This is a genomic window from Neorhizobium galegae (assembly GCF_017877135.1).
Taxonomy (GTDB): Bacteria; Pseudomonadota; Alphaproteobacteria; order Rhizobiales; family Rhizobiaceae; genus Neorhizobium; species Neorhizobium galegae_A.
In genome coordinates this window covers 115,344-173,014 of sequence record NZ_JAGIPH010000004.1, presented here as the reverse complement: position 1 = coordinate 173,014, position 57,671 = coordinate 115,344, and the positions used below count along the sequence as shown (strand labels likewise).

The 57,671-nt window shown below is 61.8% G+C and carries 49 protein-coding genes (2 of these 49 cut by a window edge); 34 read left to right on the top strand and 15 right to left on the bottom strand.

Annotation, left to right across the window (positions count from 1 at the left end):
* The 6 genes from cyoA to J2858_RS13715 all read left to right on the top strand — a co-directional run.
* On the top strand, positions 1-339 hold the final stretch of the coding sequence (gene cyoA / locus J2858_RS13740) for a ubiquinol oxidase subunit II (protein WP_210105374.1). 843 nt of this gene lie to the left of the window's left edge; the window shows 339 of its 1,182 coding nt (coding positions 844-1,182); its start codon lies beyond the left edge, outside the window; it ends in the stop codon at positions 337-339.
* Between the two features lie 30 nt (positions 340-369).
* Positions 370-2,376 (top strand): cytochrome o ubiquinol oxidase subunit I, encoded by a 2,007-nt coding sequence (gene cyoB / locus J2858_RS13735; RefSeq protein ID WP_210105373.1) that lies wholly within the window; start codon positions 370-372, stop codon positions 2,374-2,376.
* A gap of 5 nt (positions 2,377-2,381) precedes the next feature.
* Positions 2,382-3,005: a cytochrome o ubiquinol oxidase subunit III gene (gene cyoC, locus J2858_RS13730; protein WP_210105372.1), complete on the top strand. Its 624-nt coding sequence runs from the start codon at positions 2,382-2,384 to the stop codon at positions 3,003-3,005.
* Positions 3,002-3,409: a cytochrome o ubiquinol oxidase subunit IV gene (gene cyoD / locus J2858_RS13725; protein WP_210105371.1), complete on the top strand. Its 408-nt coding sequence runs from the start codon at positions 3,002-3,004 to the stop codon at positions 3,407-3,409. The genes cyoC and cyoD overlap by 4 nt, the downstream gene beginning before the upstream one ends.
* A gap of 54 nt (positions 3,410-3,463) precedes the next feature.
* Positions 3,464-4,198: an SURF1 family protein gene (locus tag J2858_RS13720; protein ID WP_210105370.1), complete on the top strand. Its 735-nt coding sequence runs from the start codon at positions 3,464-3,466 to the stop codon at positions 4,196-4,198.
* Between the two features lie 125 nt (positions 4,199-4,323).
* Positions 4,324-4,500, top strand: a complete 177-nt coding sequence (locus J2858_RS13715) for a hypothetical protein (protein WP_210105369.1) — start codon at positions 4,324-4,326, stop codon at positions 4,498-4,500.
* A gap of 15 nt (positions 4,501-4,515) precedes the next feature.
* On the opposite strand, the gene J2858_RS13710 is transcribed toward J2858_RS13715, so the two are convergent.
* The 7 genes from J2858_RS13710 to J2858_RS13680 form a co-directional block, all read right to left on the bottom strand.
* Complete coding sequence (locus tag J2858_RS13710; protein WP_210105368.1) at positions 4,516-6,873, bottom strand: Wzz/FepE/Etk N-terminal domain-containing protein; 2,358 nt, start codon at positions 6,871-6,873, stop codon at positions 4,516-4,518.
* A gap of 40 nt (positions 6,874-6,913) precedes the next feature.
* Positions 6,914-7,909, bottom strand: a complete 996-nt coding sequence (locus J2858_RS13705; protein ID WP_210105367.1) for a glycosyltransferase family 2 protein — start codon at positions 7,907-7,909, stop codon at positions 6,914-6,916.
* Entirely contained in the window at positions 7,906-8,841 is a 936-nt protein-coding gene (locus tag J2858_RS13700; protein WP_210105366.1) for a glycosyltransferase family 2 protein, read from the bottom strand. The genes J2858_RS13705 and J2858_RS13700 overlap by 4 nt, the downstream gene beginning before the upstream one ends.
* The gene (locus tag J2858_RS13695) at positions 8,838-9,836 is read right to left on the bottom strand and encodes a glycosyltransferase family 2 protein (protein WP_245366146.1); all 999 of its coding nucleotides are present in this window, start codon (positions 9,834-9,836) and stop codon (positions 8,838-8,840) included. Before J2858_RS13695 ends, J2858_RS13700 begins: the two co-directional genes overlap by 4 nt.
* A complete protein-coding gene (locus J2858_RS13690; protein WP_348635489.1) occupies positions 9,836-11,038 on the bottom strand; it encodes a glycosyltransferase in 1,203 nt (400 codons plus the stop codon). The genes J2858_RS13695 and J2858_RS13690 overlap by 1 nt, the downstream gene beginning before the upstream one ends.
* Positions 11,039-11,106: 68 nt before the next feature.
* On the bottom strand, positions 11,107-11,895 hold the full coding sequence (locus J2858_RS13685) for a glycoside hydrolase family 16 protein (protein ID WP_210105365.1): 789 nt from the start codon (positions 11,893-11,895) through the stop codon (positions 11,107-11,109).
* Between the two features lie 3 nt (positions 11,896-11,898).
* On the bottom strand, positions 11,899-13,038 hold the full coding sequence (locus tag J2858_RS13680) for an acyltransferase family protein (protein ID WP_245366056.1): 1,140 nt from the start codon (positions 13,036-13,038) through the stop codon (positions 11,899-11,901).
* 681 nt (positions 13,039-13,719) lie between these two features.
* Here J2858_RS13680 and J2858_RS13675 point away from each other — a divergent pair.
* Both J2858_RS13675 and J2858_RS13670 read left to right on the top strand, forming a co-directional pair.
* Positions 13,720-14,685, top strand: a complete 966-nt coding sequence (locus tag J2858_RS13675; RefSeq protein ID WP_210105364.1) for a glycosyltransferase family 2 protein — start codon at positions 13,720-13,722, stop codon at positions 14,683-14,685.
* 46 nt (positions 14,686-14,731) lie between these two features.
* Positions 14,732-15,703, top strand: a complete 972-nt coding sequence (locus J2858_RS13670) for a polysaccharide pyruvyl transferase family protein (RefSeq protein ID WP_210105363.1) — start codon at positions 14,732-14,734, stop codon at positions 15,701-15,703.
* Between the two features lie 50 nt (positions 15,704-15,753).
* Here J2858_RS13670 and J2858_RS13665 read toward each other — a convergent pair whose 3' ends face one another.
* Both J2858_RS13665 and J2858_RS13660 read right to left on the bottom strand, forming a co-directional pair.
* The gene (locus J2858_RS13665; protein ID WP_210105362.1) at positions 15,754-16,770 is read right to left on the bottom strand and encodes a glycosyltransferase family 2 protein; all 1,017 of its coding nucleotides are present in this window, start codon (positions 16,768-16,770) and stop codon (positions 15,754-15,756) included.
* A gap of 98 nt (positions 16,771-16,868) precedes the next feature.
* Positions 16,869-17,156 (bottom strand): exopolysaccharide production repressor protein, encoded by a 288-nt coding sequence (locus tag J2858_RS13660; RefSeq protein WP_210105361.1) that lies wholly within the window; start codon positions 17,154-17,156, stop codon positions 16,869-16,871.
* A 321-nt stretch (positions 17,157-17,477) separates the two neighbouring features.
* Between J2858_RS13660 and J2858_RS13655 the strand changes: the two genes are divergently transcribed.
* The 5 genes from J2858_RS13655 to J2858_RS13635 all read left to right on the top strand — a co-directional run bounded on the left by J2858_RS13655 (position 17,478) and on the right by J2858_RS13635 (position 22,233).
* Positions 17,478-17,831: a hypothetical protein gene (locus J2858_RS13655; RefSeq protein ID WP_210105360.1), complete on the top strand. Its 354-nt coding sequence runs from the start codon at positions 17,478-17,480 to the stop codon at positions 17,829-17,831.
* On the top strand, positions 17,828-18,508 hold the full coding sequence (locus tag J2858_RS13650; protein ID WP_210105359.1) for a sugar transferase: 681 nt from the start codon (positions 17,828-17,830) through the stop codon (positions 18,506-18,508). The genes J2858_RS13655 and J2858_RS13650 overlap by 4 nt, the downstream gene beginning before the upstream one ends.
* Positions 18,509-18,639: 131 nt before the next feature.
* A complete protein-coding gene (locus J2858_RS13645; RefSeq protein WP_210105358.1) occupies positions 18,640-19,905 on the top strand; it encodes a polysaccharide biosynthesis/export family protein in 1,266 nt (421 codons plus the stop codon).
* Positions 19,906-19,910: 5 nt separating this feature from the next.
* The gene (locus J2858_RS13640) at positions 19,911-21,182 is read left to right on the top strand and encodes an O-antigen ligase family protein (RefSeq protein WP_210105357.1); all 1,272 of its coding nucleotides are present in this window, start codon (positions 19,911-19,913) and stop codon (positions 21,180-21,182) included.
* Positions 21,183-21,219: 37 nt separating this feature from the next.
* Complete coding sequence (locus tag J2858_RS13635) at positions 21,220-22,233, top strand: acyltransferase family protein (RefSeq protein WP_210105356.1); 1,014 nt, start codon at positions 21,220-21,222, stop codon at positions 22,231-22,233.
* 28 nt (positions 22,234-22,261) lie between these two features.
* On the opposite strand, the gene J2858_RS13630 is transcribed toward J2858_RS13635, so the two are convergent.
* The 3 genes from J2858_RS13630 to J2858_RS13620 all read right to left on the bottom strand — a co-directional run bounded on the left by J2858_RS13630 (position 22,262) and on the right by J2858_RS13620 (position 25,034).
* Complete coding sequence (locus J2858_RS13630) at positions 22,262-22,612, bottom strand: DUF4112 domain-containing protein (RefSeq protein ID WP_245366129.1); 351 nt, start codon at positions 22,610-22,612, stop codon at positions 22,262-22,264.
* A 149-nt stretch (positions 22,613-22,761) separates the two neighbouring features.
* Positions 22,762-24,294, bottom strand: a complete 1,533-nt coding sequence (locus J2858_RS13625; RefSeq protein ID WP_210105648.1) for a UxaA family hydrolase — start codon at positions 24,292-24,294, stop codon at positions 22,762-22,764.
* A 44-nt stretch (positions 24,295-24,338) separates the two neighbouring features.
* The gene (locus tag J2858_RS13620) at positions 24,339-25,034 is read right to left on the bottom strand and encodes a FadR/GntR family transcriptional regulator (protein ID WP_210105354.1); all 696 of its coding nucleotides are present in this window, start codon (positions 25,032-25,034) and stop codon (positions 24,339-24,341) included.
* 220 nt (positions 25,035-25,254) lie between these two features.
* Between J2858_RS13620 and J2858_RS13615 the strand changes: the two genes are divergently transcribed.
* From J2858_RS13615 to J2858_RS13540, 16 genes are all read left to right on the top strand, one after another.
* Complete coding sequence (locus tag J2858_RS13615) at positions 25,255-26,853, top strand: sugar ABC transporter ATP-binding protein (RefSeq protein WP_210105353.1); 1,599 nt, start codon at positions 25,255-25,257, stop codon at positions 26,851-26,853.
* Positions 26,854-26,861: 8 nt separating this feature from the next.
* On the top strand, positions 26,862-27,881 hold the full coding sequence (locus tag J2858_RS13610; protein ID WP_210105647.1) for an ABC transporter permease: 1,020 nt from the start codon (positions 26,862-26,864) through the stop codon (positions 27,879-27,881).
* A 91-nt stretch (positions 27,882-27,972) separates the two neighbouring features.
* Positions 27,973-28,914: an ABC transporter substrate-binding protein gene (locus J2858_RS13605; protein WP_210105352.1), complete on the top strand. Its 942-nt coding sequence runs from the start codon at positions 27,973-27,975 to the stop codon at positions 28,912-28,914.
* 63 nt (positions 28,915-28,977) lie between these two features.
* Positions 28,978-29,991, top strand: a complete 1,014-nt coding sequence (locus J2858_RS13600) for an aldo/keto reductase (protein ID WP_210105351.1) — start codon at positions 28,978-28,980, stop codon at positions 29,989-29,991.
* Between the two features lie 4 nt (positions 29,992-29,995).
* Positions 29,996-30,826 (top strand): amidohydrolase family protein, encoded by an 831-nt coding sequence (locus J2858_RS13595; RefSeq protein WP_210105350.1) that lies wholly within the window; start codon positions 29,996-29,998, stop codon positions 30,824-30,826.
* 12 nt (positions 30,827-30,838) lie between these two features.
* Entirely contained in the window at positions 30,839-31,849 is a 1,011-nt protein-coding gene (locus J2858_RS13590) for a zinc-binding alcohol dehydrogenase family protein (protein ID WP_210105349.1), read from the top strand.
* Positions 31,846-32,976, top strand: a complete 1,131-nt coding sequence (locus J2858_RS13585; protein WP_432443353.1) for a mannitol dehydrogenase family protein — start codon at positions 31,846-31,848, stop codon at positions 32,974-32,976. Before J2858_RS13590 ends, J2858_RS13585 begins: the two co-directional genes overlap by 4 nt.
* 53 nt (positions 32,977-33,029) lie before the next feature.
* Positions 33,030-33,761, top strand: a complete 732-nt coding sequence (locus J2858_RS13580; RefSeq protein ID WP_210105347.1) for an SDR family oxidoreductase — start codon at positions 33,030-33,032, stop codon at positions 33,759-33,761.
* Between the two features lie 26 nt (positions 33,762-33,787).
* Positions 33,788-34,633: a fumarylacetoacetate hydrolase family protein gene (locus J2858_RS13575; RefSeq protein ID WP_210105346.1), complete on the top strand. Its 846-nt coding sequence runs from the start codon at positions 33,788-33,790 to the stop codon at positions 34,631-34,633.
* A 32-nt stretch (positions 34,634-34,665) separates the two neighbouring features.
* Positions 34,666-35,994, top strand: a complete 1,329-nt coding sequence (locus J2858_RS13570) for an L-fuconate dehydratase (RefSeq protein ID WP_210105345.1) — start codon at positions 34,666-34,668, stop codon at positions 35,992-35,994.
* 112 nt (positions 35,995-36,106) lie between these two features.
* Complete coding sequence (locus J2858_RS13565) at positions 36,107-37,309, top strand: efflux RND transporter periplasmic adaptor subunit (RefSeq protein ID WP_210105344.1); 1,203 nt, start codon at positions 36,107-36,109, stop codon at positions 37,307-37,309.
* A 4-nt stretch (positions 37,310-37,313) separates the two neighbouring features.
* A complete protein-coding gene (locus J2858_RS13560; RefSeq protein WP_210105343.1) occupies positions 37,314-39,269 on the top strand; it encodes a MacB family efflux pump subunit in 1,956 nt (651 codons plus the stop codon).
* Between the two features lie 117 nt (positions 39,270-39,386).
* Positions 39,387-40,052 (top strand): TetR/AcrR family transcriptional regulator, encoded by a 666-nt coding sequence (locus J2858_RS13555; protein WP_210105342.1) that lies wholly within the window; start codon positions 39,387-39,389, stop codon positions 40,050-40,052.
* Between the two features lie 159 nt (positions 40,053-40,211).
* Entirely contained in the window at positions 40,212-41,987 is a 1,776-nt protein-coding gene (locus J2858_RS13550; RefSeq protein ID WP_210105341.1) for an N-acetylglutaminylglutamine amidotransferase, read from the top strand.
* A 2-nt stretch (positions 41,988-41,989) separates the two neighbouring features.
* Positions 41,990-43,798, top strand: coding sequence for an N-acetylglutaminylglutamine synthetase (gene ngg / locus J2858_RS13545; protein ID WP_210105340.1), 1,809 nt, complete (start codon positions 41,990-41,992; stop codon positions 43,796-43,798).
* Between the two features lie 4 nt (positions 43,799-43,802).
* The gene (locus J2858_RS13540; RefSeq protein WP_210105339.1) at positions 43,803-45,005 is read left to right on the top strand and encodes an osmoprotectant NAGGN system M42 family peptidase; all 1,203 of its coding nucleotides are present in this window, start codon (positions 43,803-43,805) and stop codon (positions 45,003-45,005) included.
* 16 nt (positions 45,006-45,021) lie between these two features.
* Here J2858_RS13540 and J2858_RS13535 read toward each other — a convergent pair whose 3' ends face one another.
* Positions 45,022-45,405, bottom strand: a complete 384-nt coding sequence (locus tag J2858_RS13535) for a diacylglycerol kinase (RefSeq protein WP_210105338.1) — start codon at positions 45,403-45,405, stop codon at positions 45,022-45,024.
* A gap of 272 nt (positions 45,406-45,677) precedes the next feature.
* Between J2858_RS13535 and J2858_RS13530 the strand changes: the two genes are divergently transcribed.
* From J2858_RS13530 to J2858_RS13510, 5 genes are all read left to right on the top strand, one after another.
* Positions 45,678-46,847, top strand: coding sequence for an ABC transporter substrate-binding protein (locus J2858_RS13530; RefSeq protein ID WP_210105337.1), 1,170 nt, complete (start codon positions 45,678-45,680; stop codon positions 46,845-46,847).
* Positions 46,848-47,103: 256 nt separating this feature from the next.
* Positions 47,104-47,964, top strand: a complete 861-nt coding sequence (locus J2858_RS13525; protein WP_210105336.1) for a branched-chain amino acid ABC transporter permease — start codon at positions 47,104-47,106, stop codon at positions 47,962-47,964.
* Positions 47,961-48,992: a branched-chain amino acid ABC transporter permease gene (locus J2858_RS13520; RefSeq protein WP_210105335.1), complete on the top strand. Its 1,032-nt coding sequence runs from the start codon at positions 47,961-47,963 to the stop codon at positions 48,990-48,992. The genes J2858_RS13525 and J2858_RS13520 overlap by 4 nt, the downstream gene beginning before the upstream one ends.
* A complete protein-coding gene (locus tag J2858_RS13515; RefSeq protein WP_210105334.1) occupies positions 48,989-49,735 on the top strand; it encodes an ABC transporter ATP-binding protein in 747 nt (248 codons plus the stop codon). Before J2858_RS13520 ends, J2858_RS13515 begins: the two co-directional genes overlap by 4 nt.
* Positions 49,732-50,430, top strand: coding sequence for an ABC transporter ATP-binding protein (locus J2858_RS13510; RefSeq protein WP_210105333.1), 699 nt, complete (start codon positions 49,732-49,734; stop codon positions 50,428-50,430). Before J2858_RS13515 ends, J2858_RS13510 begins: the two co-directional genes overlap by 4 nt.
* A 116-nt stretch (positions 50,431-50,546) precedes the next feature.
* Here J2858_RS13510 and J2858_RS13505 read toward each other — a convergent pair whose 3' ends face one another.
* The gene (locus J2858_RS13505) at positions 50,547-55,970 is read right to left on the bottom strand and encodes a beta strand repeat-containing protein (protein ID WP_210105332.1); all 5,424 of its coding nucleotides are present in this window, start codon (positions 55,968-55,970) and stop codon (positions 50,547-50,549) included.
* A gap of 41 nt (positions 55,971-56,011) precedes the next feature.
* A protein-coding gene (locus tag J2858_RS13500) for a glycosyltransferase family 2 protein (protein WP_210105331.1) crosses the window boundary here: on the bottom strand, positions 56,012-57,671 show its 3' portion. 392 nt of this gene lie beyond the right edge of the window; only the last 1,660 of its 2,052 coding nucleotides appear in the window; its start codon lies beyond the right edge, outside the window; the stop codon is at positions 56,012-56,014.

The window sequence follows — 57,671 nt, the reverse complement described above, 5'->3', positions numbered from 1 at the left end:
ATCCTCAATCTGTGCGTCCAACCCGGCCAGATGTGCCAGAACGAAATGATGCATATCGACATGATGGGCGGCGCCGGCAAGGATAGCGCGGAAAACCGCGAACGCCTGCAATACGATACCCGCTGGACCAACGAAGAAGGCCCCGGCGCGACCTATCCGGCCACCGGCCATGGCGCAAAGAGCCATGAGGGCACCGAAGCGGAAACCGCACCGGGTTCAGCCGCGCAGCCGGGCAAGGGTAACGACGGCATGTCGACTATGCCCGGCATGTCCGGCCACGAAGGCCATGATGGCAAAGGCGTGGCGCCTGACCAGCTGAACACAAACACGAAGCCGTAATCGCCGGCTTGAGACGTATCGGAAACTGCAATGTTCACGAACAGTAACCTGTTGGAATTCATTTTCGGACGGTTGTCATGGGATTCGCTGGCTTTCACCCATGAGCCGATCCTCCTCGTCACCTTCATCGGCGTGGTGCTCGGCGGCCTCGCCGTCGTCGGCGCCATCAGCTATTTCCGCCTGTGGGGATATCTGTGGAACGAGTGGTTCACCAGCGTCGACCACAAGAAGATCGGCATCATGTATGTCATCCTCTCGCTCGTCATGCTGCTGCGCGGCTTTGCCGATGCGGTGATGATGCGCACGCAGCAGGCCATGGCCTTCGGTGCCAATGAGGGCTACCTGCCCCCGAGCCATTACGACCAGATCTTCACCGCCCATGGCGTGATCATGATCTTCTTCTTCGCCATGCCGATCGTGACGGGCGTCATGAACTTCGTGGTGCCGCTGCAGATCGGCGCCCGCGACGTGTCCTTCCCGTTCCTGAACAACTTCTCGTTCTGGATGACGGCAGCCGGCGCAGCGATCATCATGCTGTCGCTGTTCGTCGGCGAATTCGCCCGCACCGGCTGGCTTGCCTATCCGCCCCTTTCGGGTGCCGATTACTCGCCGGGGGTCGGGGTTGACTATTATATCTGGGGCCTGCAGGTAGCCGGTGTCGGAACAACGCTATCCGGCATCAACCTCATCGCCACCATCGTCAAGATGCGCGCGCCGGGCATGACCATGATGAAGATGCCGATCTTCACCTGGACCTCGCTCTGCACCAACGTTCTGATCGTCGCCTCCTTCCCGATCCTGACGGCCACCCTCGTTCTGTTGACGCTCGACCGCTATGCCGGCACGAACTTCTTCACCAACGACCTTGGCGGCAATCCGATGATGTATGTGAACCTCATCTGGATCTGGGGCCATCCGGAAGTCTACATCCTCATCCTGCCGGCCTTCGGCATCTTTTCCGAAATCGTCTCGACCTTCTCCGGCAAGCGCCTGTTCGGTTATGCCTCGATGGTCTATGCGACGGTCGTCATCACCATCCTGTCCTATCTCGTCTGGCTCCACCACTTCTTCACCATGGGTTCCGGCGCCAGCGTCAACGCCTTCTTCGGCATCACCACGATGATCATCTCGATCCCCACGGGCGCGAAGATCTTCAACTGGCTGTTTACGATGTATCGCGGCCGCATCCGCTATGAAGTGCCGATGCTGTGGACGATCGGCTTCATGGTCACCTTCGTCATCGGCGGCATGACCGGCGTGATGCTGGCCGTACCGCCGGCAGACTTCGTTCTGCACAACTCGCTGTTCCTGATCGCGCACTTCCATAACGTGATCATCGGCGGCGTGGTGTTCGGCCTGCTTGCCGGCGTGAACTTCTGGTTTCCGAAGGCCTTCGGCTACAAGCTCGATCCGTTCTGGGGCAAGATGTCCTTCTGGTTCTGGCTCATCGGCTTCTACTTCGCCTTCATGCCGCTCTACGTGCTTGGCCTGATGGGCGTCACCCGCCGCGTCAACCACTTCGAAGATCCCTCGCTGCAGATCTGGTTCGTGATTGCCGCCTTCGGTGCGTTCCTGATTGCGCTCGGCATCGGCTCCTTCCTCATCCAGCTTGTCGTCAGCTATCTGAAGCGCGAGGAACTGCGCGACCTGACCGGCGATCCGTGGAATGCCCGCACGCTGGAATGGTCGACGTCTTCGCCGCCGCCGGAATACAACTATGCCTTCACGCCCGTCATCCACGACCATGACAGCTGGTACGACATGAAGCGTCGCGGCTATGTGCGTCCTCTGGAAGGCTTCAAGCCGATCCATATGCCGAAGGGCACCGGCACCGGCGTCATCCTGTCGGGCCTCAGCGTCGCCTTTGCGGTCGGCATGATCTGGTACATGTGGTGGCTGGCGGCCCTCGCCTTCCTCGGCATCATCGTCGTCTCCATCGCCCATACCTTCAACTACAAGCGCGATTACTACATCCCGGCTGAAACCGTTGTCGAAACGGAAAATGCCCGAACCAAGCAGCTCGCGGAACAGGCGTGATTGTCATGAGTGAAAACCAAGCCGCCGTTTCGGCAGAGAACCCGCAGTTCTATCTGACGGAAGACCACCATCCGGAAAACAGCACCATGCTGGGCTTCTGGATCTACCTGATGAGCGACTGCCTGATGTTTGCAGTCCTCTTTGCCACCTATGCCGTGCTCGGCCGCAACTATGCGGCCGGCCCCGCACCGGCCGACCTGTTCGACCTGCAGCTCGTGGCCATCAACACCGCCATGCTGCTGTTCTCCTCCATCACCTATGGCTTTGCCATGCTGCGGATGGAAAAGGGCGACAAGAGCGGCACGCTGATGTGGCTGGCCATCACTGGCCTGTTCGGCCTCGCCTTCCTCGGGATCGAACTCTACGAGTTCAGCCACCTGATCCACGAAGGGGCCGGTCCGCAGCGGTCTGCGTTCCTCTCGGCCTTCTTCACGCTGGTCGGCACACACGGTCTGCACGTCACCTTCGGCAGCATCTGGCTGGTGACGCTGATGGTGCAGGTGGCAAAGCACGGCCTGATCGAGGCCAATCGTCGTCGCCTGATGTGCCTGTCGATGTTCTGGCACTTCCTCGACGTGATCTGGATCGGCGTCTTCTCCCTCGTTTACCTGATCGGAGTCCTCGGATGAGTTCTCACCCTCAAGCACCGGCGCAGGAAAGCGCGCACAATACGCATCACGGCCATAGCCACGGGCACGAAGCCGCCCATGGCAGCTTCAAGAGCTACATGACGGGCTTCGTCCTGGCGGTCATCCTGACCGCCATCCCCTTCTGGCTGGTCATGGCCGACGTGCTCGACAACAAGGCGCTGACGGCCGGTATCGTTATGGCATTCGCCGCAGTCCAGGTCGTCGTCCACATGGTCTACTTCCTGCACATGAATTCGAAGTCGGAAGGTGGCTGGACCATGCTCGCGATGATCTTCACCATCGTCATCGTGGTGATCGCGCTCTCCGGTTCGCTCTGGGTCATGCACCATCTGAACACCAACATGATGCCGATGAACCCGGAAATGATGAAAAACATGCCGTAACGGCGTTCGGGCTGGCGGCAGCGATGTCCCAGCCCGCGCAAGGATACCTGTTGAATGGATACAGAGGCCCGCCCCCACCCCGGCAAGCGCTATACCGCCTTCGCCTGTGTGATGGCGGGCCTCGTGCTTGTTTTTCTGGCGCTCGGCACCTGGCAGGTGCAGCGGCTGTTCTGGAAGCTCGACCTGATTGCCCGCGTCGATGCCCGCATTCATGCGGACGCCGTCCCCGCCCCCCTGCCCGCCCAATGGCCCCTGATCAACCAGGCGGCCGACGAATATCGCCGCGTAACCATCCACGGCACCTTCCTGCATGACAAACAAGCGCTGGTGCAGGCCGTGACGGAACGGGGCGCCGGCTTCTGGGTGCTGACACCGCTCGTGACGACGGATCGCGGCACGGTTCTCATCAATCGCGGCTTCGTGCCGATGGAGAGACGGGACGCTGCTGCCCGGCAGGCGGGCGAAATCGCCGGCGACGTTGCCGTGACGGGCCTGCTGCGGCTGCCCGAGCCCGGCGGCGGCTTTCTGCGCACCAATGATCCGGCTGCCGATCGCTGGTACTCGCGGGACGTGGCGGCCATTGCGGCCTCACGCGGTCTTGGAGAGGTTGCGCCCTATTTCATCGATGCGGATGCCACGGAAAATCCGGGCGGGCTGCCTGTCGGGGGGCTGACGGTCGTTTCCTTCCGCAACAGCCATCTCGTCTATGCCCTCACCTGGTATGCGCTTGCCGCCATGTCGATCGCAGCCGTCGTCTACCTCATGCGCCAGCGCGGGAAGCAGACGTAGAGCAGCGGCAACTCGCGGCTTGGCGTGGTTTTCAAGCATGGGGGGCAGCGGTGCGAATGTGACGTTTTCTGCGGAACTACGCCTGCGCTCACCGGTTACCTCATCGACACATGAGGCGACCATCAATGACCAAGACACCAGACAACGACCCCATCGCACAGCCGGAAGACAGCCTGCCCACGCAACGCCGCAAGCGCCGTGCCGGCGGCGGCATCGTGACATTCTTCATCATTTTCGCGATTGGGGCCTTCAGTCTCTATCTGTTCATCGTGTTTTACGGTGCCATCGCTGGGAGCCAGTGACGGCACCGCAAAGCGTCAGAGCGCCACAGGCTCGTCCGGATGATAGGCCATGCCGCGGGCGCGAAAACGCTCCGGCGCCCCGGCATCGGAATATTTTGCCAGTTCGTCCATATCCGTCTTGTTCAGGATCACGCCAGCAGTCTTCGAGGCGATACCCGGCTCGGCTTCCAGAAGGCTTTCCACCAGCTTCACTGGCGTTTCCCCCCATTCGGCCACGAAGATATAGGCATCGACATAGGGTGAAAATGCCTTGGCATCGATGGTCGGCACCAGCGGCGCGAGATCGACGACGATATATTCGAAGCGGCTGCTGACCGTTTCCATCAGCCTGCCCATTTCAGGCGATGCGAGCAGTTCGCTGGTATGCGGCAGGGCATTGTGCTTGGAAGCAATCGGCAGAACAGCAAGGTTGGCCTTCGCATCAATGGTGATGGCGCTCGTCCACGGTGCATCGCCGCGCAACACTTCCAGAAGGCCGCTTTCCGGCTCGGTGTCGAGAACAATGCTCGATCCGCCGGCCGTCGGGTCCGCGTCCAGAAGCAGGGTGCGCTTGTTCATGGCGCCCAGCATGCTGGCAAGGTTTGCAGCAACCGTGGACTTCCCCTCCCCCGACAGGGCTGAGACGACAGCGATCACCCGGCATTCGCGGCTGGGCAGGGCGACATCGCAGGCAAGCTTGGCATTGCGCAATGTTTCGGCAAAGGCCGAGCGCGGATGATCCACGGCCACCCGGGTGAGTTTCTTGGCAAAGCGGGCGGCATCTTCGGCCAGCGCCTGATCATCGACCTGTTCCGCGACCTTGCCCCCGCTCTTGCGCGCCTTGGCGGCCTCGGCTTCGCGCGCCTTTACCTTTTGCGAGCGCAGAAGCGGGATATAACCGAGGAACCGCAGACCGAGCCGGCTTCGCACATCCTGGCCGAGCCGGAACGACCGCTCCTTCAATTCGAGCGCCGTTGCAAGACCGCCGCCGACGAAAAGGCCAAGCACGACGGACAAAGCCATGGTGATGGTCTTTTTCGGGCTGGACGGTGCTGTCGGAACGCCCGCCTCCGAAATCACCCGAGCCTTGGCAATCGGGAAGGACTGCTGCTGCGTTGCCTGCTCGAAACGGTCGAGATAGGTCTGGTACATCGCCTTCAGCGAAGCCGCCTTCTGCTCCAGTTCACGCAGTTGCACGACCGAGACATTGGCCTGCGAATTGCTGCCGGCCAGACGGTCGATGCTGTCGCGCAGCGATTTTTCACGCGAGCTTGCCACTTCATAGTCGTTGCGGAAGCCCGATGTCATCTGTTGCAATTCGCGGAAGATCTGCTGGGCAATATCGGCCTTCTGGGTGGCGAGCAGCTTTGCCTGCGGGTGATCCGGGCCGAACTGTTCCTCGACGGTGCGCTGGCGCTCCGATGCCGACTGGTAGCGTTTGCGAAGATCCTGGATGACCGAATTTCCGCCGTCCGTGGAGGAGACGATGGCGTTGTTCACCGCTGCCTCCGGGCCCTGATCGACAATCGCCTTGTACTGGTTAAAGCGCGCCGAGGCGGTTGCCGTGTCGGCCTGCGCGACGATCAACTGGCTGGTGAGGTCGGAGAGTTGCTGGGCCGACAGAAGTTCGCCGCGCGGCGAAATGAGCCCGTTCTTGATCTTGTATTCCTCAACCGCCAGCGCCGCATCCTGCGAGCGGCGATTGAGATCGGTCAGCCGCTCCTGCAACCAGTCGGAAGCGCGCTCGGTGGCATTGAAATTGGCGCTCAGCTGTTCGGTCAGGTAGGCGGCGGCATAGGCCTTGGCGAGCTGCGTCGACAACAGCGGCTGCGGTGACTGCACCGCAATGGCAATGACCGAACTGCGCCCGACGCGGTTGACGTCGAGCGATTGCTGCAGGATGGCAGAGGCCTTTTCGCGCCGGCCATTGCGCGCCGCCTCTTCCGACACTGGCGGATCCGACGGTTTCAGCAATCCGACGATGCTCTTGACGCTGCCCTTCACAAGTCCGATCGGCGATTCCGGCGGATCGAGAAACAGCGCATTGTCGGCAAGCTTCAGATCGTCGGCGACCCGCAGCGCAAGCGCCTTCGACTTCAGGATTTCCACCGCGCTCGACATGCGGTTGTCGATCTGCTGGGCCGACTGGACGTCGGTTTCGTTTTCGGCATAGCGCGACAGGTTCTCGTCGATGAGGATCTGCGTCATCGCCGTATAGGCCGGCGGCGTCATCAGGAGATAAAGCCCGGCCAGCACCATGGCGGCCAGAACGCAGAGGCCGATCAGCCGTATCCGCCGCATCAGCGCGGAAAACAGCCGGTCCAGATCGATAAACGAATCCTGATCCCGGTTTACGCTCGGAAACGTCGTCGAACGAAGGTTGATATGGTCCATCAGAAAGATCCTTTGGCGTCCCTCGACGCGAGGGAGATAATCAGGATGACGCCTTGGCAGGACGTGTGGCGGAACCGATGAGACGGCGCAGACGCGCCGCAATCGGCATTTTGAGATGGCGCAGGGCGCCGGGATGGGCAATGGCGACCTTCAGGCAACCGGGGAGCGAGCGGTGCTTGATGTGCGACACCAGCGACAGAAAAGCGCCCGCTTCAATGAGGCTGCGGCTGCGGCGTTCCTGTGCCCGTCGCGCCTTGGCATCCAGCGCATAGGCTTCGACAAAACCCTTGTCCGCATCGATCATGGCGCGGACATGCTGCGGCTCGAGCACCCGCGAGATCGAGCCCTCGCGGATATGGTAGACATAGCCGACACTCGGTTCGACCGCGCAGCGACCGCCGCTTGCGAGCGCCGAGGCCAGCAGCAGATAATCCTCGCCGATGCGCAGGCGCTCGTCGAAGCGCAAACCGGTGCGCACAAGAAAATCCCGCAGAAACATCGGCTTCATGTAGCCGAAATTGAAAGTGGACCGGAAGATGACGTTGGATTCGATGAATTCGGCAAGCGTCAGCGAGGGGCGATGCTGCAGATCGCGTTGCGTAAACATGGTCACGGCCGGCTCGCCCGGTTTCACCACGTCGAGATTATCGACGACGATCTCCGCTTCCAGGCGGCTTGCGCAGGCAATCATTGCTGCCGATCGGTCATTCTTGACCTCGTCGTCGGAATCGAGAACCGCAATCCACCGGCCACTGGCCGCCGTAAACCCCGTGTTGCGGGCTCCGGCCGGGCCGCCATTGCGCACCATTTCGATCAGCCGCACGCGCGGATCGCCATAATAGCGCACCAGTTCCGCCGTGCCGTCGCTCGAGCAGTCATCGACGACGATGACCTCGACCGAGACGCCCACCTGGGCAAGCGCGCTGTCGATTGCCCGCCCGATGGTTTCGCGCGCATTATAGGCGGCAATGACAAAGCTCACATCCGGGATGCTCTCGGGCAGCACGTGGTCGCTCTTCAGGCCTTCGTCTGTCATGCAGCCTCCATCGAACCATACTGGCGGATTTCGCGCATGCCGAAGAGGCCGCTGATGGCGCCCAGATGCAGCATGGCGCGCAGCGCATAGCGGTTTCGCGCCACGGGCGAAAAGAACGAAACGACGGCAGCGCCACCGCAAAATGCCGCTTTGAGACCGGCGAGCCCCGCCTGGACCATACGGCCGGCAAGCGAAGTTTTCGCGGCAAGGATGCGACCATGCGTCTGGCCGGACCGGAACCGACGTTTCATCAGCCAGCCGAGCTGCGCCCGCTTGGGTGGCACAGGTTCAACCAGCATGGCCTTTTCCGCAAAGGCGATGAGGCCGCCGTCGTCGGTGACGCCGCTGAAGAAATGGGTGTCCTCCCCCCCGCTCTGACCGAGCGCCAGCGCGAAGCGGCGCCCGCGCACGCGCGGCGAGCGCATGTCGAGAAGGACATTGCAGGTATAGCCCGTGCGGATGGAACCGCCGACCCAGACGGGCAGCGTCGAATGGAAATCGCCGCTCTTCATCCAGCCCGGAGCGCCCTCGCCGTAGAGCGCGCGGACCGGCCCCAGCACGGCATCGGCAGTGGTTGCCGAAGCGGTCGCCAGAAGCTCGCCCAACCATTGCGGGTCGGCCGTTTCGTCGTCATCGATGAAGGCGAGGTAATCGCCATGGCTTGCGTGCAGGCAGGCGTTGCGAGCAATCGAGATATTGGACTTCGGGCAGTGGACATACTGGATGTCGAAGGGCGAGCGGCGGCGCAGGCTCTCGACCAGCTCTTCGGCACTCGGTGTCGCGTCATTGTCGGCGACGATCAGGCGAACGCGAGTGCCCGCCGGAACGATCAGCGCAAACAGCGACAGCAAGGTCTCCTCAAGCTCCGGCCGGCGGAAGGTGCAGATGCCGATATCGACATGAACGAGGGATTGATCGCGATCGTCTCTCATGCGGCAGCCCTTCCGGGTCGAATGCGCAAAACTTCAAGCCAGAAGCCGATGGACCAGGCGAGATGCATGATCATGGCCGACACCGCCGCCAGCGGACCGTGGGGACTGCGCTGCGAGACCGCGATCCAGAGACCATAGGCGATGCAGACACCCGCCCAGGCGAAAAGCGGCACGGCGGCCAGCCAATGCACGACGGACAGAAGCGCAAGCAGCGCAACCGGCATCACGGCCAATGGCAGGGCCTGGCGCAGTTTCGGGATCGAACGATGCTTCAACAGATTGCGCGCCCTGCCCCGCCCATAGCCAAGATACTGACGGAAAAGGGCAAGCGGACGCGTGCGGGGATAATAGGTCATGAAGGTTCGCCCGGTCATCCAGATGCGAAAACCGGCCTTGCGCAGACGAAAATCCAGCTCCGCATCCTCGTTATGGGTGAAGCTCTCGTCGTAGCCGCCGACGGCGCGAAATGCCGCGATGCGCATCAGCGCGTGATGGCCATGGTCGATCCAGTGGCCGGCGCTGCCGGCACGGTGTTTCGAGCCGCCATTGCCAAGCTTGGAATTCTGCGCCACGGCGGTTGCCTTTTGGAAGGATCCGAAACCGACCGTCTTCATGCCGACAACGATCGAATCGGCCCCTGTATCAACCGCCTCTTGCAACAGGGTCCGGCAGTAATCGAGGGGATAATCGCCGTGGGCATCGACGCGGATCAGATAATCGCGCCCGTTTCCATATTCTGCGACCGCCAGATTGACCGCCACGCTCTGGATGCGGCGGGGATTGGTCAGCAGCACCAGATCGTCCATCTCCTCGGTCAGACGCGACACGATGGCGCGCGTGCCATCGGTGCTGCCGCCGTCGGCGACCACGATCAGCATGTCATGATTGCCGCGCCCGGCATTCAGCTGGCGCAGCAGCGGCTCTATATGGGCTGCCTCGTTGAGACAGGGAATCACCACCAGGGCTTTCATCTCGGGCAGGACGGGCTCAGACATCATGATCCTTCCGATTGCAGGGGCGACGACAGGGAGAGAGCTGCGGGCGGTGGCGCCTTGGCGCACAGAAGACCGAGCTGGCGCACCAGCGCCTGGCAATCCGCCTCGCTGGTGATCCACTGTTGGCGATCGGTTGCGGCCAACTTCTCGAACAGGCTGTTGTATTGCGAGACCGTCAGCGCATTGAAACAGGCTTCCAGCGCTGCGGGATCAGCGGCGGCCAAGAGAAGGCCCAGGCCGCGACGGGCAAGAAACCGCCCGGTTTCGGTGGAAGACAGCGCAATCGGCACAGCGCCGTGCAGCGCGCCTTCATAGAGCCGGTTGGGTAGCAGCCATTCCGAGTTCAGCCCCTCCTCGAAAAAGTCGATGGCCCAGACGAACTGGACATCGCTGTAAATGTCCTGCAGGTCCTCGGGATTGCGATAGGTGCCGTGAAAGGAAACATACGGGGACGCTGCGACGCGCGCCTCGAAATCGGGAAATTCCTTCGGCGAGACCCGGCCGCGAATGACGATTTCGACGCGGCCGTTCATGGCGGAGGCAAAACGGCTGAGGATATCGAAGGATTTCCTGCAGCGGATGGCACCGAACCAGCCGATGCGCCAGGGCGCATTGGCAAGTGGCGGGCGCGGCGCAGCAGGCGCGGTACCGCCCTGTGGCGAAAGCTCCAGAACCTGGTTTTCGAGAAGCATGACCGGCAGGTCGAGACGCGACAGCGGCTTGAAATAATGGGCGACGAAGGCGGGCGAACTGGTGACCAGAAGCGAAGCACTGCGCCCGAAAAAGCCTTCGGCTGCGCGAAGAAGCCTGCCCTTCACCCCTTCATCGAGAAGCAGGCGATGAATATCGAGGCACTCGTAGACCACCGGCACATCCTTGCCGAAATGGCCGGATGTGGCACCGGCCAGCGCCAGGGTCTCCAGATTGCGGGCCAGGATCACATCCGGCCGGTCAAGCCCCCGCAACAGGTGCGACAGCGACAGGCGCGCCTTGACGACGGCTGCCATACGCTGACCAAGGCGACCATCGGCCGTCCGGCCCAGCACGACAAGACGAATTCCCGGTTCGTCGGCCAGGCGGTTTTCATCGCGCAGAAAGCCGGCGACGGTCACCGTCGCGCCGCCGGCATTCAGCATGATCACCCGTCTGCGGATCGCCGGATCGGACAGATCGTGGGCGAGATAAAGAACGTTCAACGTCACGTCGTCCAACTCCTACTTCCTGCCCTGAACGAAGGCGCAAACCATGGTGGCAAAGCCGCGACCGCGGCTCAGTTCAACGTGCAGAGGACCGAGCCCTCGAACTTGCATTTCTCGCCGAGCGCGGTGAAGGCGATGCGATCCACCTGCATGGAAACCGGGCCGTTATAGGCAAAGGTGCCCATCCAGTCCTTGAAGGTGTCGGAGCCCCAGAGGCTGGCAAAGATCTTCTGCGGATGGGTGGGGATCTTGGCCGGATTGGTGACTTCGTGAACCAGCTTGCCGTTCAGAAAATAGCGCAGCCGGTTCTTTTCCCAGATGAAGGCATAGGTGTTGAACGCCTTGTCGGCGCCGCCCGCCACCGGCACCAGCTTCTCATTGCCGCCCTTGGCCGAGATATACTGGTTGACCTGCACTTCGTTGGTGTTCTTGCCGAGCACCTCGAAATCGATCTCGTCATGCGGCTGCTTGTCGGTTGGCCCGATATAGCTGAAGAACGCCGAGTTGAGCCCCGACCCGGTCGCTGCCTTCATGCGGATCTCGTAGGTGCCGTAGCCATAGCGCTGGCGCGTCTGGATTTCGCCGCAGGTATAGGCGCGGTCGGCGGTCTGCTTCTGGCGAAACTCGAGCGTCAACTGGCCGTTTGCGACGGTAACGGCATCCTTCGACCAGGTGCAGTTCTGGTGAGCACCATTGTTCCAGCCATCGGACAGATACCAGAAGGTCGAATCGAGCTTGTCGAAATTCTCGACGAAAGAAGCGCCGGTCGTCTGCGCCATGGCCGCCGGGGCGGCGAACATCACCAGGGCCGCAAGCGCCTGTGGAACGATCATCTGCCGGATGTGTGCGAAAGGGGACATGCTTTACCTCTGTTGTTGCGTGGCCGCAGCGCGGCCGCTCCCAAGCGTCTCGACCTGCCTCGAAGGGCTGGACGAGATCCTGCGACGGCCCCTGCTGCCGGTCAGAACCTCGTACAGGCCCGGGACGTACCGCAGGGCCAGACGGTTGCTGATGATAAGGGCGGTAAAGGTGATGAGGACGGAGACGATGTAAAAAACCGGATAGAGCGCCGCATCGGCGTGGCGGTTCCAGACCATCCACAACAGCACCAGCAGCGGATAATGGGCGCAGAATGTCCAGAAACTCAGGCTGCCGGAATTGGCCATCCGCTGTCCAAGCCGCGTGCGAACAAGCGGTGCGGAGATCACCCAAAAGCCGACGGCGCCGAGGATTGCGAGCGTATTACGCAGAATGTTCAGCGTGTCGGGATAGTCCGGCCCGGTGTTGAAAAGGCCAAGTGCCAGAACCGCCGCAAGCGCCAGCACCAGCGCCGCAATGGGCAGCGCATAGGGATCCAGACGTTTAAGATCGACGCGATAGAGCGCAAAAAATATCCCCAGTGTGAAACTGAAGAGAATCGACTGCTTCAGGACGATACCCGAAGTGAGTGCCGGAAAGACCGCCACCAGAAACAGCACGCCGAGCACCGCCGTCGGCACGCGGCGGACGAGAAAGGCGAGGATCGGCGAAATCAGGATGCACACCATCAGGTCGCGCAGGAAATAGAGCGGGAGATTGACCGGAAAATCGTTGAACGCCAGCGTGTGGTTGAGCCACTCGCCGAACGAGGATCCCCACAGGTCCGGAAAATAACCGATCCCCATGCCGAAATGCTGGATGAGCAGCACGAAGAGCAGAGCCGCAAAGTTCCACAGAAGAAAAGGCAAGAGAACCGTGCGGCTCTTTGACAGGAGCGTACGGCGATAGTCGAATGTCTCCAGGCCCTTATGGAAAAGGAGATAGCCGGAGATCGCGCTCAGGCACGGAACGCCGATGCGAAACAGGCTCTCGCCCAGGAAGACACGCACCCAGTCAAAAAAACCGTTCGGCTCAATGAACGGACTTGCGTCGAGATCATACGGCACGTGCACGAACACGATGCCGCTGATCAGGAGAATGCGCATCAGGTTGATGCGGGAGGATATGTTCTGGTCCACAGGCATATCGTTGACCCCTCTTGGGTTGCGCCTCCCCCGCAACCGAATTTCAACCAGAGCAGACGTCGGCCCTCGAAGCCAAAGCATGCTGTTCAGTGTTGGGGAAAATGTGGCAGTGCAACAAAAACTCAAGATGGGCGCGACCTCCGACAGCTGGAGATCAGGCCGTTCCCCATTCGACAGTCCGGATGTGCAGCGGCAGAATGCTTGGAATCAAAGGATAATTTTCCAGGCTGGCACACCATAGACCCTGTTCCATTTCTCGACACCGGCGTCGGAATAATTCCGACAGAGAGACGGAATGCCGCCTCTGACGCTTAAAAACCACCGCAAATTACGGCGGAAATACGGCAGAAATGCTACGAAACGGCGGCAACGGCATCTTTGCAGCACATTACCGTTCGAAATTGACACGTATGCGTGAAAATGAAACATATTAAGGCGACGGATCGACGGGAAAATCGCCTTCGTGTGCCTGCCTCTTGCCGCAGTGCAAAAAACGGACAAATTTCCCCTCGAAACTAAAAGCTTTCCGCGCACCGACCACGCACGGGAAGAGCTTGATGCATCAGGCGAGTGCTCCCACCAAAGGCCGTCGTGGCCAGGGGCACCCGTAGGAACTGCCGCTCACCGAAGCAGTCTGGCGACAGCCGGGCGGCTTCATGTCTTTTGAAAGCAGGGCACTTCATGGCGACGTTCACGGTTATCATTCCGTTCTACCAGAAAGAGGCAGGCGTGCTGATGCGCGCCTTGCGGTCCATATTTGCGCAGACCTATGCGGATTTCGATATCATCGTGGTCGATGACGAATCCCCCTATCCGGGCGAACGGGAACTGGAGGGTCTGAGCGCGGATGAGCGAGCGCGGATCACGCTGATCAAGCAGCCGAATGGCGGGCCGGGCGGTGCACGCAACACCGGGCTCGACAACATTGCCGCAGATACCCGCTATGCCGCGTTTCTGGATTCCGATGACATCTGGCTGCCGACGCATCTGGAGAACGCGCACAAGGCGCTGACGGGCCTGGACGCCGATTGCTATTGGGCCTCGATGCAGGCGGACGAGGATTTTTATTACCACTTCGGCATGGCCAAGCTTCGCGAGGAGGCCGGCGCGCAGCCGGTCATGGAAAATCCGCTGGTGCTGGAAGTGCCGGATCTCGCCAGCACGATGCTGAAGAACTGGAGCTTTCTGCACCTGTCCTGCATGGTCATCGGCCGGCAGATCTTCGAGACGGTGCGGTTCGATCCGGCGCTGCGGCTGGCGGCCGAAGACGTTCTGTTCTTCTGCGACTGCATTCTGGCGGCCAAACGCCCGGTCCTCTGCGACGACGCCGGTGCCGGACGCGGCCGGGGCATCAACATCTTTCACAGCATCGACAACCAGTCGCCACAGTTCCTGCGTCAGCAGTTCAACACCTGGGTCGCGCTCGACCGGCTGGAGCAGCGCTTTGCACGGCGCCCCAACGATGTGGCATCGATTGCCTCCTACAAGAACACCGCGCGCCGGCAGGCGCTGTGGAGCCAGGCCGGACTGGTGCGCAAGCGCAAGGTGCCGGATCTTTCAACGCTTGCCCGCTGGGCCTGGCGCGATCCGGCCCTGATCAGAACAGTGCTGGAACTTGGCACCGGCAAACTGAAGGGCGCCCGCTGATGGCCCGCCTTCTCCTTTCTCCCCAACGGACCCCGAGGACCGCACTATGAAGCCTTACTTCTGGGAATCCCATCACGGCAATTTCGGTGATGACCTGAACCTCTGGCTGTGGGACTACCTGCTGCCGGGCCTGCGCGACAGCCATCCGGATACGCTGCTGGTCGGCGTCGGCACTGTCTTGAACCCGGTCCTTCTGCCGACGGGCGTGCGCAAGCTGGTCATCGGCAGCGGTTATGGTTACGGCACGCCGCCGGACGTCAGCAACCCGGCCGAATGGGATGTGCGCTGCGTACGCGGGCCGCTGACGGCTGCAAAGCTCGGCCTTGCCCCGGACATGGGCATTATCGATCCGGCGGTCATGGTGACAGACATGCCGGAATTCCAGAACCTGCCGAAGCGGTTCAAGAAAACCTTCATCCCGCACTGGGAATCGGCGGAATTCGGCATCTGGCAGAATGTCTGTGAGCCGGCGGGCCTCACCTATCTCGATCCGCGCGGCGAAGCCAAGGACGTGATCTCGAAAATTGCGCAGTCGGAGCTGATCGTGGCGGAATCCATGCATGGCGCCATCCTTGCCGATGCGTTTCGCGTGCCGTGGATTGCTGTCAGCACCTCGCGATCCATCAACAGCTTCAAGTGGACCGACTGGGCAGAAACGGTGGGGGCGACCTATGCGCCGCGCTATGTACCGGTATCGACCCGGGCCGAAGCGGTGCAGAAGCAATCGCGCTTCTGGGGACTGAAATTCCCTGATAGCGCTCAGTCTGCCGGAGCCACGACAATTTCGGCTGCCGCCGAGACTGCAACGCTGGAAAAGCCGCAATCGGCGGCCTCGCCGAGCCCCAAAACCATGCTGCGCAACGCTGCCAAGCAGATGCTGGCGGCACCGTCAACACTTGCCCTGTGGCAGGCAAGCCGGGCGGAACCGCAGCTATCCCCCGATGGCAGACTTGAGGAACGCAAGGCACGCTTTGCCGAGGTTCTGGACGGCGTGCGGCGCGATTACCTGCTGGCGTAACTGACGGATCATGGCCACCCTGCCCTCACCGGCAGCGTGGCCTTACCGCCTCAGCGCTGGGCGACAGGCACGCCCGGGAGAAGATAGCGCAGCTTGCCCGCCGGCACCGGCGGCTGGCTCTGCCGTCCCTTGCCGGCATGCGCCTCCCACTTGTCGGCAAGAACGCCGGACAACACCGCCGGCGCAGAGGCCGGATGCGAGAGCAGATGCCGGATGGCCGCCCCCTTGCCCTCTCGCGCCTTCACGTCGAGGATATGGCGAAGGTCATAGCGCGCCTTGATATGACGCTCATGGCGCTCAACCATTCGCGCCTCTTCGGGCTTCAGGAGACCGGGCGTCTGGCGAAGCCTGCGCTCGGCCTCGTAGAGCCGGCGCAGGTCATCGGTGCGGTGTGCACCGCTTAGCGAATTTGCCCGCACCACGGCACCATAGCCGCAATGGTCGATCACCTTGTAGCGGGCGCCGTGGGCGAGCGCTCGCAGGTAAAGATCGTAATCCTCGCCAAGCCGCAGATCCTCGTCGTAGCGCAGGCCATGGGCCAGCATGAAGGCGCGCCGGATGACCGGCTTCAGGAAGCCGATCTCGCCGCGCCGGACGCCGCGCTTGGAAATGTTGCCCTCGACAAAATCGATGAGCGACAACTGGCGTGTTCGCGCCTGGAAACGCTCGGGCTCGATAGCAAGCGCCGGGTCATGGTGAATGAAGCCGATATTGTCGGCAATGAGATCCCAGCCGCTTTCCGCCTGCATGGCGGCAAACCGCCCGGGAAAGAAGAAATCATCCGCATCCAGAATGGCAATCAGCGGCGATGTCGAGATGTCGATGGCGTGGTTGCGGGCCGCGGATGGGCCGCGGTTCTTTTCAAAACGCGCAACGACCAGACGGCCACTGCCATCGTCGGCAGCCAGTGCCGCAGCGTCCGTTCCATCCGACGAGCCATCATCCACCACCACCACTTCGCCGACGGCCTCCTCCCTGAGGGCCGAGGCGATGGCCTTTGAAATCGTATCAGCGGCATCCTTGGCCGCGATGATGACGCACACCTTTTCAGGGGCATTGACGGTCATGGCAGTCTCCGTTTCGGTCGATCGCTCGAACACGAACCTAGGATATTTGCCAGAATATGGAAGCACCTGCAGCAAAATTGCAGCCGTGGAGGTGGTTCCTAGTGGTCGCTGACCTTCAGATGCGAGGTGGATGGGCGGATCTCGCCGGAGATTGCACCGTCGCTGCTGCGCGAGACACTGCCGCTCTCCGCGGCCTTGCGGGCCCGTGCGGCCCGTTCGCGCGAGACAAGAAACAGGACGCAGAGGAAGTAACCGGTCTGCAGCAGAATGGCGCAAAGAATTGTTTGCCAGAAAGTTGCAACGGCCGAGCCCTGGAGGAAGTAGGTAGCGACGGCAAACACCACAAGCACGATCGACATGCTGGCAATGACACGTGGTCCATACATGGTCGAAACCTCCCGGCACTTGGCCCTGCGTCGTCACCGCCTCGGCTTTGCTCTTTGCCCACCCGCCTTATCGCAAAATGCCGACAAAACGCTATCACATTCCTGTGGCCACCCTTCATGAATATTTCGTAATGAACTCATGGAAGGCCGCTTGCAGCTTATGCCCGATTTCGGCCGCATTAAACCGCCGCCGCTGTCCGATACGACCTTTTCAATCGGTTGAGGCGCGGTTTTTGATCAAAATTTGTTACAGAGAAATGCTGCGCTGCGATCGCCTCATTGCGATGCAACATAAACATTGCGGCGCACAAAAATGAGTGAATGACAGTTATTTATTGGGCAAAATCGTCAGTTTCAAGCAATGATATCGGAGTGGTCGGCAAGTTTATCCCTGTGCAACCTGCCACAGCGCGCAGTGGCGCGACCCACAAGACTATTCCAGACCAAAAAGAGACAATATATCTTGAATTTCAGCAAAAACTGCATTTCGATCTCGGAAAGTATCGCCTCATAACGAGACACTTCATAACCCAAAATGGCACAAGCTCGGGCGGTCGCCATAAAAAAATAACTGGAAACAAATTCCAAACACACAATTATTGTCCCATCCGCCGGCACATGATGGGCCGCAAGGGCACCGACCACTCGCACCACCAATGGAGTTCCTCTCTATGAAGTCCGCGACACGATCGGCAATTTCGCCGCTTACCGCACCCGACGACCTGCACTTCGCCTTTCCCACAGGCGGTGTTGCCAAACGCGCTTTTGATATCACCACGGCGATGATCGCCCTGGTCGTGTTCAGTCCGCTCTTCCTGATGATCATGGCCCTGGTCAAGTTCACCGACGGCGGCCGCATTTTCTACGGCCACAGCCGCGTCGGCCATAACGGACGCAGCTTCAAATGCCTCAAGTTCCGCACCATGGTGATGAACGGGGACGAAGTGTTGCGCAAGCACCTGCACAACAACCCGGAGGCTGCCGACGAATGGCGGGCAACCCGCAAGCTGAAGGATGATCCGCGCGTCACGGCTGTCGGCTCGGTCCTGCGCAAGCTGAGCCTCGACGAACTGCCGCAGCTGTTCAACGTCATTCGCGGCGAAATGAGCATTGTCGGCCCCCGCCCTGTGGTGGACGAGGAACTGACGCTTTACGACAATTTCGCTGTCTATTATCTGCGCACGCGCCCCGGCCTCACCGGTCTGTGGCAGATCAGCGGCCGCAACGACGTCTCCTATGAAAGCCGTATCGCCTTCGATACGCACTATGTCCAGAACTGGTCCCTGATGCGCGATATGTCGATCATCCTGAAGACCATTCCCGCCGTCTGCATGTCGCGCGGAAGCTACTGATCTCAATCGGTACAGTTCGACCGCGCATGTCTTGAGGCGCGCGGTCCTTATCCCACCTCAAGCTCTTATGAATGGCGGATGGCGTCGACGAAAGTTCGACGTCCTTGTCCGCCCTCAACCGGGAATATTCAATGCTGGCAAAAGCAAGCGCGACTCAAAAGAGCGGCTCCAGACGCATCATCGCCTGCCTGATGGCCGGCATGACGCTGATCATGGCCGACGCAGCCATGGCAGATGACCAGACCTACAAACTCGGCGTGATGGACAGGCTGCGCATTCGTGTTGCGGAATGGCAGCCTGCCGAAGGCGTCGTCAAAAGCTGGGATGCGCTGAGCGGCGATTATAGCGTCGGCGCGTCGGGCACCCTCTCCTTGCCCTTCATCGGCAACCTTGATGCCGCAGGCCGCACGCCGGCCGAAGTGGCGACAGACATCGGCGCAAAGCTTCAGCAGCAGTTCGCCCTTAGAAACCTGCCCTCCGCATCGGTGGAAGTCGCTGAATTCCGTCCGGTGTTCCTCGCCGGTGACGTCCAGACGCCAGGGCAATATCCGTTTTCGCCCAATATTACGGTTTTGAAAGCCGTAAGCCTTGCCGGCGGCCTGCGCCGTTCCGACAGCGGCCAGCGCTTTGCCCGTGATTTCATCAATGCCAAGGGCGATCTCGCCGTCTATGATGGCCAGCGCGCCCGCCTCATCGCCCGTCATGCCCGGCTGGAAGCGGAAATGTCCGGCGCCCCCGAGATCAAGGTGCCTGCGGAACTGCAGAAGGTCGCCAATGCGTCCGAGCTGATCCGCAGCGAAACCGCCTTGATGAAGCAGCGCCGCGACCGCTATGAATTGCAGCTGAAGGCGCTGGCCGATCTCAAGGCGCTGCTGCAGAGCGAAGTGGAATCCCTGCAGCGCAAGACCGAGACACAGACTCGCCAGCTCGACATCGTCGAGAAGGATCGCGAAAAGATCAGCCGCCTCAGCGACCAGGGTCTGGCGCTCAGCTCCCGCATGATTTCGAGCGAGGAGCGGGCAGCCGAGGTTCAGTCCGCCCTTCTCGATATCGACACCAATTCGCTGCGGGCCAAGCAGCAGATCAGCCAGGCAAACCAGGACGAGATCAACCTGCGCAACGACTGGGAAGCGCAGCGCGCCAAGGAGATGCAGGACACCGAGGCGGAACTGGAAAAGCTGAACCTGCAGATCGGCACAAGTCAGCAATTGGTGGCCGAATCGCTGGCGCAGTCCGCCGAAGCCCTGAAATTTGACCCGCACGGCAAGTCCGCCAGCATCCGCTACTCGATCGTGCGCGATAACGGAACAGGCGCCAAGGAAATCGCCGCCGACGAAACGATGAAGCTTCAGCCCGGCGACGTGATCAAGGTCACCTCCGAACTCCTGATGCAGTAACGCCCATGAAGATAGCCAAGGCCGTCCTGATCAATCCGGAAGAAAACGCGCTGTACGGCACGGCGGCAGTCATGCTGTCGCTGTTCGTCTTTGCCTATTCGAGCCGGTTCGGTCAGGTCTCGATCCTTGGCTATTACGCCGTCTGGCTGCCGCTGGTGATGCTGGATTACAAGCGGGTGCTTGGAAACCCGATGCGCTCGTTCTGGATCTTCGGCTTTGCCGGTTTCTGCTTTCTGTCGGTCTTCTGGTCGCCGGCACCGGGCGTGTCGCTTCGCACCGCAATCCAGTACCTCACCCACATCATCTGCGCGCTGATTGCCATGCGCACCCTCAGCGTCGCGACGCTCGTGCGCGGCGTCATTGCCGGCTGCGCCGTGGTGCTGGGCTATTCGATGCTGTTCGGTGTTTACCACTTTGATCCTCTGGACGGCACCTACAGCTTTGTCGGTGCCTTTGCCTCGAAGAACCAGCTCGGTTTCTATGCCTCTCTCGGGCTCTACTTTGCCTATGCGGGCATCATGCTGATGGGCATGCGCCGGCTCTGGCTGGCCGCCTGTGCCGGCACGGCGCTCTTGTCGGCCTACTGCCTCCTTGCCTCGCAATCGGCCACGTCGGTTCTGACGACGCTTGTCATCATTGCCGCCTGCAGCGGGCTGCAGGTTCTCCTGCTTCTGGCGCCGACCACCCGCAAGATCGTCTTTGCCAGCGGCATCATCCTTGCGGTCATCGGCGTCAACGCCGCCCTCACCATGGGCGCCATGGATGCGGTCCTTGGAATTTTCGGTAAGGATTCAACGCTGACGGGACGCACCTATCTGTGGCAGCAGGGCATCGAGGCGGCGCGCCAGTCTCCGTTGATCGGGCTCGGCTACCAGGGTTACTGGGTGCAGGGATTTCCGGAGGCGGAACGCCTGTGGGAGGAATTCTACATCGGCTCGCGCAGCGGCTTCCACTTCCACAACACCTATATCGAGACCATGGTGGAAACCGGCGTGGTGGGAACCGCGCTTCTGGCGCTGACGCTGCTTGCCGGTTTCTTCGGCCATCTGAAGCGGGTGCTGCATGATGGCCGCAACCTCGATTCTATGGTGCTCTTCGGGCTTTTGGCGCTGCTTCTGGTGCGCTCCTTCGTGGAGATCGACATCATGCACCCCTACCATGTCGGCTCCTTCCTGTTTTACTTCGCCGTCGCGCGGTTGTCGCTTGGCTCGCGGGTCCCCTCACCTGCCTTCGAACGTGCACGCCTTTTACCCGAGCGGCGGGCGCGTCTTGCATGAGGCAATTCAGCGCCGAACGGCCGGACGGGATCACACCATGAAGACGCTCTACGGCATTCAGTATCTCCGGGCGATCGCAGCGCTTGCCGTGGTCCTGTTCCACGCCGCCGAACGCTTGGAGGAGAATTTCGCCATCGGCGCTGCCGGTGTCGATGTCTTCTTTGTCGTCAGCGGCTTCATCATGATCGTCATCAGCCAGAACCGGAACCAGACGCCCGGCGCCTTCCTCAAGGATCGCCTGTTGCGCATCGCCCCGAGCTACTGGCTTGCCACGACGGTGATGGTCTTCGGCGCATTTGCCGGTCTCTTTCCGAACCTCGTGATCGATGCGCCACATCTGATCGGCTCCTACCTCTTCCTCCCCGTCCCCTCGCCGAATGGCGGCGCGCTCTGGCCGGTTCTCGTCCAGGGCTGGACGCTGAATTACGAAATGTTCTTCTACCTCGCCTTCGCCGTCTCGCTGATGCTGGCGCCCGGCCGTCGCCTTGCGGCCCTCAGCCTCATTTTTGGCGCGCTGGCTGTCGTCGGTTTTTCCGTGACGACACCCGGCACCCCCGCTTTCTTCTATACACGGCCGCTCATTCTGGAGTTTCTGGCCGGTGCCGTGATCGGAAGGCTCTGGCTGTCCGGCCGCGTGCCGCGCGCTGACACCGGGCTGATGCTGATTGCGGTTGCAATCTTTTCCTTTACGGCGATCTATCTGCTGCGGGCCGAGTTCAACACCTTCCTCTGCGCGCCGCTCGCCATCTGCCTTGTGCTGGGTGTGCTTGCGCTGGAAAAAGCCGACATGCTGCCGACACTGCCGGGACTTTCCTATCTCGGCGACGCGTCCTATTCGATCTATCTCTGGCACACCTTTGCAATCTCGGTGGTGCTGAAGCTTGGCCTTTCCGCCGGCCTGCCAACATGGCTCATCCTCTGGAGTGGCGCCGTGATCGGAACGCTGGTGGGCATCGCCTGTTACGAGCTGATCGAGCGGCCGCTCCATGTCTTCATCAAGCACCGCCGCATCGTCTTTCGCCTGCCCGGGCGCCGGGTCACCGCCGACTGATCATTCGACCGTTGCACGGCAGACCGGTTCAGTAGCGGGCAAGATCCTCGTGCGTCAGTCCGAAATGATCGAGGATCATCTGGATATTGCGCCGGTGCGGCTTGAAATAGACGTCGAACAGGTCACCGACCAGCGGCAGGCTGCCGAAGACAGCATCGGTGCCGATATTGGCAAGCATCTGCATCTGCTTTGAAGCCGGCAGGCCAAGCCGGCGCGCTTCGTTGACGATGACGAGACCGATCACCGCGCCTGCCGCGTCGCCCGCCACAGGCAACAGGCCCATGATGGAATCGGCACCGAAGCGGATATTGGTGCCAGGCACGCGCAGCGCCGTATCCATGAGGCGGGCAAGCTTTGCCATGCGCACGAGGCGGCGCATGGCGTGGGCATCCAGAACGGTTCTGCGCCGTGCCGCGCCGTGTAATGGGTCTGCATCTGCCATTGCCGCAACCCCTGTCGCTTCGATGAGGCGCTAACGGGGCAGCGATGAAGCGGTTCCCCGAACATCCGGGAAACCCGCCAAAATCATCAGGTCACGGCGCCGACCTGCCACGGCACGAATTCGTTGTCGCCGTAGTCATAGATTTCGCTCAAGGTCTTCTGGCCGGAGGCAACGGCAATGATATGCTCGAAGATGCGCTCGCCGGACTGCTCGATCGTCTCGTCACCCGTGACGATGCCGCCGCAGTTCAAATCCATGTCTTCGCGCATGTGCTCGTACATGTCTGTATTCGTGGCGATCTTGATGCAGGGGGACGGCTTGAAGCCGGAGACCGAACCGCGCCCGGTGGTGAAACAGATGACGTTGCAGCCACCCGCCACTTGGCCCGTCACGGCCACCGGATCATAACCGGGCGTATCCATGAAGACAAAGCCGGGTTCGGTCACCGCTTCTGCAAACTCGTAGACGGCCTTCAAAGGCATGGAGCCGCCCTTGGCCACGGCGCCGAGCGATTTTTCCAGAATGGTCGTCAGGCCGCCAAGCTTGTTGCCATGCGAAGGGTTGTTGTTGAGTTCATCGCCATTGCGGGCGGTATAATCGCGCCACCAGTCGATGCGCTGCAGAAGCTTTTCGGCAACCGCCGGCGTGACGGCGCGCCGCGTCAGCAGATGCTCGGCACCATAGATTTCAGGCGTTTCGGCAAGCACCGTGGTGCCGCCGTGACGCACCAGAAGGTCCGAGGCATAACCGAGGGCGGGATTGGCGGAAATGCCGGAATAGCCGTCGGAGCCGCCGCATTCCAGCGCAAGCTTCAGCTTCGACAGTGGTTGTGGCGTGCGGCGTGCCGCATTCACCACCGGCAGCATCTCCTTGATGATCTCGATCGCCGCATCGATGGTCTTGCGCGTGCCGCCATGCTGCTGGATCGTCATCGTGCGCAGCCGGTCGCCCTCCTCCATCTTGTAGTGTTCGAGGATCGGGCCGATCTGGTTGGTTTCGCAGCCAAGCCCGATCATCAGGATGCCGCCGAAATTCGGATGGCGGGCATAGCCCTGGATGGTGCGGATGAGCAGGCGATAGCCTTCCGACTTGTTATTGAGCGCACAGCCGGTGCCATGCGTCAGCGCCACGACGCCGTCGATATTGTCAAAGCCGTCGAGCCCGCCCATGCGGTTGAAGTAATCGGCGATGTATCGCGAGACGGTAGCCGAACAGTTGACCGACGAAATGATGCCGATGAAATTGCGCGTGCCGGCACCGCCGATGCCGCGGTCAAACCCCATGAAGGTGCGCCGTTCGGCAAGCGGCAGCATGCCCTTTTCCTCTATATCGACGCTGAACTGGTGCTCGTGCTCGGACGGAAGCATGGCAAGGTTATGCAGATGCACATGATCTCCCGGCGCGATGTCCTGCGTCGCAAGACCGATGATCTGGCCATATTTGCGCACCTCCTGACCACTGGCGATGGCGCGGATCGCCATCTTGTGCCCGCGGCCGATCAACTGGCCGGCGACAATGCCATTGAAGCCCGAATCGGTGCCCGGCTGCAGCGAGCGGCGGGTCACCACCACATCGTCTGCGGCATTGAGCAAAATCACGGGTGAAACGGTGTCTGTCATCATGTCTCCTCCTCCCTGGAGGTCGTCTTGGAAAATCATCGCGATCAACGCGGTTCGCTATCCAGCCAGCGGCGCTTCGATTCCTCCAGATGGGCATGCATCATCGCCTGTGCCAGCAATGAATCACGCCCCTCCAGCGCCGTGTAGATCTGTTCGTGTTCAAAGAGCGCCATGCTCCAGGTGTCCGGCGTCTCGAAATGCTCGCGCAATTGCGTCGACAGGGGGCTGTGGCGATCGTCGAAGAGTTCGCCCACCAGACGTGCCAGGACCCCGTTGCCCGACTGGCTGGCGATCGTCAGGTGGAACTGACGGTCGTGCTCCACGGGCTTGCGTCCTTCGGCAATTTCGGCGGCCATGCCGTCCAGGATCTGACGAAGGGTTTTCAGGCACTCGGTCGTCATGCGCGACGAGGCGAGCACGATGACCGCGCTTTCGACGGCAGCGCGCGCCTGCATCAGCTCAACCGGGCTCTCCCCCATCGAGGCGGATGTGGCGGCCCGTCGTTCCGTGTTTGCCACGAGATAGATGCCCGAGCCCATGCGGATCTCGACCGTGCCGTCGATTTCCAAAGCGATCAGGGCCTCGCGCAGGGATGGGCGGGATACACCGAGTTGCAGGGCGAGTTCGCGCTCCGAGGGCAGGCGCTGGCCAAGCCTGAACTGGCCCGCCTGGATGAGCCCACGGATCTGATCCGCCACCTGCTGATAGAGCCTGCGCTCCGTCGTTCTGAACCCGTTCATCACCACTCGCTTCTGATTGGCCTTACCATAGGCAATCACCCCAAAACTGGCAAGACCAATAATTTATACTGCAAATACAGTGCAATAGGACGATTACCAGCAATCAAAACCCTCTCGTCGAGAAATTGGCTTGACCAGTTTGGCAAGGCCGCCTACCAATAGGCCCGCAGTCGACGGGTGGAGCTGGATCGACGGCGCAGGATGCGCGAGGAGGACTTCAATGCACAGCGGCGAGATCAATTCCGTCAACGCGACACCCCGCGCAGCTGCGGCCTCTGCACGCCATGCGGGTGATGCAGGAGGCGCGCCGCTTCTCAGCCTTCAAAACATTTCCAAGGAGTTTCCAAGCGTCCGGGCCCTGGCTGACGTAAGCTTTGACTTACACCGTGGCGAGGTGCATGCGGTCTGCGGCGAGAACGGCGCCGGCAAGTCCACGCTGATGAAAATCATCAGCGGCGTCTACACGCCGACCTCCGGCCGCATCGTCTACAAGGGCGTCGAGCGCAGCTTCTCCTCGCCGCTCGAAGCGGAAAACATTGGCATTGCCATCATCCACCAGGAACTGAACCTGGTGCCGCACATGACGGTGGCGGAAAACATCTATCTCGCCCGCGAACCCCGCCGGGGTTTTCTCGTGGACCGCAAGAAGCTGAAGGCGGACGCACAGGCCTGTCTCGACCGGCTGGGGGTTTCGATCTCGCCGGATCGCCTGGTGCGCGAACTCTCGGTTGCCCAGTGCCAGATGGTGGAAATTGCCAAGGCCCTGTCGCTGAATGCCGAAGTTTTGATCATGGACGAGCCGACCTCGTCGCTGACCGAGCAGGAAACGCGCCTTCTGTTCAAGGTGATCCACGACCTCAAGGCCTCCGGCGTCGGCATCGTCTACATCTCGCATCGGCTGGACGAGATGGCCGAGATCGTCGACCGCGTCACCGTGCTGCGCGATGGCCAGTATGTGGCGACCGATCATTTTGCCGATACGACGGTGGACGATATCGTTGCCAAGATGGTCGGCCGGTCGCTCGAGGAAAAGTTTCCCGAACGCACCTCGACGCCGACCGAGGAGGTGATCTTTTCGGTCGACAACCTCACCCGCGCCGGCGTCTTCCGCAATGTCAGCTTCACGCTGCGGCGCGGCGAGATCCTCGGCTTTGCCGGTCTGATGGGTGCCGGCCGCACAGAAGTTGCCCGCGCCATCTTCGGCGCCGATCCGCTGGACAGCGGCACGGTGACGATGGGTGGCAAGACGCTTTCGATCCGCTCGCCGCGCGATGCGATCGCCAGCGGCCTTGCCTATCTCTCGGAAGACCGCAAGGCGCAGGGGCTCGCCGTCAAGATGCCGGTCGATGCCAATATGACGCTTGCCAATATGGAAGAGCTGTCGAACCGCTTCGGCCTCATCGACTTTGGCCGTCATGCCGAGGTGGCCAACGAATATGTCGATCTCCTGAGCATCAAGACACCCTCGATCCGTCAGCCGGTGCGGCTGCTGTCGGGCGGCAACCAGCAGAAGATCATCATCGGCAAGTGGCTGTTTCGCAAGTCGCGCATCCTCTTCTTCGACGAGCCGACGCGCGGCATCGATGTCGGGGCGAAATACGCCATCTACAAGATCATGGACGAGCTTGCGCGCGATGGCATCGGGGTCATCCTGATCAGTTCGGAACTGCCGGAAATTCTGGGCATGACCGACCGTGTCGCGGTTTTCCACAACGGCACCATCACCGGCATCCTGGAGACGGCAAAGACCAACCAGGAAGAAATCATGCGTTACGCCTCCGGCTACGGGCACAGCCCGAAGGCCAGAACGGCGAATTGAGGACAATGATGAGCACACCGAGCGAACCAAAGAGCCGCCGCCTCAGCGACCGGCAAAAGGATGTGATCCAGAAGTTTGCCGCCCTTGGCAGCCTCTTCGTGTTGATCGCGGTGTTTTCCAGCACCAGCAATGCCTTCTTCACCGTCAACAACGGCATGACGATCGCGCTTCAGGTCACGTCGATCGCGCTGCTCGGCATCGGGGCGACCTGCGTCATCATCACCGGTGGCATTGACCTCTCGGTCGGCTCGGTCCTGGCGCTTGCCGGCGTGGTGGCGGCGCTTGCCGTCAAGGAGCTCGGCATGCCGGTTCCGATCGGCATGCTGATCGGCATTCTCACCGGCTCCGCCTGCGGTCTGGTCAACGGCATTCTCGTCACCCGCATGAAGCTGCCGCCATTCATCGCAACACTTGGCATGATGCTGATTGCCCGCGGCGTTGCGCTGCAGATCACCGGCGCGCGCGCCGTCTCCGGCCTTGGCGAAAGCTTTGGCGAACTCGGCAACGGCTCGCTGTTTCGCATCGTCACGATCGGTGACGACGGTTTTCCGAACGTGGTGTTTCCCGGCATTCCCTATCCGGTCGTCCTGATGGTGGTGATCGCGCTTGCGGTGTCCTTCATGCTGAACCGCTCGGTGCTCGGGCGGCATATCTATGCGGTCGGCTCGAATGTCGATGCGGCGCGCCTGTCGGGCGTTAACGTCACCCGCGTCACCAATTTCACCTATGTGCTCTCCGGCACGCTGGCGGGCCTCACCGGCTGCGTGCTGATGTCGCGCCTCGTGACGGCCCAGCCGAATGAAGGTGTCATGTACGAACTGGATGCGATCGCAAGCGCCGTCATCGGCGGCACGTCGCTCATCGGCGGCGTCGGCACGATTTCCGGCACCGCCATCGGCGCCTTCGTCATCGGCATCCTGCGCAACGGGCTCAACATGAACGGCGTCTCCGCCTTCACACAGCAGATCATCATCGGTCTCGTCATTCTGGTCACTGTCTGGATCGACCAGCTGCGCAACCGCCGATGAGAGAGGGTGCGGACCCTTATCCGCAAAAGACAAGGGAGTGGGATCTCCCGGGAGGGGGCCATAAGGGCCGCTTCATTTTAGGAGGATGGAAATGAAAAAGCTTGCAACAGCATTGCTGACATCGGTGATCATGCTTTCGGCTGCATCCGTGCAGGCCGCCGAGATCGCGGTCATCGTGAAGACGGTCAACTCGACCTTCTGGCAGAACGTCCAGAAGGGTGCCGATGCCGCCATGAAGGAGGTCGGCGCCGGCAATACAATGACCTTCCAGGGTCCGGCCTCGGAATCGGCCATCGCCGACCAGGTCAACATGGTGGAAAATGCCGTCAACCGCGGCGTGGCCGGCATCGTGCTCGCCCCGTCCGATCCGGATGCGCTGGTGCCTGCCGTGAAGAAGGCCTGGGAAGCCCGCATTCCGGTGGTGATCGTCGACTCGATGCTCGCCAAGGGCGCCGAGCAGTATTACCAGTCGTTCCTGGCCACCGACAACCGCAAGGCCGGCGAACTCGCCGCCCAGGCGCTGATCGACAAGGTCGGCAAGGAAGGCAAGATCGCCGTCATGTCCTATGTGGCCGGTGCCGGTTCGGAAATCGGTCGCGTCGGCGGCTTTACCGATTACATCAAGGCCAATTCCAAGCTGCAGATCGTCGGCCCCTATTACTCGCAGTCGCAGATGGCAACGGCGCTCAACCAGACGACCGACGTGCTGGCTGCCAATGCCGACCTCAAGGGCATCTTCGGCGCCAACGAGCCGACCGCCATCGGCATGGGCCGCGCCATCAAGCAGGCCGGCAAGGCCGGCAAGGTCGTCGCCGTCGGCTTTGACGGCAATCAGGACCTGCAGGAATTCGTCAAGGATGGAACGCTGTCGGCCATTGCCGTGCAGGGCTCGTTCCAGATGGGCGAACTCGGCGTGAAGACCGTGTCCAAGCTCCTCAAGAAGGAAAAGGTCGAGAAGTTCGTCGATACCGGTGTGGTCGTCGTCACCAAGGACAATATCGACAAGCCGGAAGCCAAGAACGTTCTCTACTGAGCTTAAAAGCATACGGACGCGCGGTTGTCCGCGCGTCCCTTCTCACACGGAAGGCAGGATGTCATGAAGGTTACCCACCAGCACACGCATGCCCGCACGGGCGTTTCCCTGACCGGCATGGGCCTTGGCTGCGCCCAGATGGGCAATCTTTACCGCGTCACGCCCTACGAGGAATCCGCCGGCGCCTTTAAGGCGGCCTGGGATTCCGGCATCCGCTATTTCGATACGGCGCCCTATTACGGTTTCACCCGGTCCGAGCGTCGGCTCGGCACCATGCTCACCGATTTTGCCCGCGAAGACTATGTGGTCAGCACCAAGGTTGGACGCGTGATGACGCCGGACCCGACGGTTGGCGCGGAAGAAGAGGGCTATGTCGAGCCCCTGCCCTTCCGCCCGGTCTATGACTACACCTATGACGGCGTGATGCGCTCCTTCGAGGCCAGCCAGCAGCGGCTCGGCATTCTGGCGCCCGACATTCTCTATATCCACGATATCGGCAGCGTGACGCATGGCGACAAGCACGCGCATTACTGGAGCCAGCTGACCGACGGCGGCGGTTTTCGCGCGCTTGCAAAGCTGCGCGAGGAAGGCGCGACCAAGGCCATCGGCCTTGGCGTCAACGAATGGGAAATCATCCGTGACGCGATGGAAGTCGCCGAAATCGATATCTGCATGCTGGCCGGCCGCTACACGCTTCTCGAGCAGCAGAGCCTTGCCTTCATGGATCGCTGCGCTGAAAAGGGCGTCGGCATCGTGATTGCCGGGGCCTTCAATTCCGGCATCCTCGCCGGCAATCGCAAATTCAACTATGCCGATGCCCCGCCGGAGATGCTGGCCCGCGTCGACGCTCTCCACGAGGCCTGCGCTGCCGAAGGCGTGACTCTGCAGGCCGCAGCCCTGCAGTTTCCGCTGGCGCACCCGGCCGCCCTCACCATCGTTTCCGGCGCGCGCAACCGCGACCAGCTGACCGCCAACACGGCCTGGTTCGAGGAGGAAATCCCCGCCTCCTTCTGGTCGGCGCTCAAGCAGCGCGGCCTGATCGCCGAGGGTGCTCCCGTCCCAGGACAAGGGGCCTGATCGCATGCGCATCGACGCCCATCAGCATTTCTGGCGATTGGCGGAGCGGGCTGGCGAATGGCCGCCGGCAGAGCTTGCGGCCATTTACCGGGATTTTGCGCCGGACGACCTGAAGCCGCTGCTTGCCGCCTGCGGCATCGATGGCACGGTGCTGGTCCAGACCATGGAGAGCGACGCCGACACGGCCTTCATGCTGGATCTCGCCGACCGGCACGATTTCATCCTCGGTGTCGTCGGCTGGACGGATCTCAAAGCACCCGATGCGCCGGATGCCATCGCCCGCCTTGCGACCCATGAAAAGCTGAAGGGACTGCGCCCAATGCTGCAGGGCCTTTCCGACGACCAGTGGATCACCGATCCGGCGCTCGACCCGGCGGTTGCGGCCATGGTTGCGGCAGACCTCGCCTTCGACGCGCTCGTCTTCCCCAAACACCTGCCGCATCTCGTTGTCTTTGCCGATCGCCATCCGGACCTGCGCATCGTCATCGACCATGGCGCAAAGCCCGAGATCGCCAGGGGGCGCTTTGTCGAATGGCGCGCGGCCATGGCCGATCTTGCGGCCCTCCCCAATGTGTCCTGCAAGCTTTCGGGGCTGCTTACCGAAGCTGGCGACCAGAAGCCCGAGGCGGTGCGTCCCTATGGTGAGACCATCCTGGATCTGTTTGGCGCCGAAGGCGTCATCTGGGGAAGCGACTGGCCGGTCGTGCGCCTGGCCGGCGACTATCAAGGCTGGTTCGACCAGTGCCGCGACATGGTTCCGGCAAGCCATCATGCTTTCGTTTTCGGGCAGAACGCCCAGTCCTTCTATCGCTTGAACGGGCCTTCCATCGGCTGAATAGGTAAGTCAATGCTAACAATTGTTTGCGATACTCCCGGCACCCTCATCGCCACAGAGCGTCAGAAGCCCGTTCCCGCTGCGGGCGAAGCGCTTGTCAAAATCCGCCGCGTCGGCGTCTGCGGCACCGACCTGCACATCTTTACCGGAAACCAGCCCTATCTCTCCTATCCGCGGGTGATGGGTCATGAGCTGGCGGCAACGGTGGAGGAAGCCCCGGACGGCAGCGGTCTTTCGGCCGGCGATACGGTGGCCATCATCCCCTATATGTCCTGCGGCCATTGTGATGCCTGCCTGAAGGGGCGCACCAATTGCTGCCGCAATATCGGCGTGCTCGGCGTTCACCGCGATGGCGGCATGACGGAATATCTCTGCCTGCCGGCCGAGTTCCTTCTGAAGGCGGACGGGCTGTCGCTCGACCAGGCGGCGATGGTGGAGTTTCTGGCGATCGGCGCCCATGCCGTGGCCCGGGCCAAGACCCGTTCCGGTGAGAAAGTGCTGATTGCGGGCGCCGGCCCGATCGGCCTTGCGGTTGCCGTTTTTGCCAGGATGGAGGGGGCTGATGTCACCCTGATCGACAGCCGGCGCGACCGGCTGGACTTTGCCGAACGCCATCTCGGCATCACCTCCACCGTCATGCTGGGTGAAGGCGACGTAGAGCAGCTGTCGGCCATCACCGACGGCAATTTCTTCGAAACGGTGTTTGATGCAACGGGCAACCCGAAGGCCATCGAGCGCGGCTTCGGCTTTGTCGCCCATGCCGGCACCTATGTGCTGGTGTCCATCGTGGCCTCCAACATCACCTTTTCCGATCCGGAATTCCACAAGCGCGAAACCACGCTGCTCGGCAGCCGCAATGCAACGGCTGCCGATTTCCATCATGTGATGGCAGCGATGCGCGCCGGCCATGTGCCGGATGCGCTGATTACCCACCGCATGTCGCTGTCTCAGGTGCCGGAGCAGTTTGCCGGGCTGACCGATCCGGCAGCCGGCGTCGTCAAGGCCATGGTGGAAGTCGCGTGATGCCGCAACCCGCCATCCTGCAGTTCGGAACCAGCCGGTTTTTGCTGGCCCACGCGGATCTCTTCGTGTCTGAAGCGCTCGCGACCGGTGAAGCGCTGGGCACGATTGCCGTGGTGCAGACGACCTCCAGTGGCGAAAGCGCGGCCCGCATCGCAGCCCTTTCGCGCGAACCGCACTATCCGGTGCGGATCCGCGGCCTGACCGACGGCACCGTCATCGACGAGGAGAGATCCGGTGGCGCCATCAGCGAAGCGCTGACAGCTTCGACCGACTGGCAGCGGGTCCGTGCGCTTGCCGTCACTGTTCAGGTGATCATCTCCAACACCGGCGACCGTGGCTATGATCTGGATCCCTCCGACGATGCGGCGCTTCTGACCGATATCGAGCGCCTGCCGAAAAGCTTTCCGGCCAAGCTTGCCGTCCTGCTTGCGCATCGCTTCGTGACGAACAGGGACGTGGCCCTGTCGATCTTTCCCTGCGAACTGGTACCGCAGAACGGATCGCGGCTGCGCACGCTGATCGAGCAGCTGGCGCTGGAATGGGAACTGCCGGACGAGTTCCGGCTCTGGCTGAACGAGACCTGCCATTTCGCCAACAGCCTCGTTGATCGCATCGTCGCCGAGCCGATCGCGCCGGTCGGCGCCGTGGCCGAACCGTACGCCCTCTGGGCGATCGAGCAGCAGGAAGGGCTCGTTCTGCCCTGCCGACATCCGGCCATCACGCTGACGGACGATCTCGACCGGTTCGAGATGCTGAAGCTGCATCTCCTCAACCTTGGCCATTCGGTGCTTGCAGAATACTGGCTGAAGGATCAGCGCCGCGCCGATGAAACCGTGCGCGAAGCGATGGAAGATCCGCAGATGCGGGAGGCAGTGGAAACCGTCTGGGCTCAGGAAGTTCTGCCGGTCTTCGAGGCGGATGGCAGGGGCGAGGAAGCGCGCGCCTATCTGGATACCGTGCGGGACCGGTTCCTCAACCCGTTCCTGAAGCACCGCCTCTCGGATATCGCCGGCAATCACGCAGAAAAAAAACGCCGGAGATTCCTGCCGATGGTGACGCGCGCGGCCGATCTTGGCCTTGCAATCGAGCAGCCGAAACTGAAGGCTGCGCTTGCCGAGATCTCCTGACATTCGCATGGCAATGAGCGGCAAACAGGACATGATGCAGAAGAGGAACGGAAATGGCTAACCTTCAAGGCAAGACGGTTTTGATCACCGCCGCCGGCCAGGGCATCGGGCGGGCAAGTGCCATCGCATTTGCGCAGGCAGGAGCCGTGGTCTACGCAACAGACATCAACGAACAGGCACTGGCCGAGCTTCCGGCACTCGATAATCTCAAGGCACAACGGCTGGATGTTCTCGATGAGGCAGCCGTCAAGGCCTGCGTCGCCGGTATCGGTGCGGTCGACATTCTCTTCAACTGCGCCGGCGTCGTGCATGGCGGTTCGGTTCTCGAGATGAAGGACAGCGATCTGGATTTCGCCATCGACCTCAACGTCAAGGCGATGATCCGCACCATCCGCGCCGTACTGCCGGGCATGATGGAGCGGCGCGACGGCGCCATCATCAACATGGCTTCCGTCGCCTCCTCGATCAAAGGCGTGCCGAACCGCTTTGCCTATGGCGTGACGAAAGCTGCCGTCATCGGCCTCACCAAGGCCGTGGCGGCCGATTATGTCGGCCACAATATCCGCTGCAATGCCATCTGCCCCGGAACGGTGGAAAGCCCGTCGCTGCAGGAGCGCCTGCGCGCTCAAGGCGACTACGAGGCAGCCCGCGCCGCCTTCATCGCCCGCCAGCCGATCGGACGGCTGGGCGCGCCAGAAGAAATTGCAGATCTTGCCGTGTATCTGGCCGGCGCAACCTATACATCAGGCCAGGCCATCGCCATCGATGGCGGCTGGACCATCTGACATCAGACTTCAGGAAGGAATACCCCATGAAACTGCTTCGTTACGGCGCACCTGGCGCAGAACGCCCGGCACTCGTTGATGCCAACGGCACGATCCGCGATATTTCCGCTCATGTCAGCGACATTTCAGGCGCTGCACTCGACCCGCAAAACCTTGCCAAACTGGCAGCTCTCGACTTGGCTGCGCTGCCGGAAGTGTCGAGCACCGAGCGTCTCGGCCCCTGCGTCGGCCAGACCGGCAAATTCATCTGCATCGGCCTCAACTATTCCGACCACGCTGCCGAATCCGGCATGGCGGTTCCGCCGGAACCGGTCATCTTCATGAAGGCAAGCTCGGCCATCTGCGGCCCGAACGACGATGTTCTGATCCCCCGCGGCTCTGAAAAGACCGACTGGGAAGTGGAACTGGGTGTCGTCATCGGCAAGACGGCAAAATACGTCTCCGAAGCCGATGCGATGGAGTATGTCGCCGGCTACTGCGTCTCCCACGACGTGTCGGAACGCGCCTTCCAGACCGAGCGTTCCGGCCAGTGGACCAAGGGCAAGTCCTGCGACACCTTCGGCCCCATCGGCCCCTGGCTGGTAACGAAGGACGAGATCGCCGATCCGCAGAACCTCACCATGTGGCTGAAGGTCAACGGCGAAACCATGCAGAATGGCACGACGGCCACCATGGTCTACGGCGTTGCCTTCCTCGTGTCCTACTTGAGCCAGTTCATGTCTCTGCAACCGGGTGACGTGATCTCCACCGGCACGCCGCCTGGCGTCGGCATGGGCATGAAGCCGCAGCGCTACCTGAAGCCCGGCGACGTGGTCGAACTTGGCATCGAAGGCCTCGGCACACAGAAACAGACCTTTCGCGCCGACGCCTGACCCTTCCTGACCTATCTGCCGGAGACACGAGAATGGCCATCATCACCGACATGCGGATCATCGATCTGCGGTTTCCCACGTCCCAGAGCCTTGATGGCTCTGATGCGATGAACCCGGACCCGGATTATTCGGCAGCCTATGTCATTCTGGAAACCGACGTGCCCGGCCTTGCCGGGCATGGCCTCACCTTCACCATCGGGCGTGGCAACGACATCTGCTGCATGGCGATCGATGCCATGCGCCATCTTGTCGTCGGCACCGACCTTGCGGTGGTGAAGGCGCATCCGGGCCAGTTCTGGCGCCATCTGACCAGCGACAGCCAATTGCGCTGGATCGGCCCGGAAAAGGGCGCCATGCATCTGGCAACCGGCGCCGTCGTCAATGCCTTCTGGGATCTTCTGGCAAAGGAAGCCAAAAAGCCGGTCTGGCGGCTGGTGGCCGATATGTCGGCGGAAGAGATCGCCGATATCGTTGATTATCGCTATCTGACCGACGTTCTGACCCGCGACGAGGCCGTTGCCATCCTGAAGAAGGCAGAGGCCGGCAAGGCCGAGCGCATCGCGACCCTCGCGCGCGAAGGCTATGCCTGCTACACCACCTCGGCCGGCTGGCTCGGCTATGATGACGACAAGCTGCGCCGCCTCTGCCAGGAGGCGATCGATGCCGGCTTCAACCATGTCAAGATGAAGGTCGGCCGCGACCTCGAAGACGATATTCGCCGCCTCACCATCGCGCGCGAGGTAATCGGGCCGGATCGCTACCTGATGATCGATGCCAACCAGGTCTGGGAAGTGGATCAGGCGATCGACTGGGTAAAGAAGCTGTCCTTCTGCAATCCCTTCTTCATCGAGGAGCCGACAAGCCCCGACGATGTGGCCGGCCATCGCAAGATCCGCGAGGCGATTGCGCCGGTGAAGGTGGCGACCGGCGAAATGTGCCAGAACCGCATCATGTTCAAGCAGTTCATCGCCGAAGGCGCCATCGATGTTGTGCAGATCGACAGCTGCCGCATGGGCGGACTGAACGAGGTGCTGTCGGTGCTGCTGATTGCCGCAAAGTACAACCTCCCCGTCTGGCCGCATGCCGGCGGCGTCGGGCTCTGCGAATATGTGCAGCACCTGTCGATGATCGACTATGTCGCCGTGTCCGGCACCAAGGACGGCCGCGTGATCGAATATGTCGATCATCTGCACGAGCATTTCCTCGATCCGTGCGTCATCAAGGATGCCGCCTACATGCCGCCGGTCCTGCCCGGCTTCTCCATCGAGATGCGCGCCGAGACACTTGAGGCGTTTGCCTTTGCGCCGGTCAAGGCAAGCACCGGGGAATCGCGGCCCCTTAAAGCCGCAAGCGCCGGCTGACAGGGAAAGGCGGATTACCAAGGTTTAATCCGCAAGCCATTGACCGGGACATGCAGAAGGCATTATCGGAACGAGCAAGTTCCAATAATATAGCAGATCGGCATTCCCTGTCATGGCCATCAAGCGTAGCCACATTCTTCTCGCCCTCGCTGTCGCGGCAGCGGGCGTTTACGGCTGGATGCGGTTTACGGAGAAACCGGCAACCAACACCTTCCTGACGGCTCCCGTGACCCGCAGCAATGTCGAAGAGACGGTTCTGGCGACCGGCACGCTGAAGCCGGTCCGGCTGGTTGCGGTCGGCTCGCAGGCCTCGGGACGGATCACGTCGATCAAGTTCAAGCTCGGCGATACGGTGCGTCAGGGTGACCTGATCGCCGAAATCGATTCCACCACGCAGACCAACGAACTTCGCACCTCCGAAGCTTCGCTCGCCAACATGAAGGCGCAGAAAGAGGAAAAGCAGGCAAGCCTCGAGGGCTACCGTAAGACTCTCATCCGCCAGCAGGCGATCTATTCCAAGCAGGCGGGCTCGGAAGCGGATCTGCAGACGGCGGAAACCAATGTGGCCGTCACCACCGCCCAGATCGCGGCACTTGACGCGCAGATCATCTCGGCGGAAATCGCCGTCGAGACCGCCAAGGCTGAACTCGGCTATACCCGCATCACCGCGCCGATGGACGGCACAGTGCTGGCGATCGTCAACCAGGAGGGGCGCACTGTCAACGCCTCCCAGTCGATCCCGACGATCGTCATCCTGGGCGACCTTTCCACCATGACGGTTCGGGCGGAAATCTCGGAAGCGGATATTACCCGGGTGACAGCGGGACAGGCCGTGCGCTTCAACCTGATCGGGGAGCGCGGCAAGAGCTATGACGCACGCCTTGCCTCCATCGAGCCGGCACCGGAATCCATCACCAGTGACAGCAGCGTCTCCAGCTCCACCTCCAGCAGTTCGTCCTCGTCGTCGTCTTCATCCTCGGCCGTCTATTACATCGGCGTCTTCGACGTGCCCAATACCGACGGTCGCTTCCGCACCTATATGTCGGCGGAGGTCAACATCGTGCTGGGCGCCGCCAAGGAGGTGCTGACCATTCCATCGGCTGCCCTTGGCAAGACGCTTTCTGACGGACGCTACAGCGTGCGCGTGCGGGCACAAGACGGCACGGTTGCCGAGCGCGCGGTGGAGATCGGCCTCAACAACAAGATCACCGCCGAAGTGAAGAGCGGCCTTGAGGAAGGCGCCGACGTGGTGATCAGCGAGGCAAGCGCAGCTTCGAAATCCGGCAGCCGCCGCGGCGGCCCGATGGGTTTCTGACGCGATGACCACCCAGGCACCTCTCATCCAGATCGAAAAGCTGCGTCGCGAATATCCCGCCGGCGAAGGCACGATCACGGTCCTGAAGGACGTTGACCTCACCATCGAGCGTGGCGAAATGGTTGCCATCATCGGCGCCTCCGGCTCGGGCAAGTCAACGCTTATGAACCTTCTTGGCCTGCTCGACAGCCCGACATCCGGTACGTACCGTGTGTCCGGACAGGACACGTCTGCGCTGGACAGCGATGCCTTGTCGAGTCTCAGACGCGAGCATTTCGGCTTCATCTTCCAACGCTATCACCTGCTTGCCGAACTTTCGGCGCTCGGCAATGTGGAAATTCCGGCCATCTATGCGGGGCGCACGCGCAGCGACCGGCGCGAGCGCGGCGCAGCCATTCTGGGCAGGCTTGGCATGGGCGACCGCACGCAGCACAGGCCGGGGCAGCTGTCCGGCGGCCAGCAGCAGCGCGTCTCCATTGCCCGTGCTTTGATGAACGATGCCGAGGTCATCCTTGCCGACGAGCCGACCGGCGCGCTCGACAGCAAAAGCGGCGAGGATGTGCTGCGCATCCTTGAGGAACTGAACCGCGACGGCAAGACGATCATCATCGTGACCCATGATCCGAATGTCGCAGCCCGCGCCAAGCGGATCATCGAAATTTCCGACGGGCAGATTACCGCCGACCGGCGCACGCAGGCGGCCCCAGTGGCGGCAACCACGCGGCAAGGCGAGGCGCCGCGGGTGCGCTACAGCCTGTCGGCCGGCGTCGATCGCTTCCGCGAAGCCTTCGTGATGGCACTGAAAGCGCTCCAGTCGCATCGGCTGCGCAGTTTCCTCACCATGCTCGGCATCATCATCGGCATTGCCTCGGTCATGCTGGTCGTGGCGCTTGGCACCGGCAGCCAGCAGCAGATTCTCGCCAATATCAGCAGCCTTGGCACCAACACGCTGGAGGTGTTTCCCGGCAAGGGGTTCGGCGATACCAGGTCCGGCCGCGTGAAGACGCTCGTCGTGTCGGATGCGGAAAACCTTGCGCGCCTCACCTATGTCGGTGCCGTCACGCCCACCGTTTCCACCAGCACCACCGCGCGCTTTGGCGCAACGGTTGCCAATGCGCTGGTGAACGGCGTCGGCAGTCAGTATTTCACCGTCAAGGGGTCCAAGCTGATCGCCGGCCGCTTCTTCGGCACCGACAGCGTCGATGCGCTGGCGCAGGATGCCGTGATCGATGACAATACCGCCAAGGCGCTGTTTACCGGCAACGGCATCGAGCCGATCGGACAGATCATTCTGGCCGGCACCGTGCCGGTCAGGGTGATCGGCGTGATCTCCTCGCAGCAGGGCGGGTTCGGCTCCAGCGACAACCTGTCGATCTACCTGCCCTATACGAGCGTGCAGACGCGGTTTCTCGGTGATCCGTCGCTGCGCAGCATCACGGTGCGCGTGGCCGACAATGCCGACATGGCGGCCGCCGAGCAGGCGGTGACCGACTTCCTCACCCGACGCCACGGCACGCAGGATTTCTTCATTCTCAACACCGATGACATCCGCAAGACCATCACCAGCACGACACAGACCATGACGCTTCTCGTCTCGGCAATTGCCGTCATTTCACTCGTCGTCGGCGGCATCGGTGTGATGAACATCATGCTCGTTTCCGTGTCGGAGCGTGTGGGCGAAATCGGGGTGCGCATGGCAGTCGGCGCGCGCCGCCAGGATATCCTGCAGCAGTTCCTCATCGAGGCCGTGCTCGTCTGCCTCATCGGCGGCGTCCTCGGCATCACGCTTGCGCTCTCGGTCGGTCTTGCCGCCAATCTGTCCGGCGCCGGCATAAGCCTTGTCTTTTCCGCAACGCCCATGCTTCTCGCCTTCGTCTGCTCCTGCATGATCGGGATCGTCTTCGGCTTCCTTCCGGCCCGCAATGCCTCCAGGCTCGATCCGGTGGCGGCGCTTTCCTGACCTGCGGCCGGATCGAAGAGAGGCGACGATTTGTCCCGGTCAGGAGGACAGTGATGTTTTCGGATAGGAAGTGCGCTATGCATGGAAAAAGCCTTACTGCAACGTTTCAGGATGCGAATGGACGATAGTATCAGCGAAGACGGCAAGGCATCGGACGCCGCCGCACCGGCCAAACGGGGACGCGGCCGGCCGAAGAGTCTCAGCGACGATGAACGCCGGCAGATGATCATCGCTACGGCGCGGCGCACCTTTATCGAGCTTGGCCTCACCGGCACCACGACGGATATCGTGGCCAGCCGGTGTCGTATTTCCAAGCAGACGCTGTACCGCCTGTTTCCCAGCAAGGTCGACCTGTTCATTGCGGTTGTTGCCTCGCATCGACAGATGATGCTGAGGCTCCCCCTCCCCGATGACGAGGACCTGCCGATCGCCGAGGCAATCGGCCGCATCTTCATGATCGATATCGATGAAGACACCGAGAGGGAACGGGCAGCCTTCATCCACATCGTCATCCGCCAGTCGCACCAGGTGCCGGACCTTGCCGAAGTGATGCTGCGCGAAGGACTGGAAACCTCCCGCAGACAGCTGGCAGACTGGCTTGCGGCACAGGTGACAGCAGGAAAGCTGGTTCTCGATGAGCCGATGACCGGGGCCCGCATCCTGATGGATATGCTGTTTGGCGGGGTGGGTCCCGGCCCCAGGGGATGGCCGGATCTTGCCGCACGAAAGGTGCATATGCAGCGGGCCATCGACATCTTCGTGCGCGGAACACGGCCTGACTGAGCCTCGCACGCGCTGACCTTGCGCGCAAAAAATCGCAACCTTTCTCAACCTTCCTCGTTTGGCCAAAGGCATCCGCGCGTCACGGCGGGCGGATTTTGCCGTGTTTGCCCCATTCCGGGGCCGGATCGCGGAAAGATCGGAAAGGATTGAAGCAGCACAGTGTGTGGGATTTGCGGAGAAATACGGTTCGACGGGGAACAGCCTTCCCCGATGGTTCAGGCCCGGATGATGGAGGCGATCGCGCCGCGCGGGCCCGATGGGTCCGGAATGGTAATCCACGGATCGACGGCCCTGTCGCACCGGCGGCTTTCGATCATCGATCTCTCCCAGAAGGCCCGCCAGCCCATGGTGGACGGTGAACTTGGCCTGACGATCGCCTTCAACGGCTGCATCTACAATTACCCGGAGCTGCGCCGCGAACTGGAGGCCAAGGGCTACCGCTTCTTCTCCCATGGCGACACCGAGATCATCCTGAAAGCCTGGCACGCCTGGGGCACGGACTGTGTGACCCGCTTCCACGGCATGTTCGCCTTCGTCATCCATGAGCGCGATACGGACCGCGTGGTGATGGCGCGCGACCGCTTTGGCATCAAGCCGCTTTACCTTGCAAAGGTCGGCCGTGCCATCAGATTTGCCTCGTCGCTGCCGGCACTGGTCAAGGGGGGTGATATCGACACCTCGATCGACCGCGATGCACTGCATCACTACATGAGTTTTCACGCGGTTGTGCCACCGCCACGCACTATTTTGAACGGCGTGAAGAAGCTGCCGCCCGCAACCATCCGCGTCATCGAGGCCGATGGCCGCGAGGTGGACACCCGCTACTGGAATCCGCCGCACACGCGCGATCCCGCTATGGCAGGCCTGACGCGCAACGACTGGCGCGACATGGTGCTGGATGCCTTGCGGCTTGCGGTGAAGCGGCGCACGGTTGCCGATGTGCCGGTTGGCGTGCTGCTGTCGGGCGGCGTCGATTCCAGCATCATCACCGGGCTTCTCGCCGAACAGGGCCAGAATGACCTCATGACCTTTTCCGTCGGCTTCGAGGAAGCCAATGGCGAAAAGGGCGACGAGTTCGTCTATTCAGACCTGATCGCCCAGCATTTCGGCACCGACCATCACAAGATCTTCGTCCCCTCGGCGCAGTTGATGGATGCGCTTCCCGGCGTGATCTCGGCCATGTCGGAACCGATGGTCTCCTATGACAATGTCGGCTTCTATCTGCTTGCCAAGGAGGTTTCCAAGCATATCCGCGTCGTGCAGTCCGGCCAGGGCGCCGACGAGGTGTTCGGCGGCTATCACTGGTATCCGCCGCTCGGCTCCTCGACGGATGTGGTCAACGACTATGCCCGCGTGTTTTTCGACCGCAGCCATGAGGTGATGAAGACGCAATTGAACCCGGACTGGATGGCTTCGAGCGATGTGAGCCGCGAACTTGTCGCGCACCATCTTCTTGAGGCCGATGCCGATACGCCCGTCGATGCCGCCCTGCGTCTCGACAGCCAGGTCATGCTGGTGGACGACCCGGTCAAGCGCGTCGATAACATGACGATGGCCTGGGGGTTGGAAGCCCGCGTGCCCTTCCTCGACCATGAGCTTGTCGAGCTTGCCGCCAAGATACCGCCGGAATTCAAGCTGAACGACGGCGGCAAGGGCGTGCTGAAGGATGCAGCGCGCCTTGTGGTTCCGCATGCGGTGATCGACCGCAAGAAGGGGTATTTCCCCGTTCCGCAGCTCAAATATGTCGACGGCCCCTATCTTGATATGGTGCGCGATGCGCTCACGTCGCAGGCCGCCCGCGAACGCGGCATCTTTCAGGAACGCTATCTGAACCAGCTGTTCGACGCACCGTCAGAACACATCACACCGCTGCAGGGCTCGGAACTCTGGCAGGCGGGACTTCTGGAAATGTGGCTGCAGGCGCAAGGGGTCTGAGGATGACAAGCAACAAGACAAGCGAGCGCAGCCAGCGCGTGCGCAGCGACAAGGCAGTCGCACACCGGCTGAAACGCAAGCGCATCGAATCCCTGCAGCGGACGGGCCACATCGGGCATCCGGACAAGGCAGTCGCGGATGCATCCGCTGTTCTGGATTGCGGTTGGGGCCGGCTGATCTTCGCCCAGACCTTCGATGATGCCGGGAAACTCGTCTCGGCGCTGCGCGAGGAAGCGCCGGAACACCGCGACATCGCCATCTATGTGCATGAGCCGCATGTGCTGCTGGCACAGGCACCGCAGGAGATCTTTCTCGATCCGTCGCATACCTTCCGGCTCGATCTTGCCACCTATCGTTCCGGCCGGCGCCAGCCGCGCGGATTTTCCGTCAGGCGCCTGTCATCCGAAGCAGATGCCCGCGCCGTCAACCGCATCTATTCCGCCCGCGGCATGGTGGAGGTGCGGCCGGACTTCTTCTGGTCGAACCGCGACAACCGGGCCATCACCTATCTGGTTGCGGAAGATGAGACGACCGGCGAGGTGATCGGCACCGTGACCGGCATTGACCACACGCGCGCCTTTGCCGATCCCGAACAGGGGTCTTCGCTCTGGTGTCTGGCCGTCGATCCGCAGGCGCGTCATGCCGGCATCGGCGAAACGCTGGTTCGCAGGCTCGCCGAGCATTTCAAGGCGCGCGGCGCCGGCTTCATGGATCTCTCCGTGCTGCACGACAACGAGCAGGCGATCGCGCTCTACGAGAAACTTGGCTTTCGGCGCATTCCGGCCTTTTCCGTCAAGCGCAAGAACTCCATCAATGAGCGCCTCTATGCCCGACCGCTCGAAGCCTATGATGCGCTGAACCCCTATGCCCGGCTGATCGTCGACGAAGCGCGCCGGCGCGGCGTGCATGTGGAAATTACCGATGCCGAAGGCGGCTTCTTCCGGCTGTCGAATGGCGGCCGCACCGTCCATTGCCGGGAGAGCCTCAGCGACCTGACATCGGGCGTGGCGATGTCGATCTGCGACGACAAGGCGGTGACCCGACGCGTCGTGGACCGTGCCGGCCTTGTCGTGCCGGAACAGATGACGGCCGAAGGTGACGAAGAGGCGCTCGTTGCGTTCCTGGAAAAGCATGGCCGGGTGGTGGTCAAGCCCGCCCGCGGCGAACAGGGTCGTGCGGTGGCCGTCGGACTTTCGACGCTCGACGAGGTGCAAAGGGCCATTGTGGCTGCCCGCGAGGTGTGCGACCGCGTGTTGATCGAAGCCTGTTTCGAGGGTGAGGATCTGCGTCTCGTGGTCATCGATTTCAAGCTGGTGGCCGCCGCCATCCGCCGCCCGCCGCATGTGGTGGGCGATGGGCGCCAGACCGTGCGCCAGCTCATCGAAACGCTGTCGCGGCGAAGGGCTGCCGCCACCGGCGGTGAAAGCACGATCCCGGTCGATGCCGAAACCGAACGCTGCCTGCAGATGTCGGATCTGACGCTGGACGATGTTCTGGAAGAAGGCCGCGACGTGGTGGTGCGCAAGGCTGCAAACCTTCACACCGGCGGCTCCATCCACGACGTGACGGCGATTGTCCATCCGCGCCTGGTGGAGGCAGCCATCAAGGCTGCCCGTGCCATCGACATCCCGGTCGTCGGCATCGATTTCATGGTGAAGGCCCCGACCGAGCCGGACTACGTGTTCATCGAAGCGAACGAGCGCCCGGGGCTTGCCAACCACGAGCCGCAGCCGACGGCGGCCCGCTTTCTCGATCTGCTCTTCCCGCTTTCGGGCCACCGTTCGGCCCGCAATGCGCTGGGGAAAATGTAACGGCATGACCATCGATATCGACGAGGACTATCTGCTTTCGCAGCTCAAGGCACTGCTGTCGATCGACAGCCCGACCGGCTATACGGATCAGGTTGTGCGCTACTGCTCGCAGGAACTGGAACGGCTGGGGCTGACACCGGAACTGACGCGGCGCGGCGCGATCCGCGCCGTGCGCCAGGGTAGCCGGCGAAAGGGTGCGCGCGCCATCGTTTCCCATGTCGACACACTCGGTGCGCAGGTGAAGGCCATCAAGGAGAATGGCCGGCTGGAACTGGTGCCGATCGGTCATTGGTCCGCCCGCTTTGCCGAGGGCGCACGGGTCACCATCTACAGCTATCACGGCACCTTTCGCGGCACGATCCTGCCGCTGAAGGCCTCCGGCCACACTTTCAATGACGAAGTGGACACCGCACCTGTCGGCTGGGCGCATGTGGAGATGCGCATCGATGCCATCACCGGCTCTGCGGCGCAGACACGCGGGCTCGGCATCGATGTGGGCGATACGGTCGCCATCGATACCGGCACCGAATTCCTCGACAACGGCTTTATCAATTCTCGCCATCTGGACGACAAGGCAGGCGTTGCCATCTGTCTTGCCGCCATCGAGGCGCTGGAACGGACGGGCGCGCGCACGCCCGTCGATACGCATTGGCTGTTCACCATTGCCGAAGAGGTTGGGGTCGGCGCCTCCTCCATCCTGTCCTCCGAGATCGCCTCGATGCTGACCATCGACAACGGCACCACAGCACCGGGGCAGAATTCATCGGAATTCGGCGTCACCATCGCCATGGCCGACCAGACCGGTCCATTCGATTATCACCTGACGCGCAAGCTGGTGGATCTGTGCATCGAAAACGACATCCCCTACCAGAAGGATGTCTTTCGTTATTACCGGTCGGATTCGGCTTCCGCGCTTGAGGCAGGCCACGATATCCGCACGGCGCTTGCCGCCTTCGGGGTCGATGCCTCGCACGGCTATGAGCGCATCCATACCCACGCGCTCACAAGCGTCGCAAGGCTGGTGTCCGCCTTTGCCGTGAGCCCGGTGAACATCGATCGTGATGCCGAGGAAATTTCCAGCCCGAAGGGCTTTACCACCCAGCCGACGGACGAGGCGGAACAACTGGTGCAGGTTCCGGCAGACGGCGGACGCGCGCCGGAACAGCAGCAGCCCTTGGCCAGCTGGTCAAGGCCCAAGCCCGCCTGACGGCAGCCCGCAAGGTTTAAGGAAAGGCGGCACTGTACAGCGTGTGCAGGAAAAGGATGCCGTTTGCCAGAAGCAGGCAGAACACGGCAAAGGAGCCGAGATCCTTGGCGTGGCGCGCGGCGAGCGAAAATTCGGGCGACACCCGATCGACGATTTCCTCCACCGCCGTGTTCAGCGCCTCCACCGCAACCAGCACCAGGAACAACACGAATGCTGCCAGATACGTGGTGAATGCAGCACCGACCAGCACGTAGACACAGCTGATGGCGAAAAACACCGCGCATTCATGGCGAAAGGCCGTTTCACCGAACAGCCGGCGCGCACCGCCCAGCGAATACCGCGCAGCCGCCAGAACATGGCCAAGCCCGCGTTGTCTTTGATGCCGAAGAGGTTCGGACATTTTTGCGCTCCCCACACAATCTTCTGCACATAACAAGGCTGTGCGCATCGCGCAAAGGCAAAGCTGCAAAGGACAGTGCGGAGAGCCCGCAGCGATTGCGTCATGCCTCGCCAGCCGCAAGGAGTCGCTTGTTCTTCGCAGATTTGGTGTATACATTATTGAACGCGGCTCGAGGAGGAGACTTGGATGCCGCAGCGAAAACATGCGCAGAGCATTCATCGGGTTCATGGGAGTGGACCTGTCGCGGGATCAAAACTCTGGGAGGAGTATACATGGCATCCGTATCGAGACGCCTTTTCATGACAGGTGCTGCCCTGTGCAGCCTGTTGTTTTCGCATGCCTATGCCGCTGAAACCGTCAAGATCGGCCTCGTGCTGCCGATGACTGGCCCCTTCGCCTCGACGGGGCGTCAGGTAGAAGCCGGGGTCAAGGCCTATATGGCGCTGAACGGTGATACCGTGGCCGGCAAGAAGGTTGAGGTGGTGCTGCGCGATGATGCCGGCACCGCCGACCAGACCCGGCGCATTGCCCAGGAACTGGTGGTGAAGGACGGCGCCTCGATGCTGATGGGCTTTGGCCTCACGCCGCTTGCGCTTTCGGTGGCACCGGTGCTCGCGCAGGCCAAAGTTCCCGCCATCATCACCTCGGCGACCACCTCGATCATCACACAGAAATCGGATTATTTCGTGCGCACCAGCATGGCCGGCCCGCAATCGGCTGTGCCGGTTGCCACCTGGGCGGCCAAGAACGGGCTGAAGCGCGTCGTGACGCTGGTTTCCGATTACGGCCCCGGCATCGATATCGAAAAGGGTTTCACCGACCAGTTCAAGAAGGATGGCGGAGAGATTCTGGAGGCGGTGCGCGTGCCCCTGCAGAACCCGGATTTTGCGCCCTTCCTGCAGCGCGTGCGCGACACCAAGCCGGATGCCGTCTTCGTCTTCGTGCCCTCCGGCGTCGGCTCCATCTTCATGAAGCAGTTCGTCGAGCGCGGCCTTCGCGATGCTGGCATCAAGCTGATCGCAACCGGCGACGTGACCGACGACGATCTCCTGAACGGCATGGGCGATGCAGCGCTTGGCGTCATCACCGGCCATTTCTATTCCGCCAACCACGACAGCGCGGAAAACAAGGCGTTCGTGGCCGAGGTCCGCAAGGCCAACAACAATATGCGGCCGAACTTCATGTCCGTCGGCGGCTATGATGCCATGGCGCTCGCCTATGCGGCGCTGAAGAAGACCAATGGCGATACCGACGGCACCAAGCTGGTAGAGGCCATGAAGGGCATGGCCTGGACAAGCCCGCGCGGGCCGATCACCATCGATGCGAAAACCCGCGACATCGTGCAGGACATCTACATGCGCGAGGTCAAGAAGGTGGATGGCGAGCTTTATAACGTCGAATTCGCCACCTTCCCGAAGGTGCGCGACCCGAATACGCCGTGATGGGAAGCGTGCGCCGGCTGCGCTCTGCCAGTGCGGCGCATGTCTCCGCTGCATCGAATCCGTGATGCGGAGGAAGTGGCTGATGCCTGCCGGTTGGCCCTCCTTTCCAGCCAGTGGCTGGATGAGGCAAGCCGTCAGCATCGGCAAAGATGATGCAGCCATCGACCGGTGTGCCGGAACGTGCGCGTTCCGGCACCCACCACACGCCTGCGCCTGACCCGCTTTCTGTCATTCCCCGCCATCCCCGGGAGGAACGATGCTGACAATCCTGTTCGACGGCATTGCCTATGGCATGCTGCTTTTCGTTCTCGCCTGCGGGCTTGCCGTGACGCTCGGCCTTATGAACTTCGTCAATCTTGCCCACGGCGCCTTTGCCATGGCGGGCGGTTACGTGACCGTGGTGCTGATGAACCGCTATGGCATCTCCTTCTACTGGTGCCTTCCCGCGGCCTTCCTGTTTTCGGCCGCGCTGGGTGCTGTGCTGGAAGTGACGCTTTATCGACGGCTCTATGCCGCATCCCATCTCGACCAGGTGCTGTTTTCCATCGGCCTCGTCTTCATGGCCGTGGCGGGCGTGGATTTTTTCATGGGCGGACAGCAACAGCTGATCTCGCTGCCGCCAGAGCTCTCCGGACGCTTCAACCTGCTCGGCGCCGATATCGGCCGCTACCGGCTTTTCATCATCGTTTTGTGCGCGCTGCTGACCATTGCGCTGCAAACGACGCTTACCCGCACCCGCATCGGCAGCCAGTTGCGCGCGGCCGTGGATGATGGGCGGGTAGCGCGCGGGCTTGGCATCAATGTATCGGTGATCTTCGTGCTCACCTTCGCGCTTGGTTCGGGCCTTGCCGGATTGGGCGGTGCGCTCGGCGTGGAACTGCTCGGGCTCGATCCGAACTTCCCGTTGAAATACCTCATCTATTTCATGATCGTGGTGACGATCGGCGGCACCTCCTCCATCACCGGGCCGTTTCTGGCTGCCCTTTTGCTCGGCATCGCCGATGTGGCGGGCAAATATTATCTTCCTTCGCTCGGGGCCTTCATCATCTATGCGGTGATGATCGCCTTTCTCATCCTGCGCCCCAACGGGCTGTTTTTCCGGGAGGGAGGACGATGAGCCCGCTGCCCCGACAGGCGCTCGCCAGCGCCTTCCTTCGCCGCAAGGCCCGCTGGAAGCCGTTGGAATATGGCTTCTGGATCCTGGCGCTTGGCGCTGCCTTCGCGCTTCCATCGCAACAATTGCTGCTGAGCGAGATCGCCATTCTCGCCCTCTTTGCCATGTCCCTCGATCTGATCGTCGGCTATGCCGGCATCCTGTCGCTCGGCCACGCCGCCTTCTTTGGCGTCGGAGCCTATGCGGCGGGCCTCCTCAGCCTGCATCTCACCGCAGAACCGCTCACCGGCCTTATCCTGTCGGGTGCGATTGCCGGTCTGCTCGGCCTTGCCACCAGCTATCTGGTGCTGCGGGGCAGCGACCTCACCAAGCTGATGACGACCTTCGGCGTCAGCATGCTCATCTCGGAAGCGGCAAACCAGGCAGCCTGGCTGACCGGTGGCGCCGATGGGCTGAGCGGTATCCTGATCGATCCGATTGCCGGCCTGTTCGAATTCGACCTGTTCGGGCAGACTGGCTATCTCTATTGCCTCACCGTGCTGTTTGCCGCGCTGGTCATCGCGCGCCGCATCGTCCATGCGCCCTTCGGCCTGTCGCTGAAGGCCATCAAGCGCAACAGCCGCCGCGCCGCCATGCTCGGCATTTCGCCCAATCGCCGCATCGTCGTCATCTACACGCTCTCAGCCGTCTATGCCGGCTTTGCCGGTGCGCTCCTCACGCAGACCACCAGTTTCGTCTCGCCGGATGTGCTGGCCTTTCACCGCTCGGCCGACGTGCTGCTGGTTCTGGTCCTGGGCGGCGTCGGCTACCTCTATGGCGGCGTGATCGGCGCGGTGATCTTTACGGTGCTGCGTGCCTGGCTGTCGGTCGTCACACCGCAATACTGGATGTTCTGGATCGGGCTCGTTCTGGTTGCGCTTGTGCTTGTCGGACGCGATCGCATCAACCCCGCCCGCCTGACGGCATGGGTAAGGACGAAAACCGGTCGCGCGGCGCCCAGTGCAGCACCCCTTGCGAAGGAGGAGGCATGACACCCGCCCTTGAAACCCGCGCGCTGGTGAAGCGCTTCGGCGGCCTTGTCGTTACCAATGACGTGTCGCTCTCCATCCGGCCCGGCGCCCGCCATGCACTGATCGGCCCCAATGGCGCGGGCAAGACCACCATCATCAACCTTCTGACCGGGGCGCTCACCCCCAGCAGCGGCCGGATCCTGATCGGCGGCGAAGACATCACCGAGGCAAGCCCGTTTGCGCGGGTGAAAAAGGGCATGGCCCGCACCTTCCAGATCAACCAGCTGTTTGACGATCTGACGCCGCTCGAATCCATGGTGCTGGCGGTTGGCGAGCGGCTGGGGCATGGCACCCGCTTCTGGCGTTCGCTTGCATCCGACAGTCAGGCGGCCGCGGAGGCTGCCGATATTCTCGAACGCTTTCGCCTTGCCGACGTCATGTGCCTGCCGACGCGCGGCCTGCCCTATGGCAAGCAACGCCTGCTAGAAATCGCCCTTGCCATCGCGCTGAAGCCGAAGGTGCTGCTGCTCGACGAACCGGCAGCGGGCGTGCCGGAGGAAGACCGCCACGAGGTGCTTGCCATCGTGCGCGACCTGCCCTCCGACGTCACGGTGGTGCTGATCGAGCATGACATGGACCTCGTCTTCTCCTTTGCCGACCGGATTTCGGTTCTGGCGGCCGGCCGGCTGTTTGCCGAGGGCAGCGTTGCGGAGATTTCCCGCGATCCCGAGGTCAAGGCCATCTATCTGGGAGACGCCGCATGAGCGATCTGCTTCGCATTGAGCAGCTGATCTGCGGTTATGACGAGGCACAAGTTCTCGCCCGCATCGATCTGTCGCTGGCGCAGGGCCAGTCGCTGGCCCTGCTTGGCCGCAACGGCGCCGGCAAGACCACGTTGATCAACAGCATTGTCGGCGTCACCACCCATCATCACGGAACTATTCACCTGAAGGGCGAGGACATAACACGGCTTCGCCCCGAACAGCGCGCTGCCCGTGGCATCGGCTGGGTGCCGCAGGAGCGCAACATCTTCCGGTCGCTGACGGTCGAGGAAAACCTCACCGCCTCCGCTCGCCCCGGTCGCTGGGATGTTTCGGCCGTCTACACGATGTTTCCGCGCCTCCAGGAGCGCCGCCGCAACCTCGGAAACCAGCTTTCCGGCGGCGAACAGCAGATGCTGGCGGTGGGGCGCGCCCTGATGCTCAACCCGAAACTTCTTCTCCTCGATGAGCCGCTGGAGGGTCTTGCTCCGATCATCGTCGATGAACTTCTGGCCGCACTGCGACGCATCGTGACGGAAGAGGGGCTCGCCGCCATCATCGTGGAGCAGAAGGCTCGAAAAATCCTGCCGCTGACGGATGAGGCGATCGTGCTCAACCGCGGCAGCATCGCCCTTGCCGCCTCCGCCAAGGCGCTTTTGGAAAACCCGGCGCAACTGGATGCCCTGCTGGCGATCTGATGGAAACGACCTGAAGCTGCAAACCTCCATCTAAACAGACACGGCGCCTCGAAAGGCGCCGTGTCGATTGTCATCTGTCCTGTCTTCCAGAACCGCAAGCGGTCGAACTGATCGGCTTAGAACTTCAGGCTGAACTTGCCGCCGAAGACCTGCGATGTGGTGGTCGAACCGAAGGCGCCGTCATAATAGAGACGCAGCGTCCCGGTTTCGCCGGCAAACACATCCACACCCGCCGAGGCGCGCCACAGCGTGCGGTCGGTGGTCGTGCTGACGTTGAACGGTGCTACGCCGCCGGTATCCGACGAGAAGATGCCGGCCATCGCGATGCTGTTATCCGAATAGAGGCTGACCCCACCGCTGACATAGGGACGCAGCAGCATGTCGTCGCCGAGCGCAACCTGGGTGCCCGCCTCCAGCGACGGCGTCACGCTGAACACCGTCTGATCGCTGGCATCCATGCTGAGTGCTGCAATGCCACCGGTTTCCGTGACGGCACGCTGGCGCGTGTAGATCATATCCAGATCGAGGATCGGGCGGAGGTAAGCACTATCGTTCTGGAACGTATAGGCCGCGCGCAGACGGGCATTGATGGTCGCGACCTCTGGGCTCCCGGTCAACGTATCGGTAATGGTGCCGAAATCGACCTGACGGGTGCTGTCATACCAACCGTAGCTTCCCGATACCGCGGCAGAAAACAGGGCCGCACCGGGGGTGTATTTCACGACGGCGCCGAGGTAGGCGGTGCTGCCATCGCTGCTGCCATAGGTGCTGTCGGTGTTCTCCGTCGAGCCGCCGGCGCCGAAGCCGAGGCGCCAGTCCGGGGCGAGCGCGAACTGAGCGCCGCCGGTGAAGCTCCAGCTGTCGCTGTGCGATCCGATCGTCTCGGAATCACCGTCGCGCGTTACGCGGCGATTTTCCACCTTCACCCAGCCGCATTCGCCTTCGGCGCCGAAGAAATTGACGCCGTCTGCAACGCGGCAGCTCATCAGGTTGTTGGTGAAGTTGATGTTGGCCACGCGGGCCGCATCCGTTTCCGCCAGAAGCACTTCCGGCGACAACTGCTGTAGAGCCGCATTGTACTCTTCATCGGTACTGAGGTTGGCAAGGCTGAGCAGGATGGGCTCAAGACTGTTCGAGGCCGCGATCGAGCGGTTGAAATAATCCCCGAGCGTCCGACTGTTGGGCGTTCCACTCACAGGCGAGAAGTTGACGCCGTCGATCGTTACCGTGGCATTGGTGCCGTCGCTGGTAACGGAACCCAGGATCGCGGGGTTCGAAATGGCCATGGCCTCCTCCGTGATGCCGGCGCCGGCCGACAGGAAGACATAGCTGTTGGAACTGCTCCCCAGCGACATCAGGTTCACCGACAATGCGCCGTTCAACTTGGCCTGGCCGGAAACCGCCAGCGTGTCGGTCGCCGCGTTTGCGCCGTCGATATCGATCAGCAGCGTCCCGGTCGAGGTATTCTCGAACGAGCCGGTGAGGCTGGTCGCCTTGATCACGCCCTCGCCGCCGGGGGAAACGATGCCGGCATTGGTGAGCCAGTTGCCGCTTCCGAGATCAACCGAGGACCCGGTTTCGAACACCGCGCCGAACCGGTTCTCAAAACTGTTGGACGCAAGATCGGTCAGATCGATATTGCCACGGATCGTCCCGTAGTTGTCGATGGACGTGTTCGTATCGACACCGGAGACGGCAAGACCGTCGATGCCGGAGGTGTTGGCAAGCGTGCCATAGTTGAGAAGGGAGCTGGAAGCGCCATTGACGAACGTCACTGCTGCTCCGCTTGCGCCGCCCTTCACCGTGCCGTCATCGACCTGCGCCGAGAGGCTGCCCCAGCCTTCCAGATGGATACCGCTCTGGTTACCGGTGAGGTCACCGCCATAGCTCCTGACGAACACAGCTGCATTGGCCGAGGAGGCATAAATCGCATCATTGCCGGCTGCGGTGATATTGCCCCAGCTTTCGACTTCAACATCGTTGTCGTCACTCAGGTTGGTGGCGTTGATGCCATATTGGCTGGCCGTGATGCCCCCCAAATGCCCGACATAGACCTCACCCCGCGCCGAAGACGCCACAAGCCCGTTCTGGGCAACAATATCGCCCTTGACGGCCACATGCACGCCTTGGTCGTCGCTCAGGTTTGACGCATTGACGCCGTCAAGGGCAGCGTTGATATCCCCGTATTGCTCAACATAGACGTCTGCCTGTGCGGAAGATGCAAGGATACCACTTCCATTAGAGGCCGTGATGGCACCTTGCCAGTAGACCTCAACATCGTTGGAGTTGCTGGTGTTGGAGGCGTTGATGCCAACACCGTCGGCGGTGATGATGCCCCCACCGGTGACGTAGATGTAGCCCGTGGCAGAGGACGCCAGGATGCCGTCGCGATTATAGGCCGTCAGGTCACCGGTCTGCGTGACGTTGACCCATCCATTGCCGGTATTGCTGGCATTGATCCCGTAGAGATCGGCAAGGACCGTGCCCGTGGAAGTCACAGACACGTTGCCGTTGCTGGATGAAGCCAGGATGCCATCACGATTATAGGCCGTCAGGTCGCCAGTCTGCGTGACAGTGACCGAGCCATAGTCGGTGTTGGTGGCATTGATGCCGTAGAGATCAGCGACAAGCTTGCCGGTTGAATTTACAGTCACGTCGCCGTTGCTGGACGAGGCCACGATGCCGTCACGCTTGTTGGCCGTCAGGTCACCGTTCTGTGTGACAGTGACCGAGCCATAGCCGGTGTTGGTGGCATTGATACCATAAAGTTCGGCAACAAGCTTGCCGGTTGAATTCACAGTCACATCGCCGTTGCTGGACGAGGCCAGGATGCCGTCATTCTTGTTGGCCGTCAGATCACCGTTCTGCGTGACCTTGACCGAGCCATAGCCGGTGTTGGTGGCATTGATACCATAAAGCTCGGCAACAAGCTTGCCGGTGGAGGTCACGGTCACATTACCGGAGCTGGACGAGGCCACGATGCCGCTGCCGCTGTTGGAAGTGAGGCTTCCGTCGCGATGCGTGACGGTCACGTCCTGACCGCTCAAATTACTGGCATCGATGCCGTTCGTCTTGGAAATCAAATTGCCCTTCTGCGTGACCTCGACGGCTCCGTTCGGCGAATAAGCAATGATGCCCGCGCCGTCATAGGATTCGACGCCGCCGGTTGCATTGACCGTAACATTCGAATAGCCGGCATTGCGCACGGTGATAGCATCGGTCTTGGCCGTTACGGCACCATCGACCGTAACCGAGGCGGCTCCAGTGGCTGAATAGGCCAGGATGCCCTCTCCGGCCCAGGTGTAAACGCTGCCGGTCTGATTGATCGAGACGTCCCCACCCGTGGAATAGGCGTAAAGGCCGTAGGTCTTGGCCGAAATGTCACCGGTCGACGTAATGCCGATGCTGCCGGCCGGAGCGTCTGCCGAAATGGCGGCGCCCGTGTCGGAGGTGACATTGCCGACCTGCGTGATCAGAATGTTGCCGCTGTTTGCGTCAACGTTAATGCCGTCGCTGTTGGCCTGTATCGCGCCAGTGTTGTCGATCGTCACATTGCTATCAGTGGAACTTGCCAGAATCCCGTTGGCGCTGGCCGACCGGATGCCGCCGGACGCGGTGATGTGGAGCGTGCCGCCGCCCGACTGGACGGCGTGGATCCCGTCCGCGTCGGAGGTGATCAAGCCGTCTGCCGTCACCGAAATTGTGCCATTTGCCGCATAGGCATCGATGCCGGCCCCGGCAGAGACGGTAACTGTTCCTGTTTGATCGACCGTCACATCGCCATATTGCGAATGCGCATAAACGCCGGAGGTCTCACCGGAGAGATTGCCCGAAGACGTGACCGAAACAGCGCCGTTGGCTGATGTGGCCGAAATGGCGGCGTCGTTGTGCGAGGTGACGTTGCCGGTCTGGTTGATCGACACAGTGGAATTGTTGGCCGCCCCCTTGATGCCGGGGCCGCTCGCCTCGATTGTGCCGGCGTTGGTAATCGTGACCGAGCCGTTCGTCGAACTCGCGTCGATGCCGATACCGTTGAGCGAGGAGATGGCGCCATCGCGGTTGACGGATGAGGAACCACTGCCACGGCTGGAAATGACGATTGCCGAGCCGGTGGCCGTCACCGCGCCGGAACCCGTCAATGTGGCATTGCCGACAAGCGAGCTCAGGCTAACGCCGATCGCGCCCGACCCGATATCGCCAGACTGCGCGACCGAAACCGCGCCGCTATTGGCGAGGACATCGACACCGTTGCCCGATGCGGTGATCGTGCCCGTTCCAAGGATCGAGACGGTTCCCGTCGTCGAATGGCCGACGATGCCGGCGCCCTGGCTGGCATTGATCGTCCCCGACTGATCGACGGTCACGTTGCCACCGGCCGCATAGGCATTGATGGCATCGCCGGTGGACGTGATGGAACCGATATTGGTGACGATGACGCCGCCATTCAGGCCAATGGCTTCGATCCCGTACCCATCGTGGGTCGTCAGCGAACCGGTGTGGACGACACTCACCACCGTCGTTGCCGTGTCTTCCGCCGACTGGGCATGGATGCCGGTGCCGCCGGCATCGATATCGCCGGTGACCGTCACAGACACGGCCCCACGCGCTTCGGCCCAGACGCCGTCGTCGCTCGTCGTGGTGATATTGCCCGTGTGCGTGGCCAGAACCGTGCCGCTGTCGCCATGGCTTTCCAGGTGAAGACCCTGCGTGCCGGCAACGATATTGCCTGTCGTTGCGGAAAGAACGGAACCGTTGCTGAAGCCATAGATGCCATAGCCGGCTGTGCCGGTGATGTCGGCATCGCTTTGAATGTTCAGGAGACCCGAGCCGTTCGACGAGAGATTTATGCCATCGACCGCAGCATTGATCGTTGCAGTATTGACCAGTTTGATCGCTCCCGGCTGGCCGGGATCAATGCCGGTATCGGCGACGATGCCGGAGCCAGACGTCGAGGTAAGGCTGCCTGCGACATTAAGGTCGATCGTGCCGGTCGACTGGCCATGCGCGGTGATGGCATCAAGACCGGCATTGGTGGTCCCCTTCATCGTCACGTCGATATCGCCTGCCGTATCCACATAGATGCCATGCGCCGCAGCCGATACCAGATTGCCGGTGGCATCAAGGCTGATCGCTTGTCCTCCCAGGCTGCGGGCCTCGATGACATCGGCATCCGCACCACTTGCAGACAGCGTCTGCGTGGTCGCGAGATTGATCGCAATCGGGCCGTTGGTCGACACGAAATTGACGACATCATTGCCAGGCGTTGCCGTCACATCCGCCGTCAGCCCGGTGATGGATAGCATTGTGGTGGGATCGGTAACGGGCTGGAAACTGCTGACTGCGCCGCTGCAGGTCAATATGCTGCCGACCTGCGTGCAGGCAGCCTCGGCCTGGCCGGCGGCTGCAACCCACAGCACGCTGATTGCTGTTCCCGCCATAAGGCCGGCCAGCGCGCGGCTTGGGGCACGGCGAGCGTCGGCGGCTTTCACCGGTCCGCGCTTTCCTGCGAGCAATTCCCCATGTCGTTTCGGGCTCATCATGTACCCTCCCTCAAATCGTTGTTCGGCCAAATTCCGGTCTGTTATCGGTCCGCCTGTTCGGCGCCATCGCGGATTTTCACCGCCTGCGCCGCACCGGCAGCCCTTGATTCATCAATCGCCCGTTCAGGCTTTTGCCTTGATTTCCCGCCGTCAGCCGCCGGGATGAGTGGTGGCCGATCTTCCTCGACGGCCAGAAACGGACCCACCCGTCTGAAGCCCGCCACGGCGTCGCTATCGGGCGGCCAGGTGACGAATTTCGAGGGTCCCAGCAACACCGCAAGGAAAGCGAGGGCCGCAGCCAGGTTGCGCAAGACGATCGCAGGACGGCGCACCTGTTGCTGCGCCGTCTTGTTCGCGCGCCGGCCTTGAAGGCGGCCCGGCCGGCGCCGCGCCAGGGCAGCGCCTGCGCCTTCGATGCGTTCCCGGAGAGACAGTGCGATATCGGAAAGGCCGTCGCGAACCCCGACAAACCGGTAAAGCCCATAGCTGTACAACGTCGTGTTGATCGCCGGGATGATCGTGCCGAGATACTCGTGCGACAACAGTCCCTGCACGACGTAAACTGCCATCAAAAACAGCATCAGACAGTTGAAGACAAAGCTGTAAGGCGGGATGAAGGTGCGGTCTGCGACTTTTGGCGTTCGGGTGAAGCTTGCCTTTCGGCCCGTTACCATCTGCCTGACCGATGACAGGATACCGGCAAAGCTGACTGGCAGCAGCATCAGGTTCAAGGCGCAGACGTGGAAGAGATCGGTGAAGCGATAGCCCAGGCGCTTCAGATCGCTGGCATAGAGGATGAAGTAGGGCGCAATCGCAAGCGGCGTCCACATGAGCGCCTTGCTGTCGGCCGGGGACCAGATCATCAGGACGAAGACGGCGATATTGCCGAGAAGTGGCGACAGGAGATAATTTGTCCGCAGCAGCAGTTCCGGCAACCGACGAAGACGTCCCGGCATGCGCAGATAATTGCGCAGCAAGGCCGGGAAAATGATGAGGCCACCATTGCTCCAGCGCTTTCGCTGAATGGCAAGCGCACCGAAATCGGCAGGCGTGGCACTATAGGCGAGCGGCGTCAGGTAGTTATGGACATGCCAGCCCGCATCGAGAAGATCGATGGTCGATCCGGTATCCTCGATGACAGTTTCATCCTGAATGAACACCGTGCAGGTCTTGTGCCCTTCCCTCTCATCACGGGCGATCATTTTGAGGGCTTTGAAGCGGATCAGGGCATTCGCACCGACCCAGTAAGCCGCGCGGAAATACGTGCTTCCCTGATGCGCCAGGTACTGGATGTCTGTCGTGGCCCCCGCAATGCGCTCCACAAGCGACGTGCTGCCGGGGAAGCTCAGATAAGGTGTCTGGGCAACGGCCGCCTCCGGCTCCTCGTTGAGGACATGCGTGAGGCGCAGCATATAGTCGCCCAGGATGAGACTGTCGGCATCGAGCGTCAGCACAAAGTCCGGCTGCTCCACGACCATATCGACCTTCGCACCCGATGCCGGCACAAGAACACGGCCGCCGCCTCGCGGCTTGATCTTCAGGCGCTTGCCCATCAGGCCGATATAGGAATTGAGGTTCATCGCCTTGTTGGGCGCGTGCGACAAATTGGAAAAACTCTTGCGCTCGAAAACGTTGATGTCGCGGCAGAACAGCGTTTCCAGAACGCGGTAATGATGATCGATCCCGTCTTCATCGAGGACC

What these genes read in the sequence shown, in the direction of transcription:
- cyoB (WP_210105373.1), top strand. Translation starts at nt 370, where the DNA reads ATGTTCACGAACAGTAACCTGTTGGAATTCATTTTCGGACGGTTGTCA.
- cyoC (WP_210105372.1), top strand. Translation starts at nt 2,382, where the DNA reads ATGAGTGAAAACCAAGCCGCCGTTTCGGCAGAGAACCCGCAGTTCTAT.
- cyoD (WP_210105371.1), top strand. Translation starts at nt 3,002, where the DNA reads ATGAGTTCTCACCCTCAAGCACCGGCGCAGGAAAGCGCGCACAATACG.
- J2858_RS13720 (WP_210105370.1), top strand. Translation starts at nt 3,464, where the DNA reads ATGGATACAGAGGCCCGCCCCCACCCCGGCAAGCGCTATACCGCCTTC.
- J2858_RS13715 (WP_210105369.1), top strand. Translation starts at nt 4,324, where the DNA reads ATGACCAAGACACCAGACAACGACCCCATCGCACAGCCGGAAGACAGC.
- J2858_RS13710 (WP_210105368.1), bottom strand. Translation starts at nt 6,873, where the DNA reads ATGGACCATATCAACCTTCGTTCGACGACGTTTCCGAGCGTAAACCGG.
- J2858_RS13705 (WP_210105367.1), bottom strand. Translation starts at nt 7,909, where the DNA reads ATGACAGACGAAGGCCTGAAGAGCGACCACGTGCTGCCCGAGAGCATC.
- J2858_RS13700 (WP_210105366.1), bottom strand. Translation starts at nt 8,841, where the DNA reads ATGAGAGACGATCGCGATCAATCCCTCGTTCATGTCGATATCGGCATC.
- J2858_RS13695 (WP_245366146.1), bottom strand. Translation starts at nt 9,836, where the DNA reads ATGTCTGAGCCCGTCCTGCCCGAGATGAAAGCCCTGGTGGTGATTCCC.
- J2858_RS13685 (WP_210105365.1), bottom strand. Translation starts at nt 11,895, where the DNA reads ATGTCCCCTTTCGCACACATCCGGCAGATGATCGTTCCACAGGCGCTT.
- J2858_RS13680 (WP_245366056.1), bottom strand. Translation starts at nt 13,038, where the DNA reads ATGCCTGTGGACCAGAACATATCCTCCCGCATCAACCTGATGCGCATT.
- J2858_RS13675 (WP_210105364.1), top strand. Translation starts at nt 13,720, where the DNA reads ATGGCGACGTTCACGGTTATCATTCCGTTCTACCAGAAAGAGGCAGGC.
- J2858_RS13670 (WP_210105363.1), top strand. Translation starts at nt 14,732, where the DNA reads ATGAAGCCTTACTTCTGGGAATCCCATCACGGCAATTTCGGTGATGAC.
- J2858_RS13665 (WP_210105362.1), bottom strand. Translation starts at nt 16,770, where the DNA reads ATGACCGTCAATGCCCCTGAAAAGGTGTGCGTCATCATCGCGGCCAAG.
- J2858_RS13660 (WP_210105361.1), bottom strand. Translation starts at nt 17,156, where the DNA reads ATGTATGGACCACGTGTCATTGCCAGCATGTCGATCGTGCTTGTGGTG.
- J2858_RS13655 (WP_210105360.1), top strand. Translation starts at nt 17,478, where the DNA reads ATGACAGTTATTTATTGGGCAAAATCGTCAGTTTCAAGCAATGATATC.
- J2858_RS13650 (WP_210105359.1), top strand. Translation starts at nt 17,828, where the DNA reads ATGAAGTCCGCGACACGATCGGCAATTTCGCCGCTTACCGCACCCGAC.
- J2858_RS13645 (WP_210105358.1), top strand. Translation starts at nt 18,640, where the DNA reads ATGCTGGCAAAAGCAAGCGCGACTCAAAAGAGCGGCTCCAGACGCATC.
- J2858_RS13640 (WP_210105357.1), top strand. Translation starts at nt 19,911, where the DNA reads ATGAAGATAGCCAAGGCCGTCCTGATCAATCCGGAAGAAAACGCGCTG.
- J2858_RS13635 (WP_210105356.1), top strand. Translation starts at nt 21,220, where the DNA reads ATGAAGACGCTCTACGGCATTCAGTATCTCCGGGCGATCGCAGCGCTT.
- J2858_RS13630 (WP_245366129.1), bottom strand. Translation starts at nt 22,612, where the DNA reads ATGCGCCGCCTCGTGCGCATGGCAAAGCTTGCCCGCCTCATGGATACG.
- J2858_RS13625 (WP_210105648.1), bottom strand. Translation starts at nt 24,294, where the DNA reads ATGACAGACACCGTTTCACCCGTGATTTTGCTCAATGCCGCAGACGAT.
- J2858_RS13620 (WP_210105354.1), bottom strand. Translation starts at nt 25,034, where the DNA reads ATGAACGGGTTCAGAACGACGGAGCGCAGGCTCTATCAGCAGGTGGCG.
- J2858_RS13615 (WP_210105353.1), top strand. Translation starts at nt 25,255, where the DNA reads ATGCACAGCGGCGAGATCAATTCCGTCAACGCGACACCCCGCGCAGCT.
- J2858_RS13610 (WP_210105647.1), top strand. Translation starts at nt 26,862, where the DNA reads ATGAGCACACCGAGCGAACCAAAGAGCCGCCGCCTCAGCGACCGGCAA.
- J2858_RS13605 (WP_210105352.1), top strand. Translation starts at nt 27,973, where the DNA reads ATGAAAAAGCTTGCAACAGCATTGCTGACATCGGTGATCATGCTTTCG.
- J2858_RS13600 (WP_210105351.1), top strand. Translation starts at nt 28,978, where the DNA reads ATGAAGGTTACCCACCAGCACACGCATGCCCGCACGGGCGTTTCCCTG.
- J2858_RS13595 (WP_210105350.1), top strand. Translation starts at nt 29,996, where the DNA reads ATGCGCATCGACGCCCATCAGCATTTCTGGCGATTGGCGGAGCGGGCT.
- J2858_RS13590 (WP_210105349.1), top strand. Translation starts at nt 30,839, where the DNA reads ATGCTAACAATTGTTTGCGATACTCCCGGCACCCTCATCGCCACAGAG.
- J2858_RS13580 (WP_210105347.1), top strand. Translation starts at nt 33,030, where the DNA reads ATGGCTAACCTTCAAGGCAAGACGGTTTTGATCACCGCCGCCGGCCAG.
- J2858_RS13575 (WP_210105346.1), top strand. Translation starts at nt 33,788, where the DNA reads ATGAAACTGCTTCGTTACGGCGCACCTGGCGCAGAACGCCCGGCACTC.
- J2858_RS13570 (WP_210105345.1), top strand. Translation starts at nt 34,666, where the DNA reads ATGGCCATCATCACCGACATGCGGATCATCGATCTGCGGTTTCCCACG.
- J2858_RS13565 (WP_210105344.1), top strand. Translation starts at nt 36,107, where the DNA reads ATGGCCATCAAGCGTAGCCACATTCTTCTCGCCCTCGCTGTCGCGGCA.
- J2858_RS13560 (WP_210105343.1), top strand. Translation starts at nt 37,314, where the DNA reads ATGACCACCCAGGCACCTCTCATCCAGATCGAAAAGCTGCGTCGCGAA.
- J2858_RS13555 (WP_210105342.1), top strand. Translation starts at nt 39,387, where the DNA reads ATGGACGATAGTATCAGCGAAGACGGCAAGGCATCGGACGCCGCCGCA.
- ngg (WP_210105340.1), top strand. Translation starts at nt 41,990, where the DNA reads ATGACAAGCAACAAGACAAGCGAGCGCAGCCAGCGCGTGCGCAGCGAC.
- J2858_RS13540 (WP_210105339.1), top strand. Translation starts at nt 43,803, where the DNA reads ATGACCATCGATATCGACGAGGACTATCTGCTTTCGCAGCTCAAGGCA.
- J2858_RS13535 (WP_210105338.1), bottom strand. Translation starts at nt 45,405, where the DNA reads ATGTCCGAACCTCTTCGGCATCAAAGACAACGCGGGCTTGGCCATGTT.
- J2858_RS13530 (WP_210105337.1), top strand. Translation starts at nt 45,678, where the DNA reads ATGGCATCCGTATCGAGACGCCTTTTCATGACAGGTGCTGCCCTGTGC.
- J2858_RS13525 (WP_210105336.1), top strand. Translation starts at nt 47,104, where the DNA reads ATGCTGACAATCCTGTTCGACGGCATTGCCTATGGCATGCTGCTTTTC.
- J2858_RS13520 (WP_210105335.1), top strand. Translation starts at nt 47,961, where the DNA reads ATGAGCCCGCTGCCCCGACAGGCGCTCGCCAGCGCCTTCCTTCGCCGC.
- J2858_RS13515 (WP_210105334.1), top strand. Translation starts at nt 48,989, where the DNA reads ATGACACCCGCCCTTGAAACCCGCGCGCTGGTGAAGCGCTTCGGCGGC.
- J2858_RS13510 (WP_210105333.1), top strand. Translation starts at nt 49,732, where the DNA reads ATGAGCGATCTGCTTCGCATTGAGCAGCTGATCTGCGGTTATGACGAG.
- J2858_RS13505 (WP_210105332.1), bottom strand. Translation starts at nt 55,970, where the DNA reads ATGATGAGCCCGAAACGACATGGGGAATTGCTCGCAGGAAAGCGCGGA.